This window comes from Vibrio breoganii, assembly GCF_024346795.1.
In the GTDB taxonomy this organism is placed as follows: domain Bacteria; phylum Pseudomonadota; class Gammaproteobacteria; order Enterobacterales; family Vibrionaceae; genus Vibrio; species Vibrio breoganii.
Genome location: NZ_AP024864.1, coordinates 1,384,113 through 1,441,783, shown reverse-complemented (window position 1 = coordinate 1,441,783; position 57,671 = coordinate 1,384,113). Strand labels below are relative to the sequence as shown.

Genomic DNA, 57,671 nt, shown 5'->3' with positions numbered 1-57,671 from the left:
CACTTTGTCGATATTCGGTTCATCTGCTAAATCGTATTGCCAATTGGCATGAGCGCCAAAAGAAAATAAAGCGAGGAGCAGAGGAAGGAAGAATAGTTTTGAACGCATGATTCTCTCTTGTCCGTTTGATTCCTTGAAAAGTTTAGTGCAGAGAATCTGTTTCACGAAATTTTTTGTGAAAAAACATTGAATTAGAGGAAAAACATTTCACTAAAAGATGCGATCTCAGTCTCTTTATTTTTCCCTTGTATGAATGTTAATCTTTATTAACAATTCATTAGCAATTGCTTTGGGGCCTCAATATGAACTTTCCATACAAAAACATAGTCGTGTTAACCGGTGCTGGTATTTCAGCGGAATCGGGAATCCAAACGTTTCGAGCGCAAGACGGGCTTTGGGAGAATCATCGTATTGAAGACGTAGCAACACCAGAAGGGTTTGCTAAAGATCCCGTGTTGGTGCACTCTTTTTACAATATGCGCCGCCAGAAACTCTTGTCTGAGTCTATTCAGCCAAATTCGGCACATAAAGCGTTAGGTCGTCTCGAAGAGATGTTGGATGGAAGTGTCACGGTAGTGACGCAGAACATCGATAACCTTCACGAAAGGGGCGGTACCAATAACATAGTTCATATGCATGGTGAATTACTGAAGGCTCGTTGCAGTGAATCAGGTCAAGTGGTTGAACAACTAACGGATCTCAATGATGGTGATCTGTGCCATTGTTGTCAGATACCTCATCAAATGAGACCGCATATTGTTTGGTTTGGAGAGATGCCGCTGCAAATGGATAGAATTTATGCCGCCATAGAAGAGGCGGATCTTTTTGTTTCTATCGGCACATCAGGGGTAGTTTATCCAGCGGCAGGGTTTGTGCATGATGCAAAAATGCACGGCGCACACACCATAGAAATCAACCTAGAGCCGAGTGCGGTACAGAGCGAGTTTGAAGAAAAACGCTATGGTCCTGCAGGTGTTGAAGTACCTAAGTTGGTTGAAGAGCTGCTCTCGTAAACCAAAATGCATTAGCGCATTTTAACTTCTAGGAATAATTGTTCGTATTTCAAACGGCTTTCAGGTGAGTTAAGCTTAAAGTGGCCATTTTCGATAGTCTCTGCCGAAAGCAGTTTCAGCAGTTTACTCTGCATAGAAAGGCCATCAATCACTGGAGTTAAGCCTGAATAAAGTGAAATTTGCGATTGAACAGTCTTATCCATAAGGAAGTTCATCAGCAAAAGCGCGTCTTCGTCTGCACCGCTGTCAATGTTCATTGATAGGGCATAGGCGTCTAAAATAGCGCCTTCTGTAGGCCATTCAATTGCGATATCCGCATCTTCTAGGCTGCCAATATACGCGTGGTCATTACTCAATATACCAACCGAGACTTGTCCCGATAGGAAATGCATCTCTGGGTCTTCTTTTGATAAGAAGGCCGCATTATTTCGCATATCGAGGAGCCATTGTTTTGACTTTTGTAGCTGCTTGTCGGTTGCATTGTTGATGGGATAACCCATCCCCAGCAGTGCAATAGAGACTAGTGTTTGAGCATCATCTAAAATGAGAAGCTGCCCAGTCCACTGTTCATCATGAAGGTCAACCCATTGTGAAAGCATCGAGGGTGGCAACATTTTAGAGTTGGTCGCTATACCTATGCCTTGAAGCATTAAAGGCACTGAATATCGGTAATGTTGAGCGAGTTCGACTCGATTCAACTCAGGTTTGATGTTGCTTGCGTTGGACAGCGAGTCTTTTGCTATCGGCTTAAAGTGGTTTGCGAGTTCCGTTTGTGCTGGATAATAGCTATAAGGAATTAACGTAAGGTCTACGGCGGAATAGTCTCGTCTACTGATATGTTGTGGGGTGTCTATATTATAAACACGCTGCTCTACGATGATACCCGTTTGAGCGGTAAACTGAGATAGAACAGACGATGGGATCAGATTATTGGGTAGATAGATACTGACGGCACGCGGGGTGATTACATCCACAATTTCTTCTTCAAGCGGTTGTTCTGATTCAGAAAAAACAGAAAAGCTAAAGAATAAGGATAGAAGGCCAAAGGTCTGAGTAATTCGCATTAGTAGAGCCATAGTTGTAACGTTAGCTTTCCCTTAAGTATCTTTTAGGGCGCGAGTATAACAGAAGTGCAAGGGTTTGCACTTAAAGAGGTTACTTAAGCTTCACCCCATAATTTTGACATGTTTAAAAATTATACGAGAAACGGTGCAGATGGTTTGTTTGTATGCTCAAAACAGAGTTAAGTGATAGGACCTTATGCTTAAGACTATGCCGTAACGCCAGTTTACAGGTATACTTGCGCCAGAATATTTTCTTTTAAAGGCAAGGACCTAAAGATTCAATGAGCGATCCGATAGAGAAAAACTTCAACCTTGGTGGTAGCGTAGAAAAGGCATTGGCTGGGGATTTTGAATTAAAACCCATCAGTGTGATTAGTGAAGCATGGCAACTGACGATGCGTAACTTTTTGACTTTCTCTCCCGCTGTTATCCTTCTTATCGCCATCCAAGCTGCCATTTTTATCGTTGCACTGAAACTGCAAATTGGTGATCTCTCAGCAATCTTAGTCATGTTCCAGGACCCTGAGTCTTTGCAGCCAGGCATCTTTCAATCCATCTTCGTGGCGAACTTTAGCTATGAAGTGGTAGCAGCGCCTATCTATGCCGGTGTTGCCTTGATGGCAATGAGCCATGCGGCAGGCCTGAGAACTGAGACCAGACACATCACCAAAGGTTTACCTTTTATGATGCCAGTGATTCTGGTCACTATGCTCAATCTATTGTCTCAAGCAATCGCTGGAGCACTGCTGCCGTTCTTATCTCTTTATTTGTCTCTTGCCTTCAGTAACGCTGTTTTATTGGTCTGTGAGAAACGTTTGGCCCCAGTTAAAGCCCTATGGACATCGATGCGCGCAGTGAACAAGCGTATCTTCTCTATTGCGGTTATCTATCTTGTGACCATGTTTGCATTTGTGGCTGGCATGATGCTGTATGGTCTAGGTCTCGTTATCGCAGTACCGTTTTTCTTCCATGCAAAAGGTATTATCTACCGCAATATGTTTGGTATTCGCCTGCAGGTTGTTGCCACGCAAGATGCACCAAAGCAAGAGAATGAGAAAGATGAGCATATTGATGAGTCTGACGATGACAATACCCCTCCAACATCGGGTACCCCTCGAGGTGGCTCAAACACATTTGATGCATAGGATAATCGCTTAAAATGAAATGTCGTATATTGACCGCGGCGCTATTGGTCATGGGCCTGAACACAGCACAGGCCGAAGAATACATGTTTACCTACAGTAAGTTGTATTCGCCATTAAAACACAATCTGAAAGAGCCACAACAAGACGTCAAAGTAGGGCTCTTTTTTACCAACTTTGAAACCAAACAACCTTGTTCAATCGAAAAGGCTTGGATGGAAAAAGAAGAGCACTTTGAAGAGTTGACTATCAGTGACAACGGAGAGGTGAATGTGCCTCTAGATAGTAACCTTAAGAGTGCCAATCCTTTAGTCTATATTCACACGCAAAAAGACGCGCGTTGTGATTACTCTTTGGTTGTCTTAACGAAAGAGCCATTAAAGGGTGAAGTAGGGTATTCAGAGTTAGAGAGTAAAACCTCTCAAATGAAAACGGTGCTTGGCGGTCTAGGTGGTATGTTCTCGAACTGGTTTACCCCAGATATTGAAGGCGTAACACTTGAATTCACCCCAGATACTGTAAAGCAAATCATGCTTTCCAATGGCAAGGCTGTCCCGGTTAACGAACAAGGAAAAGCCATCCTTAAGTTAGTGGATTTAAGTGACGGTGTCACAGCTAATATATCTGAGCAAACTCAACGGGTTATGCCATATATTGAGCAGTAAAGCAGATACAAAAAGGCCGGAGCAATTAAGTGAAGTGACCCCGTAAAGTTGGACATTTCTGTTAAGCGGCTTTTAAGGCCTGATTTCGATATTCCGTCGGAGTCAGGCCTTTTAGTTTCACTTTGATGCGCTTTGTATTGTAATACTCGATGTATTCGTCAATATGTGCGATTAAGTCATCGGCATCTTCAAAGTGTTGATTATGGTACATTTCTGTTTTCAGTAAGGCAAAGAAGTTCTCTGCTACTGCGTTATCTAAGCAGTTTCCTTTTCGTGACATACTTTGAGTTAATCCCTGCTCAGCGAGAGTTTTCTGATACTTCCTATGCCTATATTGCCACCCTTGATCGCTATGCACTATTGGCTTAGCGTCTTTGGCTAAGGTTGCAACCGCCTCTGTCAGCATGTCAGTGACCAGAGGTAAGCACGCATTTTTCGCAACTTTGTAAGCCACAACTTCCTGCGTAAACAGATCAACGATTGGTGATAGGTACACCTTCTGCTGTTGAACTTTAAACTCAGTGACATCAGTTACCCACTTTTCATCAGGCTTCGTTGCACTGAAGTCCCGTTTAAGTACATTTGGAGCGGTTTTTCCAGTTTCTCCTTTGTAAGAGCGGTACCGCTTAGGTCTGACCGTTGATTTCAAGCCTAGTAATCCCATCAGGCGTTGAACTGTCTTATGGTTAAGCCTGACGTCGTATTTCCTTAACTCTAAATGAATACGACGATATCCATATCTCCCTTTATGGTCATGATATATTTTCTCAATCAACTGTTTTTCATCTTGATAGCTTTCGGCAGCGTTGTTCGACTGTGCATGATAATAGAAGCTACTTCTTGCTAATTTAAGGGCATGCAAGAGATGTTGTTGTGGATATTGATTTTTAAGAGCTAGAACTACTTTCGTTTTTTCTTTGTTCGACGATGCTTCTCCTGTTCCAGCTCCTCTAACTTTTTTAGGACAGCATTCTCAGCTCGCAAGTACGCTAACTCCTCTTTGATCTCTTCCAGTGTTTTCTCATCATCGCTCTTGTTTTGAATAAAAGGATGCTTACTCATTGCGGGTCGTCCTCTGCTACGTTCAAGCCCCTGGAAACCATATCTTTCATACTGTTTGAGCCAAACAGCGAGTGTGCCAGAGGAAGAAAAATTTAAAACCGCACTAGTGTGACTGATAGACCAACCATTCGTCCACATATGAGTCAAAGCTTGGAGCTTAGTTTGCCCATTCTTTGCAAAACCATGAGGGATAAATGCCTGAGAGCCATGGATATCGAATACTTGTGCCCAGTAACGTATTTGGCGTGATGGTATAGAATGAAGACGAGAAAGCTCCTGAGAACTTTCGCCTTGTAGATATTGTTTAGCTATTGAGCATTTCAATGCTCGGTTGTATTTGGACATAAAAAGACCCCCAATAATTGGTATCCAACTATTGGGGGTCAGTTCATAAGTCTCCGGCCTTTTTTATTTATCAGAATTAAACGTTAGTTACGTCTAACTGAAGTTTAGGGTCAAACTCTACTGGTTCAACTGCTGCAGTTTCTACAGGTATTTCTTCTTTATCAAAACCAATATCACCGCCATTGATCACGCCAGAATCTTGATCGACCGATTTAAAATCGAATAAATCAAAATCGGCTAGGTGGCTAGGTACTACGTTTTGCATAGCACGGAACATGGTTTCTATACGCCCTGGGAATTGCTTGTCCCAACCGTTTAGCATCTGCTTGATGTTTTGACGCTGCAAGTTTGGCTGAGACCCACAAAGGTTACATGGAATGATAGGGTATTCGCGCATATCGGCAAACTTGATGATGTCTTTTTCACGGCAGTAAGCCAGTGGACGGATCACAACGTGTTCGCCGTTGTCTGAAACCAACTTTGGTGGCATAGCTTTCATTCTACCGCCATGAAACATGTTCAAGAACAGTGTTTCTATGATGTCATCGCGGTGATGGCCAAGGGCAATCTTGGTTGCGCCAAGCTCTTTGGCTGTACGATATAAGATACCGCGACGCAGACGTGAGCAAAGAGAGCAGGTCGTTTTGCCCTCAGGGATCTTGTCCTGAACGATAGAGTAGGTGTCTTCTTCTACAATCTTGTATTCAACACCAAGGGTCTCTAGATATTCTGGAAGAATATGGTCAGGGAATCCTGGTTGCTTTTGGTCGAGGTTAACTGCAATCAAGGAGAAATCGATTGGAGCACTCTTCTTAAGACTCATCAAGATCTCAAGCATAGTAAAGCTATCCTTCCCGCCAGATAGACAAACCATAATGCGATCGCCTTCTTCAATCATGTTGAAGTCTCTGATTGCGTTGCCTGTGTCACGACGAAGACGCTTTTGCAACTTGTTAAAGTTGTATTGTTGGGCCTTGGTGCGCTCTTGAACTTGTTCGCTCATTTAACTATCCGGATCTTGATTAAAAAGAGAGTGCGTATGATACGGATATTCTAGGCAGTTTCCAGTGAAAAAACAGCGAACATAAAAAAGCGGTGTTGCCACCGCTTTAACTATGAACTTGATTGATCACTTATTGAAACTAACTGCCATGTGGATCCAATGGGCTTACATAACCGCTAGGTTTGAGAGCCAATACGTCACAATTTATTTCATCAATGATGTTTTCCGCTGTGTTACCTAGGAATACTGCGGACAAGCCTGTCCGGCCAGAGGTGCCAAGGACGACTAATCCAGCGCCAAGGTCTTTCACCGCTTTAGGTATAACGTCTTGAGGTAAGCCTTGCTCAACAATGGTTTGCTCCTCAGCAATGCCATACTCTTGTCGAAGGGCTTTCATGCTTTTTAGGTGGTGACCGCGAACAGAGTCTGTGTAGATGGTTGGATCAAACTCAGGTAATTCGACGGTGATGTTTGGAGGAGTGATAGGGTAAGAGTTGACTAAGTGCAGCTCTGCATCAAGACGATCTGAGAGATCGAGTGCCTGTTCAACCATCCTATGGTTGAGCTCAAGGTGAGCCTCATTCTCTGAACCAACGTGAACGGATACCACTACATGACCTTTTTCTGGCCAATCATGGTTTTTAACCAGCAATACAGCACAAGGGCATTTACGTAGTAGGTGCCAGTCTGTAGGGGTAAACAGTACAGATTCGAGGAGATCGTGTTGGCGTGTCGTTTTAACTACAAGCTCGTAGTCTTTGGCAAAGACTTCACTGATGATGGCTTCATAAGGTCTGTTGTGCCAAACCACCTTAATATCGAGCTCAATGTGGCCATCATCTCTATAGGGTTCTGCGACTTCTTTCATCCACTGTTCACGTTGATGGATAACACCAGCGCGCATCGCATTTCGTTCATCAGGGGAGAGCATAGATGTCATTTCATACGAAAAGTCATATATTGCGAGGAAAAAAGTAATCCGACTTGGTGACTTACTTTTCTTTCCGATTTGCATGGCTCGAGCCAAGGCTGGCTGCTGCTCTGCGTCGATATTGGCAACAACCAGAATGTTGTTGTATATACTCATAGACCACCCGTTTCATTCTATTAACGATAAGTACAATATAACTCTACTGTGAAGAAAAGTGTTAGATTGCAATCTAAGATTAGACGAAAAAAGAGTGACTTATTAGTGATTTAGAAGAAATAAATGAGGAATTTGAAGTGACTCAGCTAAGAGTCACTTCTGGGAGTAGGTTAGCTACGGCTAGCGCCTGCCAATTTTGCGAGAGCATCGTGGTCGTTGATCGTGATGTACTTACCTTTAACAGCAAGAATATCTGATTTTTGGAAGCGACCTAATAGACGACTGATAGTCTCGACCGTTAAACCAAGGTAGTTACCGATATCACCACGGGTCATGGTCAATCTGAATTCTCTTGGGCTGAAGCCACGCTGAGAAAAACGCTCAGATAGGTTATACAGGAAGGCCGCTAAGCGCTCTTCTGCATTCTTCTTAGAGAGAAGCAAAATCATATCCTGATCGCCTTTGATTTCACTACTCATCAAACGCATGATTTGTTGGCGCAGTTTTGGCATTTTGCCTGACAAATCATCAAGGATTTCATAAGGGATCTCACACACCATCGACGTTTCCAAAGCTTGTGCAAAGCTTGGGTGTGATTGGGTGTTGATCGCATCGAAACCAACCAAATCGCCGGCTAGGTGAAACGCGGTAATCTGCTCGTCGCCTTGTTCTGTGATGGTATAGCTTTTAATTGTGCCTGAACGAATGGCATACAAGGATTTCAACTCGTCACCAGCCTTGAAAAGCTCTTGGCTTTTCTGAATCGGCTTCTTGCGTTCAATGATCTGATCGAGCTGATCAAGCTCTGCATCATTCAGCGTAAATGGAATGCAAAGCTGTGAAATACTGCAATCTTGGCAATGAATAGCACAACCACCGGACTGTATACGCTTTGTTGCTGGTTTCTCAATATTAATCATATTTATTAGATTTACATATAATTGATTTACGTCAATATATTAGCACTTTCAACCCTAAATGGGTAGTCATATAAACGTTCGTTATATCAGAAAGTTAACTAATTCATTTGCCTAATTAACTAACAATAATATTGAGTACATTGCGTATGCTATCATCAAACTTCCAATTATGCGGCGAATGATAGGAGATCGAAAAAACTGAGAATATTTAGCTGAACCTGCGCCAATGAGAATCATAGCGGGTAGGGTACCTAATCCAAAGCATCCCATAATTAGTAGGCCATTAGTTGCACTGCCAGAGACCGCAGCCCAACTCAACATCGAGTAGACCATTCCACAAGGAATCCAGCCCCACACCATACCGACAGGATAGGCATACCAAGGAGAGCGCAAAGGAATCATTTTAGCCGCGATAGGCGATAGAAACTTCCATAAGTACTGTCCCATTTTTTCTATCTTTAATAGCCCATTCCACCATTGTGCCAAATACAAGCCCAATAATAGAATCATCACAGCGGCAATGGCGCGCAACACGGTTAAAAAGTGGGTGGAATCGAAGACACTGACACTGCTAGCGACGGTACCACCAACCAGTGCGCCAATAACAAGATACGAGGATATGCGCCCAAAGTTATACAGTAGAGTGATTTGGAACGAACTTTGGCGTCCATTTAACGCTACAGCGCTGGCTATTCCTCCGCACATTCCCATGCAGTGACCGGCGCCAGCTAGTCCAATAAGAAAGGCACCTAACCAATCAATATTGCTCATTTCTCTTTCTTACTCTCGTCAGACGGAATGTCATCTTCTTCGAACAGGATATTATGTCCTTGGCGATCAAGATCTTCAAACTGCTCCGACTTAACTGCCCATAGAAATACGGCCACCGCTACGGCGACCAGTACGATTGCTATGGGAATCAGAATGTATAGACTTTCCATGTTTATTTAGTAATCTCAGTGAGTTAGTAACTACGATGATGGAGCTTGCTGACATGCCCACCACGGCAATATAAGGCGCGACCAATCCGCAAACCGCGAGTGGCAGAATAAGTAGATTGTATCCAAGCGACCAGGCAAGGTTTTCTCTAATTATCTTGCGAGTTTTAAGAGCAAGGGTGCGAGCCTCGATCAATTTATCTAACTTATCTCCCAAAAGTACCATATCCGCTGAGGATTTGGCGACATCAGTTCCGCCGCCCATTGCCACAGAAAGATGGGCACCAGCAAGGGTCGGGGCATCATTGATACCATCACCGATCATGAGTGATACATCTTTCTTAGGCAGGCCATTGAAGTAATTGAGCTTGCCCTCAGGGCTTACGCCAGCTTTCAGCTCGTCAATACCTAACTGTTTGGCGACAGGTGCTGCATTCAGTTCGTTGTCACCGGTAAGTAAGGTTGTGCGAATGCCCAAGTCTTTAAGAGATTGAATGAAGCCTTGGCTGCTTTCTCTGATTGGGTCGCTGTAAGTAAAGGTTGCTGCCAGTTCATCATTGATAGACAGATAAACCGTATGCGGTGTGTTTGCTATTGTGCTGTCACAAGCAAACGTGTAACTGCCTATCTTACAATCAAGGTTATTTACTGTTCCCGTTAGACCTGAGCCAATGTGGTTTTCTACCGCGTCAGCCGTTATTGAATCGTCAATGTGTGGCCTAAACGCTACTGCAATTGGGTGATTGGCGTGGGCTTCAAGGGCTGATGCAATCGCTAGCACTTGTGATTCTTGCCACTGTCCAAAGGTCGTCACACTAGAGAGCGACACTTTTCCTTCGGTGAGTGTGCCGGTTTTGTCAACGATAACGTGATTGATCTTACAGAGCGTCTCGATGGCATGCGACTTTCGTAATAATATGCCAAGGTCGCCCATTCTGGAGGTTGAACACGTGATGGCGGTGGGCGTTGCTAGTGAAAGGGCGCAAGGGCATGTTGCCACCAATACGGCCAGCATGATCCAAAATGCGTCTTCAGGTTGGTTTTGTTGCCAGTAGAAGTAGGTGCAGGCAGAAATAATTAAGATAGCGGCGACGAAATAACGGGCCACGATATCGGCAATTTCTGCGATCTTTGGCTTGGTTGCCTGTGCTTCATCCTGAAGCCTAACAATATTGGCAATCATGCTCTCTTGTTTGCGACAGGCGACTTCTAAGGTAAAGGTTTGTTCACCGTTGATAGTACCGGCGTACACTGTTTCACCAGTACTTTTCTTCACGTGTAAAGGCTCACCAGTCAGCATCGATTCATCAACGAAGACGGCTTTATCCAGTACATAACCATCGGCGGGAACGTGCTCGCCGGCCAGCACTCGCACACGGTCTCCTATGCTTAGGGTTTTTACTGGCACCTGGTTGCCGTCTTCTAGTGTCGCCATCGCAGGGACAAGCTTTAGTAAGTTGGCACTGGCCGCAGCTGCCTTGCGACGCGCCCGCATCTCAAGAAATCTTCCAAGTAATAAGAAGAAGGTAAACATTGAGATGGATTCAAAAAACACTTCGCCACTTTGTGTAAAGGTAGCGATTAAACTTGCGAAGTACGCAAAAATTAAGGCGATAGAAACGGGGACGTCCATGCCGAGCGTTCTGGCTTTTAGGCTTCGCCACGCATTCATGTAAAAGGGCAGAGCAGAATACAGCAGAACGGGAGTTGCGAAAATTAGACTGACAATTCGGAAATAGTGTTTAAATTCAGGCTCTAAGTTACCAAACACCTCAAGATACAAAGCCACGGCCAGCATCATGACCTGCATGGTTGCCAGTCCCGCAATACCGAGTTTGTACAGGTATTGCTTCATCGCTCGATAATAGGTTTCTTCTTGTTTGTCGGCTTCGAAAGGAGCTGCTTTGTATCCTAGTTTATGGATGGCACTCAGTAATTCACTCAGTTTGGTTTGTGTTTTATCCCAAGACAATAGGGCTCTGTGAGTAGCGGTATTGACGTGAATACGAACCACACCCTTGTGTGCATTCATTTTCTTTTCAATCAGCCAAGCACAGGCTGCGCAAGACACTCCATCTAGTGACAATGTCACTTCAGAGGTGTTCTCATCATTGCGTACAAACTCAGATTGCACTTGCTCGTTGTCGTAATGGATCAACGATTGCAACTGTTCAGGAACGAGATCGACTCGCTCTGCTTTCTCTGTACGGTACTGATAGTAAGAGCTTAAACCACTATCTACGATAGTCTGTGCCACTGATTCACAACCAGGGCAACACATCTCTCTCGATTCTTTTAGAATCGTGACGCGATAGTTCGTGTTCTCTGGTACATCTTCACCGCAGTGATAACACGATTTTTCCATAATAATCAGTTCATTAATGGTGCTGGAGTGGAACTAGGGAAGGTCATCCGACCTTGAATTAGCCATTGCTTGTCATGAGGTCGCAGTTCAATAAACCATGGACCTTGTAGAGGCTCTTCTAGGTGAATCTTATACGTGCCAGAAGGGTTGGCGGTAGCAAGATAGTCAAAGTCTCTGTCAGGCAGTGTACGGTGTGAAAACTCTATATTGAGAGCTGGGAAGTTACTGAGCTCACCTTTGTTTAGCTCAATGACGATATCACGATCATTAGAGTATACCATTGCCGAAAGGTTGAGATCTTGAGCCACACTGACCTTAGACAGGTCTATGTTGATGCCTTTGCCTTTTTTATAGTAATCCTCTGAAACCAGCGAAACGGTATGTTGAGATAAGATGTAAACGCGAAATAGTGTGCCGAATACGGTGGTTAAGATCAAAAGAAGTATGAACCAAGCCCAAAAATGCTTATACCAAGGCTTTACCATAAAAAAGTTCTCTAATTGAAAAATGAAAGGATGATTGTAAAGAAAAGTCAGCCCCTATGGGTAGGGGCTGTTATTGAGTTGTTACTATTTATCTTGGTTGCTTAGGCTCCACACGTAAGCTGAGACAAGTTGTACCTTCTCTTCGCCTAGGATGTCTTTCCAAGCAGGCATAACGCCCATACGACCGTTAGTCACCGTTTCGGTTACTGCCGCTCTTGAGTCGCCATACAGCCAATTGTTATCAGTTAGATCAGGCGCGCCAACAGCAGGGTTACCTTTACCATCTGTACCATGACATGCAGCACACACTACAAAGCGAGATTTACCTGCAGCGGCTTCGCGAGCATTAACCTTACGGCCTGATAGTGAAAGGGTGTAGCTAACGACTTCTTTAACGCCGTCTTCTCCTAACACATCGATCCATGCTGGCATCTCGCCAATTCGACCGTCCATTACCGTGGTAACGATCGCTTCAGGCTCACCGCCATACAGCCATGCGTTATCCGTTAGGTTAGGGAAGCCAAGCTGACCACGCGCATCAGAACCGTGGCACTGAGAACAGTTCTGTAGGAACAAACGTTGACCTACTTTTACTGCTTCTTCGTTAGTAGCAATTTCAGGGATAGGGCGTAAGCCACTACCGTCGTCTGTCATCGCAAGCTTACTGAATGCTTCACCAAAGTAGGCATCAGCATCTTCCAACTCTTTTGCGTATTGAACCAATTGCTTGTTCTCTTGAGAACGAGCAATAGAGGCTCGAGACTCTTCGATGCTAGTTACCGTTTGGTCAGAACTCTGCCAGCCTAAAAGGCCTTTGTAGTTACCAAGACCTGGGTAAAGCGCAAGGTAGACAATCGCGAAGATGAAAGTGGAAATAAATAAGTAAGTCCACCACTTGGGCAAATCATTGTTGAGCTCACGAATACCATCGTATTCATGGCCCATGTCATCACCTGGATCAACACCCATTTTGTCCTTTACACACCAGCGAAGGATGATAGCAACACCTACCAAGGTCCCTACGGTGATGAAGGTAATCCAAAGACTCCAAAATGTAGTCATTATTTAGTCTCTCCTTGCTGGTCTTTCTTCGGGCTTTGTTCGTCCGCAAATATAAGATTTGCGTCCTCTTCGAAGCGAGCCTTGCGGTTTTTACCGAAAGCCCACCACACAACGCCGCCGAAGCAGACAAATAGTAGAATTGTCCAGATGCTGTGAATAACACTGATATCCATATTCACTCCTTACTTCATCGCATGGCCGAGAGACTGAAGATAAGCAATCAGAGCGTCCATCTCTGTTTTGCCCGCTACGTCTTGAGACGCAGAAGCCACTTGCTCGTCAGTATATGGTACGCCAAAGTTGTTCTTGAAGATCTCTAATTTCTTCTGCGTCAATTTGCCGTCCAATACATTTTCTTCTAACCAAGGGAAGCCAGGCATGTTTGATTCAGGCACAAGCTCACGTGGATTGATCAAGTGAACACGATGCCATTCATCAGAGTAGCGACCGCCTACACGAGCTAAATCAGGACCAGTACGCTTAGAACCCCAAAGGAAAGGGTGCTCCCAAACGCTTTCACCAGCAACAGAGTAGTGACCGTAACGCTCTGTTTCAGAACGGAACGGACGAATCATTTGGCTATGACATACGTTACATCCTTCGCGGATGTACACATCACGACCTTCCATTTCTAGTGCAGAGTACACGCGCAGGTTCTGTACAGGCTCAGTGGTTTGCTTTTGGAAAATCAACGGAGTGATCTCTACCAATGCCCCCAAGCTGATTGCGAATACAATCAGAATTGCCAGTAGTCCAACGTTTTTCTCAACTAGCTCGTGGCGATTTTTTGGATTATTAGCCATATCAAAATCTCCTATTGTGCCGGTTGAGGAACAGCTTTAAGACTGTCCTTTGGTGCAGCGATGGTCTTGTAGGTGTTGTACGCCATTAGGAACATACCTGCTAAGAAGATAGCGCCGCCGATGAAGCGAACCGTGTAGTACGGGTAAGACGCTTGCACAGATTCAACGAAGCTATAGGTTAGAGTGCCGTCTGGGTTAACACTGCGCCACATCAGGCCTTGCATTACGCCAGAGATCCACATCGCAACGATGTAAAGTACGGTACCCACAGTCGCAAGCCAGAAGTGAACATTGATCAGGCCTACTGAGTACATACGCTCTTGACCGAACAACTTAGGTACTAGGTGATATACCGAACCAATAGAAACCATTGCTACCCAACCTAACGCACCAGAGTGTACGTGACCGATAGTCCAGTCGGTGTAGTGAGACAATGCGTTAACCGTTTTAATAGACATCATTGGTCCTTCAAAGGTAGACATACCGTAGAAAGACAATGAAACGATTAGGAATCGCAAGATTGGGTCATAGCGCAGTTTATGCCAAGCACCAGATAGCGTCATAATACCGTTGATCATGCCACCCCAAGATGGAGCAAACAGAACAAGGGACATCACCATGCCTAGAGACTGAGTCCAGTCTGGCAGTGCTGTGTAGTGAAGGTGGTGCGGACCAGCCCAAATGTATAGAGACACTAGAGCCCAAAAGTGAACGATAGAAAGACGGTAAGAATAAACAGGTCGTTCAGCTTGCTTAGGTACGAAGTAGTACATCATACCCAGGAAACCAGCAGTCAAAAGGAAACCAACAGCGTTGTGCCCGTACCACCACTGAATCATGGCATCGACAGCACCGGAGTACATCGAGTATGACTTCATTGGGGAGACAGGAATTGCCATGCTGTTTACGATGTGCAATACCGCAACAGTAAGGATAAAGGCTCCGAAGAACCAGTTGGCGACGTAAATATGCGATGTCTTACGCTTAACCATGGTTCCGAAGAACACGATTGCATAAGCTACCCAAACGATAGCGATGGCGATATCGATTGGCCACTCTAGCTCTGCATATTCCTTGCCGGATGTGAATCCTAAAGGCAATGAAATAGCAGCGGATAAAATAATCGCTTGCCAACCCCAGAAGGTGAATGCCACTAAAGGACCACCAAATAGGCGCGCTTGACAGGTGCGCTGAACCACATAATAAGATGTGGCAAAAAGGGCGCTTGTACCAAACGCAAAAATAACCGCGTTCGTATGAAGCGGTCGTAGACGAGAGTAGGTTAACCACGGCGTATCAAAGTTAAGCTGTGGCCAAACCAACTGAGCGGCAATCAAAACACCCACACCCATGCCGACAATACCCCAAAGAATGGTTACCAGGGTAAATTGACGAACAACGGTGTAGTTGTAGTTTTGTTCAAGCTGCTTTTCTTGGCTCATTTGCATGCTTCCAATTTATTATTAACTACACTTTTCCAACACAACGCCAACAAGTTGACGCAACGACAAATACCATCAAAATCCGAGGAAAATGAGTCAAAAACGCTCGACTTCCTAAAATCCATTTTAAAGATGGTATTAACAGCATGAATTATACGGAATTAACATTTGAATGACAGAGACTTAACTATAGGAATGAATAGAGTTTTCCTATTTAATGTAAAAAGTTTGAAGTTTGTTACAAAGGAGTCATTTAATGGCCGCAGAAAAATTGACCAAAGGGCGTTTAATTCAAATTATTGTGACATTTGCTGTGCTTATCGCTGCGTTCACTTGGCGAACAATTGAACATAGTGATAACAAATCAATAAATGAAACGAGTTGTATAGTGGTGGATTCGTGCCGTTTTGAGTTTAACAGCAACGACTATCAGCTAGAAGTGGACCCTGAAAACTCCGCGTTTCGAGTGACTAGAGTGTCAAAAGCAGAAAACGATGACTTCGTAGAATATCAGGGAGGAAGTCATCATATTTCAGAGTTTATAAGTCTTGAGAACAGCAGTGAGTTTACTTTTAGTGTGAGAAACAACGAGCAAATATTGCAGGTAAATGTTAACGACAAGTGATATCTAGCACGTAGGTTATGTCGTTAGATGGATCTTCACATCTCTAGCACTTAATGCACCAAACAAAGCACAAAATCCACCTACAATTGCGATTACGAACAATGACGCAGTCCAGTTCCCTGTGGCTTGATGTAAGTACCCAAGAAGAGGTGGTCCTATCGTTGCAAAGCCATAACCGAAGCTCTGAGACATCGCGGATAAAGCCGCTGCTTGAGAGGCGTTGTTACTTCTAAGTCCAACAAACGATAGGCCGATGACAAAGGTCGAGCAGTTGCAAAACCCAAACATCAAGGTCCAAAAGATGGCGAAGTCTGGTAACCAAATTAGCCCTAGAGTCGCAGCTACAGTGCCTGTTGCTGTCAATAAGAATAAGGCTTGCGTGCTCTTAAGCCTTGATAGAAAGGGGATTAATACAAGGCCTGGCCATATGGTCGCGAACTGTAACAAACCGTAGATGTAACCTGCTTCTGTTTCGGTCATGCCTTGGTCCAGCAAGATTTTTGGTAGCCAACTAGCGAACGAGTAGAAAGTAAATGAATTTAAACCTAGCGCGAGTGTAACTTGCCATGCAATACCGCTGGAAAGCAGTTGTTTAATGCTGACTCCCTTGTGTTGAGCGTTATGATTTTTTGTTTCTTTGGAACGAAACCAGAAGACCAACGCCAGCGTCACGAAAAACAGATTAAACAAGAGTGCAAACTGCCACCCTGATAGGGGCGTTACCGTTAGATGAGATAACGGAACCATAGAGGCAGAAGAGAGAGTAGAACCAATCCCCATAGTGAAGGTATATAAGGATGTCATCACCGCTATACGAGTAGGGAAATTCATCTTAACGGCTACAGGCAACAGGACATTGCCAATAGCGATACCCGCTCCAATAAACACTGTGCCCACATATAAGGTTGCAACACTACCAACAGAACGTAGACACACCCCTAAAAATACGGAGAACAGGGCTAGGCAGACACTCTTCTTTAAGCCAAACCGAGTAAGAACGGTTAAGGCGAGTGGAGATATTAAGGCAAAAGAGAGTAGTGGTAACGAAGAAAGCATGCCCAAAATAGTGGAGCTTAGATGAAGCTCAACCATAATCTGGTCAAGTAAAGGCGCCAGACTGGTAAAGGGACCGCGTAAATTGGCCGCTAGCAATAATATGCCACCTAGCGCTAGGTAGTGGTTGCGTGTAAGAGACACAGGTATTTCCGTTGTGAAGAGCAAGTGAGAGATTATAAAGGAGTAATGATTTCTTGTAGAGCGTTGATTTGTAGTAATTTATAACCTTCGAAAACCATGTCTATTTTCGTTATTTTTATAACTTGACGCACTATAACTAAAGTGTTGCTGTTGGTTTAATTATCATTCGATATCTCGTTTAAAATATGAGAACTAAAGGTTCTAGCAAGATGCTAAATAGAATGGTGCTGGGAACTTTCTAACTGATGGATAGCATAAACGATTGACACATTTAGACATAGATCGACTTTCAAATAAGACGAAGCCTGCAAAATGTAACGCATGTAACAATCTGTGAATATGATAAGACTAGTTTATTGCTAGCGATGATATTTTTAGCGCCTATTTAAAATTATAGAAAGTGCTTTTATGTTAAGAACTATTGTTGCTAGTACCATTGTATTGGTCTTAGCGGGTTGCGGAGGAAGCAGTGTCAATTCTCCAGCATCAAGTAATCCTGTACAGCCAATTGATGAAACAGGTCAATATAGGGTAATTAGCTCTACAGAGCTTAACTCAGACGGTCCTGAAGGTATGGAAACCTATGACTTGATCGAGAGTGTCTTGGGTCGAGGTGCTATTGAAGCCCCAGATCTCTATTCAAACAACGACCCCGATGGCGGTAGACATATCGTTGAAGAATACGACGAGGTCATTGGCAATCATTTTAAGTTCATCATGCACTTCGAAGATGGAGATCGTGACAAAGGGCGTGTGGACCGTCAAAGAAACGAGATCAAGGCATATGATAAATCTCAAGATAAATTAAAGGGTTATCTGGGTAAGACCTTTGAATACAGCTGGAAATTTAAAATTGGTGATGACCTTAAGGTAACCAAGCAATTTACGCATCTATTTCAGCTAAAGGCCGTAGCCGAAAAGAATAGTGAGGACTTTGTTATTACGAGCAGTCCGATTCTCACACTGACTGCTAACGTTCGCAGCAATCAAAGTGGCCTTGAAGTAAGACATGTCCATTACAACAACGACCGTACAGGGACAGTCAACAACACGCTTGTTCATACCACAAAGATGGATGACGTAGATTGGAATCGTGATATCGCAGGACAGTGGATTGAAGCCTTTGTACGAGTGAATTACAGCGAATCTGGTAGCCTGTACATGACGCTAACGCCATTGGGTGAATCTAAACCGATGATAGAAATCACTGAGAACAACATAGAAATGTGGCGCTCAGGACTAGATGGACGTGACGGAAACTTTGTTAGACCTAAATGGGGCATTTATCGTTCGCTTAAATCTGAGGAGCTATTAAACCAAGATCAGGATGAGGTTTACTTTGCGGACTTTAAGATAAGAGAAGTGAAACCTGTCGAGTAAGTTACGTAGCTAAACTACAAAGTAACTCATTCAAAGCCAAGTTTGATGGACTTGGCTTTTTTAGTTTTTATTCGTTAGTAAGATATTGGACTTACACAAAAGAGTGAGAGCGGTTACTGATTTTCGAGACATTAACGTACGAATCATTAGTTAGATTGGCCGTCACTTGGATTAATTGAAACTGAGTACAAAGATTCGTAATCATCAGCACCTAAGAACACTAGGTACTAAGTTGCTATAGAGAGAAGAGATAAGCTGAGAGAGGGACGAGTTACAGAGATTCACTAGCCATTCACAAAACCGTATTTAACATAATATACATAATGCGCACTTTATCTAAGGGTTAGAAATAATGGTTATACAGCTTTAAACCCAAACCCTAGCGCTTATGAGCGTGACTTTTTGCACCTGGCAACGCGCTACGTAAAATGTGGCGTGTTTTGTTAGGCACACCCTTTGAAAATTTAACTCTGTACTGTTCTCTAGACTTGTACACCTTCATCGTACCATTGAATGGATTTTTACGAGCGATGTCTTTGCACTTGTGAAGAAATGATTTATCAACTTGACCTATGTGTGAACTGACTTCACCTTCTTTAAACGTCAGTTTCATTTTCGGCTTATCGTAAAGCACGATCGCAAATATAAGCGCTGCAGCGATCAAAATGACATATAACATGAATGCCTCCTACATCGAGTGCGAATTAGTCTGATAAAAGTTTGCTGAGGTCTTCTTTGAGTAAGTTGACCTTTTCGTTGGCTTTTTCACTGCGCTGAGCTTCACTAAGTAGATACTCAATGGCGTCAGACAAGGTGCAACCCAACTCATTGGCTCTATGAGAGAGTTTTTCCCAAACGCGATAATCCAAATCTATGGATTTCTTTCGTGTGTGCACTTGTTCTGCGTTGAAATGACGCTTTCTCTTGGCCCGAATGGCTTGTTTGAGCTTGTTATCTAACTCAAGAGACATGTGATTCTCAATCCATTCCAACACTTGAACCGGTTCGTGTTCGATAGCGCGAAGGAGTTCTACTGCTGCAGCGTCTGCGCTGCTGTCTAGATGGCGAGTAACTTTCTCACCTTCTTTCCATTTTTTTACTAGATAGTTCCACTTCCAACCACATTCAAGGTTTTCAAGTTGTTGATATTTCATGATTGTTAATCTAAGTCCATTTAAAATTTAAGACGTACAGTGACAGCGTAACCCTAGTCACTCAATTTGACAATGCAAAGACCTTGCATATTTGTTGTAAAGCACAATTTGATGTAACCAAGTCTAAAATAAGCGCTCCGAAATGCATCAAGTGCACTATTTTTCGGGTTATCTGTTAATAGCTTAGGTATACTAAGTGGATAGTATATTTTAGTAAGTTTTTATGAAATCGATAGATTGGCAACTCGCAACTCCACAACACGATCAAGTAATAGACTCTAGTCTATCTCTGTTTAAATACCAGGAAGCCCCTTTTGTCTCATTACAGCCTCGATTAGACGCAAGCCTAAAGCGTTTTGTTGCGTTAGCAGATGATGCGCCTTTGTTGGCTATCAACGGCTCTGATACCGTGTCAGTAAAGAAAGATGTTGCCTCTATCCTTTCTCAGTTAACACAAAAGAGTGTCCATCACACAGAGTCTATAGTCGCTGAAGAATTATTAGGAAGTTACATTGTCACTGACTCTGGTGATGTTCAATCATCAGTGGGTCTGTTTGAAAAACACAGTAACGGCTACCTAATTATCTCTGCCAACGCGGTGTTATCGCAACCGACTACCTTATTGGCTATTCGTGCATTATTGGCTGGTGAAGACGTCGCCAGAGTCGCGGCAAGCAAGAATGGGTTTTCACCTAAGCAGAGATTTAAAAGCGCAGTGAAGCTCATCATTGTAGGTGATCGCAATCAGTTGGCTGATTTAGATTATCTAGACCCTGCTTTCTCTTCTTCGCACACCATGTTTACTGAAGTAGAAATGGACGTTCGCGTCGATACGACTACCGCACCACTCTATTTAGGCTACATTGCGAGCCTAGTTCGAGAGGCTGGCTTGCCCGACATGTCTAGTGATGCCATACACAGCTTCTTAACGGCTGGCGCTCGCGTATGTGAAGAGCAACACTTTGCTCCACTATCCGCCTCTTGGATTCGAGCTTTGCTGCGCGAAGCTGCACTCGAGTCGAACTCCGAGACGATTAAAGCCAAGCACATAGATGCTGCACTTGAAGCGCGCTACTACCGAGAGTCTTATCTTCCAAATAGAGCACTTGACGACATTCTTGATGGCCAGGTTTTAATCCAAACCCAAGGTAATGAAGTTGGTCAGGTTAATGGCTTAACGGTGATTGATATCCCAGGGCATCCTGTTTCCTATGGAGAGCCAGCACGTATTTCTTGCGTTATTCACTTTGGTGATGGTGACGTCTCCGACGTTGAGCGCAAGGCAGAGCTGGGTGGCAACCTACATGCTAAAGGCATGATGATTATGCAGGCCTTCCTGAGTAGTGCTCTTAATCTTGATGAACCTTTACCTTACTCTGCTTCTATTGTATTTGAGCAATCATACAGTGAGGTAGATGGCGATAGTGCTTCTTTAGCGGAACTTTGTGCCTTTGTGAGTGCCTTATCTGGTTATGAAATCAAACAAAACATTGCGGTAACCGGCGCTGTTGATCAGTTTGGTCGAGTTCAAGCGGTTGGCGGACTCAATGAAAAAATTGAAGGCTTCTTCTATGTTTGTGCCCATCAAGGGTTAACAGGCGACCAAGGTGTTATTCTGCCGAAGTCGAACCTAAGACACCTTTCATTGCACAAAGATGTTGTCGACGCGATTAAGCAAGGCAAGTTCCATATTTGGAGCGTAGAGGATGTAAACCAAGCTTTACCTATCATCACAGGACAAGCATTTAGTGGCGAGAGTGATGATACTATCTTAAATAAAATCGCCGAGCGCATCGACCGACTCAATCAGCACGATATCAGCGAAAGTTTACTTAATCGCTTAAAAAGAGTGCTGTTTAGGGACTGATCGGAGTTGTAAGTACTATACTGCATCACATAAGATGCAGGTTCAAAAAATCTGGAGACTCAATACAATGCAACAAAAACCTTGCGATATCGCAAACTCATATGATCGTGACGACCTACTAGCATCAAGCCGTGGTGAGCTATTTGGCCCTCAAGGTCCTCAATTACCAGCTCCTAACATGCTGATGATGGACCGAGTGACTAAAATGTCACAAACCGAAGGTGAGTTTGGCAAAGGTCTTATTACTGCAGAACTAGATATTACTCCAGACCTTTGGTTTTTCGATTGTCACTTCCCTGGTGACCCTGTAATGCCTGGCTGTCTTGGTCTAGACGCTATGTGGCAACTAGTTGGTTTCTTCCTTGGCTGGATCGGTGGCGAAGGTAAAGGTCGTGCACTTGGTGTAGGTGAAGTTAAATTCACAGGTCAGATTCTTCCTACTGCGAAGAAGGTAACCTACGAAATCAACATGAAGCGCGTAGTTAACCGTAAACTGGTTATGGGCATGGCTGATGGCCGCGTACTAGTAGACGGCAAAGAAATCTACGTTGCTAAAGATCTTAAAGTGGGTCTTTTCCAAGATACGTCTAAGTTCTAAGACTGATTCAAATCTTTCCTTCTAAAGCCATGACCCAGTGTCATGGCTTTTTTATTGCGCCCTTCTCTTTTGTTCTATCAGATATTGTTACGTAGTGAGTTGGCATAACTTCTATATTTTTTGTTTAAAGCAAGTTAGTTATAGTGCGCTAGAATTATAAAAACAAGACCCCGTATGGGGTCTGTTTGGATGAGGTTATTTATATAGACCGGATTCCATGTCACCTTTCGCGTCTCTCCAACCGCCCAACCATTGTGATTTGGCATCGGTTTGCTGGTATGGGCAAGTATCGCTTGAGCGACCATTAAGCCCCGCTTTGTAACCTTGGGACTGTGCTCTCTCAAGACGGTCGCGTTTTTGTCTCTTCATAGTTAAATCCTCTAACCTTTCGATAAACAAACTAAAGGCGCGATAAGCTTCTTTGTTCGTGGGTAATGGATATGTCAGTCTGTGCTGAAGCATCTACGTTCAAAGAATCTCAAAGCACCCATATAAGATTCGTCTATAAATTGAGTTTTCTCAAGGTGAAAAAAAGGACAACGCACAATTTGTGATGTTGTCCTTCGTTAACTATGCAGTTAAGTGTCTGTTAGGCAGTCAAATAATTACTTCTTTAATCTTCTGCGAAGACCTATCAGACCAAGTAAACCCAGCATCCAAGGAGCCATACTCCCCCCTTGCCGTTCAACGGATTCTTGTTCAACACTACGTGGAGTAATCGTTGCTGTTGCATCAGATGCATTAAGATCAACCGTAGGCACTAACTTAACAGCGACAACCGCTTCAGTACCTGTACCACCGCCACAGTAAGCGTTATGGCCAGTATTATCATAACCGCCAGCACAGTACAGAGCCGTAGCTGCAATTTCGCCTTTATCATTAATGTCTGACGCAGCAATAATGCGGAACTGGTTATTGTTTCCAGAGGCATCATCGTCATTGGTTAGGTCATCAAGCCACCAAGCACGATTTTGGAACAGAGCACGGCGAGTAGCATGTGTACCAACATCGAAGTCGTATGGGTCGATGAAACCACGGTGTCTACGCTGCTTACCGTTGTATTCACGTGCTGTTTCAGCATCGATGGTGCCTACAATCTCATTGTGGTTATTCACTGCTTTAGCTTCGCCGCCAGAGCCAGAGAAGAAGATAGACTCCCCTGTTTCAGACAAATACGTTGCCGAAGGTGTCTCCGCGGATGCATCAGCGACAAAGATTCGATTTGCAGCAGCACCGTTTTCTGGGTAGAAGCCACTACGCTTTGATTCACCAATAACCATTAAATTGTTGTTAATGTCGGTTGCGCGGGTATTGGCGTAAATATAGTCACCGTCGTCTTCGACTACTGCTCTTGAGATGAACTTAGAAGTCCACTGATCATCTTGCGTAAGATCCAAGCCGTCATTTGGATAAAAAACAGCTGCCTGCATAAGCAAGTTATTATCATCACGCAAGGTGTTGTAACCAACAAGGATTGGCTTACCCTCGTAAGCCGTTGGGTCTGCAACGCTACCATCTTCGTTTGGAATCAGTGTGCTATCAGGCACTACTGCACCACGTACACTCGACATATAGGATTTTTGGTCACGTGTGGCTCCAGTTAAACTTGTGCTCCATGGGGCTACGGATACACCTGTAGAGCCATTACTACTCCAGACAAATCCTTTGGTAGAAAAAGCAAAGTTCTGACAGTAATCTTCCGCTGCCGGATCAGCAATAGATTGTCCGTTGCTAAAGCATTTGCCTACATCACGACCATTGTAGTCTTTATCGCTATCACCATAGTCAAATGGTGCTACAGATGCACTGCCAACAATATAAGTCGCGCCCTCATAACTAAACGAGTCAAACGCCATAGTGCGACCCATTTGAGTGACAATGTCACTCACTGGCGCATCTTCAAAGGTAGTCGCTGGAGGCAAGATGGTCGTGCCTACAAACCCACGTTCTCGGTAAGCAAGGCCGTAATTGCCAAAGTCATAGTAACCACTACTTGTGGTGCCCATCACTTCGCCATCAACACTGAACTTATTAACAATAACGTTGTTAGAACCAACTACATATGTTCCATTTCCAGGCCTATATGGTTCTGCATCATTAGCACTTGGTTCTGTTTCAAATAATCGTTGCCCCGTACCATCAAAACCATTGGCATTGGCCACATAGTTCTTATCGTAATACGCTTCGCGTTCACGTTTCAAACCACCCGCATCGTTAATACCAAGCCATTCGCGAGTAGCCCAGTTTTCACAACTGTTGTAACCAAGTTGGCGGTAACAGTAGCTTTCTATATCGTCAAAATCTTGGTAGATAAAGTTGTTATCAAGGCCAAAAGGGGCTTCATCGCGAAACGGTAAACCGTCTGTACCATTTCTGGTATCACCGGCCACATTACCCGTTTCGTCGATGGCACTACCATAAGATTCAAGGCCAAGGTTTGCGGGTACGGTAACCAACTCTACGTTGTAAAGATTGGCACTTGCACTGTAAGACGCCATAACCAAAGTGGCTACGGCTGAAAGTTTAAAGATACGACTGCAATTCAAAATATCTTATTCCTGCTGCATTGCTTCGAGCTCTTCCCAGCGCTCAAATGCTATTTCTAGTTCCTGTTCCTTGGAGGCTAGCTCCTCTAGCACAGGCTGTGTTTCCTCTACTGGAAGTGCAAAAAATGCTGGGTCGTTAACCCTTTCCTGTAGGCCTTCTAATTGTTCTTCAAGTTGTTCAAGAAGCTGTGGTAGCGATTCTAACTCACGTTGCAACTTATACGACAACTTTTTACTGGTATTGCGACTTGGTTTGCTTGCTGCTTTGTCTTTAACCACTACATCAGACGTACTCGCAACAAATTCCTGCCTAGAGGCCTTAACTTGTGCTCGCTGCTGCTGTGCGTCATGGTAACCACCAACAAACTCTTCGATACGGCCATTGCCTTCAAAGATCCAACTCGCCATTACGGTGTTATCCACAAACTCACGGTCGTGGCTCACTAAAAGTAATGTTCCCTGATAGTTGGCAAGTAAATCCTCTAAAAGTTCCAAAGTTTCGATATCTAAATCATTGGTTGGCTCATCGAGCACCAATAAATTGTTCGATCTTAAGAAAATTCTAGCCAAAAGCAGGCGGTTTTTCTCACCACCAGAGAGAGCTTTAACCGGAGAACGCGCACGACGCGGAGAGAACAAGAAATCTTGAAGGTAGCTCAGTGCATGACGCTCCCTGCCCCCAACCATGACTTCTTGTTTACCATCGGCAAGGTTGTCGATAACTGTCTTTTCTGGGTCTAACGCTTCACGGTACTGATCAAAATACGCGACTTCAAGCTTAGTGCCGCAATGTAAGCGGCCTGAGTCAGCTTCTAGTTGTCCTAACATCAGTTTAAGTAAGGTACTCTTACCACAGCCGTTAGGGCCAATCAGGGCAATCTTATCGCCTCTCATTACCGTGAAACTAAAGTCATCAACAATCTGCTGACCATCAATCTGGTAACTCAGATTCTGCGCTTCAAACACAATCTTGCCACTGCGCGTGCCATCATCGATTTGAATATTGGCTTTGCCCTGCACTTCAATACGCTCTGTGCGTTCACGGCGTAACTGTTTAAGGGCTCTTACACGACCTTCGTTACGGGTACGACGAGCTTTGATGCCCTGGCGAATCCACGTTTCTTCTTGTGCGAGCTTTTTATCAAACTCGGCGTTCTGCGCTTCTTCTACACGTATCGCTTCTTCTTTATCGATAAGATATTGCTGGTAGTTGCCTGGAAATGACGACAGCTTACCTCTATCTAGATCAACAATTCGGGTCGCCATAGATTGGATAAAGCTTCTATCGTGCGAGATAAAGATGATTGAACCGCGAAAATCTTTCAGAAACGTCTCTAACCATTCAATGGTAGTGACATCCAGGTGGTTTGTGGGCTCATCTAGAAGCAGTACGTCTGGGTCACACACTAATGCACGAGCCAGCGCGGCTTTACGTTGCCAACCGCCCGAAAGGTCGGTTAGCAAGGTATGACCGTCTAAACCTAGCGCTTCCAATACGTTGGTAATGCGGCTTTCAAAGCGCCAAGCACCACTGTGCTCTAGCTGATCTTGTATCTTAGATAAGCGGTTAATGTTCTTTTCGCTAGGGTCTTCAGTAACAAGATCCAACTGATCTTGATAGATCTTAAGCTGCTTCCCTATTTCGGCTAGCCCCTCAGATACGTAATCAAGGACAGTTCCAGCTTGGTTTCTTGGTGGATCTTGCTCAAGGCGTGATACGACCACATCTTGAGTGATCTGCATGTGCCCATCGTCCATCTGCACATCACCCGCGATGACCTTCATCAGAGTAGATTTACCGGCACCATTTCGACCGACGAGACAGACGCGTTCTTTTTCTTGTAGTTGGAAGTCGGCGTTATCCAATAACGGGATATCACCGAATGCCAATTGACCATTATGAATGGTAAGTAATGCCATTATTCTCTAACCACTGTTGTAATTGTTGTAAGTTGAAGGGCCAGTTAAGCTCTGAGTTTTCAATGTGGACCACTGGTATTGTGACCCCGTAACGTGAAAACAGCTCATCATCGAAGGCAATATCAACGATTTGGGGTTCAACCCCTACCGTGAGCAGCAACTTATGTGCTTGCTCACACAGATGACACCCTTCAGTACTGTATAGAATTACGCTCACTACGCATTCTTCTCCAAAGAGACCAACCAGCAATTGTGAATGTGCTTGTTACGAGCAAAGTCCAGTGGCAAGGTCTTATCAGAGATATTCTGCGCTCTAAGACCTAGCTCTTTAATCGCCTCTAGGTCCATTTTGAATTGGCGCTTATTGTTTGAGAACACGATTGTCCCTTCAGGACGTAGCAATCTCTTTAGGTGCGTCATTAGTTGGATATGATCGCGCTGAATATCAAAGGTCTGCTTCATTCTCTTAGAGTTTGAGAACGTCGGCGGATCGATAAAGATAAGATCGTACTGCCCTGTTGCCGTTTCTAGCCATTGTAAGCAATCCGCTTGTACAAATTGGTGCTGCTTGCCCTTGATGCCGTTAATGGCTAGGTTCTCTTTTGCCCAATCTAAGTAGGTATTCGACATATCAACCGTTGTGGTTGATTTAGCGCCGCCTACAGCGGCGTGAACCGTTGCACTGCCGGTGTAAGCAAACAGGTTTAGGAAATCACACCCTGCTGCCATCTGACCAATCTTACGGCGCGTCAGTTTATGATCGAGGAATAAACCCGTATCTAAGTAATCAAACAGGTTTACCTTTAACTGAACCCCGTACTCGTTCACTTGCATCTGATGGGATTTTTGTGCCAATTTTTGATATTGGTTTGTGCCTTTTTGTCTCTGACGTACTTTAAGAACGACATTGTTGGCTTCTACCCCTGTTACTTGAATAGATGCACGAATAATGTCAGTCAGTCGACGTTTAGCCGTTTCTGGGTCGATAGTCTTCGGTGCGGCATACTCCTGAATAACCAGGTGATCTGGGTAGACATCAATAGCAACGTTGTAATCAGGAAGGTCGGCATCGTAGATTCTGTAGCAATCTAGGTGCTCTTTCTTCGCCCACTTGCCAATTTTGCCAATGTTCTTCTTCAAGCGGTTGGCAAAGTCTGGTGCCACAATTGCTTCAGTCTTTGGCGCGTCTGCAGTAGAAGCAGCTTTAGCAGAGATTGCGTAGTTCTTCTGTAAACAGTTCAAAGCACCATTGTTCACTTTGTATTGCTTGTCAGCGCGCATACGAAGACAGCTAAGCAGTTCATCAGAGCTTGAGAAGATAGACGCATTCCAGCCACCAAACTGTGCCTTCATCTGAGCACCAAACTCAGAATAAAGCGCAATTAGGCCTGGCTCAGTACTTAGACGCTCACCGTAAGGCGGGTTACAGATAATAGTACCTGCAGCAGCATCCTTAGGCGCTTCAATTTGCGTTGCATCGCCTAGACGAAAATCAATCAAACCTTCAATGCCCGCTCTTACCGCATTCTTTTTCGCGGTTTCTAGTACGCGCGGGTCATTGTCGTAGCCGATCACAGGTACTTCAAACTTGTTAATACCGCGACGTCCGACAACTTTAGCTTCAGATTTTACTTCAGCCCACAGTGCGTAATCGAAATCTTTAAGGTTCTCAAGGCTCCAGCTAGTGCGAGCGTGACCTGGTACCACATTGGCAGCCAGCATTACAGCTTCTATCAGTAAGGTGCCTGAGCCACACATTGGGTCGATTAGCGGAGATTGCTTATCCCAGCCGCTTCTCATCACTATGGATGCCGCTAGCGTCTCACGCAAAGGTGCACGACCTGCTTCGGTACGATAACCGCGCTGGTTAAGTCCTTGCCCCACCATATCGATACCCAATATCGCATCTTCTCTATGAAGACGAACATGAACGCGAAGATCTGGACGATCTTTGCTGATCTCAGGTCTAGGCAGGTTAGCTTTGGTGAAGGTATCAACGATGGCATCTTTAACCTTCATTGCACCATATTGGCTATTGCGTATTTCACGGTTAGTACCATTAAAATCCACAATAATAGATTTGTTTGCGTCAAATAGGTTCGGCCAACGTACGGACATGCATGACAGATATAAATCCATATCGTCTACGCATTTGAACTCTGCAAGAACACGTACAAAACGCGAAGCGGTGCGGCTAGACAAACAGGCTTTATAGATCTGTTCTAAATCTGCCTTAAATCGCACCCCTGCTTGTACAGGTTTTGGGTCTTCAATTCCCAAGTTCTTAAGTTCTTCTACCAATAGATTTTCTAAACCATTGGCCGTTACCGCAAGGTATTGATGCATGTTAATCACTAAGCTGCTAATAAAATGGCGTTAATTATAAACCCTTCTAATTGTAAATTCCGAAATTTCTCCCTTAATTGGCTCTAATTGTTCATTTCTAGAGCACCACTTTGTGTTGGTTCACTTTCAACACGCTTATCTCAGCAGCCAATCACTCTTGTCTATTTTTCACAGCAAACCGGTACTCAAACCGATAGTGAATACTTATTCACCCCAACACTGGTATACACCAGAAGTAATTTAAGACTGAAAGTTACTTACAAAAGGCACTAAAAAGGGAAATAAAACCGGCAATCACACCTCCAATTGGCACATTGCAACGGTAATGAGGACAAAAAAGAATTTAAAAAATGTGCACTTGCAACACCTAGCCTCACACTAATAAGGATTAATTAGTGCGACTTAGTGAAACTGTGAGATGGGATTACTCAACTTGATGGGTATTCAAGCAAAGAAAAAGGCCGCTTTAGAGAGACTCTAAAACGACCTTGGGGAATAGCAGTGAGTGTTTGTGATAGTAATTAAGGGAGCTGGGGCTACGAACTAAGACACCATTTGAATGTGGCTTTGACAGAACATCGCATTGGCTGAGCGCATTCTGTCGTGCATGACTTTAATAGGTTCACAGAACGACATGGCTTTACTTCCGGTAAGATAGAAATCTTCTGTACTGACTGAAATGACGATGCTCGCTGTTTTTGACGATTCCACCACCATAAAATGCCCAGTATTGTATTCGTTTTGCAGTTCAACAATCTCCCCTTCCTGTGGCTGATATCCTGCAGACTGGGTTTCAAAGAACCAGCTTTTTGGCTGCACAGGCTTATGGAAGCGCTTAACTGTCACTGCTTTAAGTACAAGCTCAGCTTGTCGTGGAATAGATAAAGGTAGGCCTTTAACAGAGTCTTGGAATACATGATAGATGTCTGCGTCTTCGACTGAAAACGGCTGTGGTGTAAATGCAGATTCGATAAGAACTTTACGAGGGAGATCAGAGCGAAATACCATATCTTCGCTAATCTCAAGCATCAGAGAGGATTTATCCTCGTCGTAGTACCAATTCCATGTATCGCTTAGCTTAAGCATAACTCTGTCCTGTTTTAAACTCGGTTTAAGTAAGGCGCTACACCATCCCTTTGCAGGGTCCACGTTACTTTCCGATAATTCTACTAACAGGAGACGAAAAAAAAAGGGGAAAACAATTCCCCTTCTCTTTAGCTAAACAATTGGTTTTACTGCAAATCGATTACAGATTCTTAACGATATCTTTAACCAAGTTTGGTCCTTTATAGATAAAGCCTGAGTAAACCTGCACCAACTTCGCACCAGCCTGCATCTTTTCTTTTGCCGAAACGTAAGAATCGATACCGCCAACACCAATAATAGGGATCTCATCGCCCAACTCGTGATGCAGCTTAGCGACAACTTCAGTACTACGCAGTTGTACTGGGCGACCGCTTAAACCACCCGCTTCATCTGCATGCTTCATACCAGCAACGATAGTACGGTCTAACGTAGTGTTCGTCGCGATTACCCCATCGATGCTGTGCTTGCGCAGTGAGTCACAGATCTGAACAATCTCATCATCACTCAAGTCTGGAGCAATCTTAAGTGCAACAGGTACATAGTTACCGTGTAACTCATTAAGTTCTTTTTGTTTGGCTTTCAAGTCACCAAGCAGTGAGTCTAGTGCCTCACCATACTGAAGTGAACGAAGGTCCGGTGTATTCGGCGAAGAAATATTCACCGCGATGTAGTCAGCATACTGATACACTTTTTCCATACAAATCAGGTAGTCACTGTTACCCTCTTCGATTGGTGTATCTTTATTCTTGCCAATGTTAATACCCAGAATGCCATCAAATTTGGCCTTCTTAACATTTTCGACTAGCGCATCAACACCGAGATTGTTGAAACCCATTCGGTTGATGATGCCTTCCGCTTCTAACAAACGGAACATACGAGGTTTGTCATTACCTGGCTGTGGACGAGGGGTCACTGTACCCACTTCTACAAAACCAAAGCCCATCGCATCAAATGCTTCAATGCACTCTGCATTTTTGTCTAGGCCTGCAGCCAAACCCACTGGGTTTCTGAAGGTTAGACCCATGCATTCAACAGGACGATGTGGCAGTTTTTGACGATAGAAAAGATCGAGAGGAGTGCCGGTAATTTTTGGAAGATAATTAATTGCGAGATCGTGCGCCGTTTCGGCGTCGAATTGAAATAAGCCAGTTCTGGCAAGACGGTAGAGCATTGTGCCTCCGATAAAAAAAAGCCCCGTGTAAACGGGGCTGTATTATTTACTTTGTAGCTTCACAATTCAAGTTCAAAAGCATCAACTCTCTCAAAGCAACGGAAAATTTAGCAAATTCATGCACATTACCTACCTTAAACTCGTTCAAGGTATTCTCCCAACGTTGCAATGCGATGCGATTGCTGACAATCCAGTTTTCGATTGTCTCTTCTTCTGAAAGTGGTGAGTCGCCACAATTGCATTGCAACACTTGCACAGTCAGTTGACGTTGCTGCCAATCAAGATCTTCTCTAAAGGCTGCTCGAGCTAATGCCTGCCAGTTGTTATCCACGACCTGATTATTGATTTGATCAAGGAACCAATGCAAAGACAATCTATCACCTAAGTAGAAGTAGAGTTTTGCAGTGCGCTCGATAGTGGTGCCACACTCTTTTGCCGCTAGAGAAATATCGTAGCAGCAGTAAAGGCTTGAAAGTCTCGCTAAGTAATTAGCCAATGATTTATCAACGCCCTTCTCAATCCATTGCAGCGCAATGCTTTGATGTTGCTCCACTTCACTTGGCACCAAGAATTGGTCAAGCTTATTCACGATAACTTCAACGTCAGCTTTGAAACGCTCTACTAATTGTTCGACACTACTATTGTGCGAACGGTTTCTTAGCATCCAACGGGTTAATCGTCTCAACGTACGGCGTATCACGACCATCAGTTGATATTGGACACTGGTTTCAATGCGATTGTCATGTTCACGAATCTTGCTAAACACCTCGGAGAACTTAAACAGTTCTTTAGACGCAGCAAAGGCATTCGCTATATCAACAACACTGGCACCCGTTTCTTCTTGGAGGCGCGTCACGAAGTTGCAGCCCATTTCATTGACTATCTCATTGGCAAGTGCAGTTGCAATGATTTCACTACGTAGCGGATGAGAGTCCATACTTGCAGAATAGTTACGGCGTAACCTATCAGGGAAGTACTCCACCAGCATACGAGAGTGATATTTGTCATTTGCAATCGCATCAGTGGCAAGTTGCTCTTTTAAAAGCATTTTTCCATAAGCCACCAGCACAGACAATTCAGGTCTACTCAGGCCAACGCCCTGCTTTTCTCGCTCTTGAAGCTGCTCATCATCAGGAATGTATTCAAGTTGTCTGTCGAGATGACCCGCCTTCTCCATAGTGTGAATAAAGCGCATTTGCTCTTTCATACCATTGACGCCTTGTTCTTCTGTCACAGAGATTGACTCTGCTTGACAATAGGCATCGTGCAATACTATTTCCGAAACGTCTTGCTCCATCGAATCAAGAATTTCATTTCTTTGCTTTAATGTGAGGTCGCTATTTTGCACTAGGCCATTAAGCAGGATCTTAATGTTTACCTCATTATCAGAGCTATCCACTCCACCCACGTTATCAATAAAGTCGGTATTAACACGACCGCCGTTCAGCGCAAACTCAATACGCCCAAGTTGCGTCAGTCCAAGGTTACCCCCTTCACCAACGACCTTTGCACGGAGTTGATTGCCGTTAATACGCAATGAATCATTGGCTCTATCGCCGACTTCAGAATGGCTTTCTTTGCTCGATTTAACATAGGTACCGATGCCACCATTCCATAATAGGTCGACCTGCATCATCAAAATGTGCTTGATAAGCTCATTTGGCGCCAGCGCATCTTCCTCTATACCTAACATTGCCTTTATCTCAGGTGACAGTGTCACTGATTTCGCTTTTCTAGAGAAAACACCACCACCCTTTGAAATCAATGACTTATCATAGTCATCCCAACCTGTTCGAGGCGTATTGAATAAACGATCGCGCTCTTTGTAGGCCGTTTTAGCATCCGGGTTAGGGTCAATGAAAATATGAAGGTGGTTAAACGCCGCTTGCAGCAAGATATGTTTGGACAACAACATGCCATTACCAAACACGTCACCCGCCATGTCACCCACACCAATAACCGTAAAGTTTGTTGTTTGACAATTCACGCCTAACTCACGGAAATGTCGTTTAACCGACTCCCAACCCCCCTTCGCTGTAATGCCCATGACTTTATGGTCATAACCATTTGAACCGCCAGAAGCAAATGCATCCCCTAGCCAGAAGTTGTAGTCTTCAGACACGCTATTGGCGATATCAGAAAACGTAGCGGTACCTTTGTCCGCTGCAACAACCAGATATGAATCGTCTTCGTCGTGACGAACAACGTTAGTTGGCGGTACTAGGTTGCCTTCTACAATATTGTCGGCCACGTCTAGCAAAGAGCTGATGAACATGCGGTAGCAACGCTGTCCTTCGGCAAAGATTTCGTCTCTGCCCGAAAGAGTATGTTGCTTCTTACAAACAAAGCCGCCTTTTGCACCCACAGGCAAAATCACCGTGTTTTTAACTTGCTGCGCTTTCACTAGGCCCAGCACTTCCGTTCGAAAATCCTCTTGTCTATCTGACCAACGTAAACCGCCACGCGCGACTTTGCCACCACGTAGGTGCACACCTTCAACGTCGGGCGAGTAAACGAACATCTCAAACTCTGGCACAGGTTTAGGGATCTCTGGGATCTTCTTAGGACTGAGTTTTAATGCCAAACACGGCTTGCGTTCGCCATCCTTGGTTTGCTGATAGTAGTTGGTACGTAACGTTGCTCGAATCATTTCTACATACCGACGCACGATACGATCATCATCTAGGCTTTCTACTTTCTCTAGTTGATCTTTGATCTGCTTGATCACCTTCAACTGAGAGGCATCGTCACCGTTATTTTTTGGAAGGAAACGTTTTTCAAACAGCGTCACAAGATTATTCGCAAGCTTAGGGTGCGCGGCTAGCGTATCTCCAATGTAGTGTTGACTGAAAGGAAAACCCACCTGGCGCATATACTTGGCGTAAGCACGCAAGATTGTGGTCTCCACACCGGTAAGGCCCGCACCTAGAATGAGTCGATTAAAACCATCATTCTCTAGTTCCCCTTTCCATACACCGGCAAAGGCTTGTTGGAAACGGTCTCTGACTTTATTAAAATCAACCGCATTACTGCCTTTATGCAGCATAGAGAAGTCTAAGATCCAATAGGTCTCACCATTCTTGGTTTCGACTTGATAAGGAGACTCGCCGATGACTCTTAGGTCGAAGTTCTCCAGCATAGGCATCACATCTGACAAATGAATTGGCGAGTGCTTATGATAGAGTTTAAGGTGAACGACCTTTGAATCGATTAGCTCTTCTTGTGGTCTGTAGAACAGCATTCCAAGCTGATTAAACTCATTTAACAGCTCTAAACGCTCTATATCCGCTACGGCCGCATTAGGTAGCACTGCTTCTTGATAAGATCTTGGGAAGGCTTCCATATAGCGCTTAGCAATAGGCAAGCCTCGGCTTTCACCCAAACTAGACACTACCGCTTGCTCTAATCTATCTCCCCACGTAGACGATGCTTCCATCAAGTCTTGTTCAATGCTCTTAGTATCAAACGTTAAGTTACTGTCTTCAACGCGCACAATGTAATGAGTGCGAGCCAGCGGGCTTTCAGAAAAGTAGGTGGTAAACTCTACTTCTTGGTTTGTGTTGAATGCGCGCTTAAAGATACGTTGCGTTTGACGTCGAAGCTCTGTGTTATAACGCTCTTTTGTCACATACACCATACAGCTCAAGAAGCGACCAAACGGGTCTTTACGCACAAACAATCGGATCATATCTCGATCTTGCATCTGCACAACACCCATCCCAATGTGCAAAAGCTCTTCTTCACTGGCTTGCAGCAGTTCATCTCTAGGATAGGTTTCTAAGATATTGTGTAGGGCTTTGAATGCATATGACCCCTTCAAGAAGCCACTGCCTTCTAGAATACGCGCTACCTTGTTGCGTACTAAAGGAATGCTCTCAACGCTTTGGTTATATACCGCTGAAGTATAAAGGCCCGTAAATCTATGCTCTCCAACCACTCTACCTTGCTTATCAAAGGTTTTAATGCCTATGTAGTCATTGTAAGCCGGTCGATGGATACGAGATGGACGGTTGCCTTTAGTCAGAATGAGAATATAAGGCTTCGTGGCTTCTTCTCTCGCAGACTCAGAAAAATTAGACAGCTTAGTCGCGCGTACGCGAGATTGATCGGTAAATAAGCCGAGTCCCGCTTCTTCTGTTGGCTCTAGGATCTGCTCGTCATTGACTTCAACAAGTCGGTACTCTTTGTACCCCATCAAGGTGAAGTTGTGATCCCCTAGCCAATTCAAAAACTCGAGGGACTCTTCAACATGTTTGTTATCTATGCCTTTAACTTTTTCAAGTCCCTTCACCTGCTTAACGACTTTCTTTAAGGCGTCTGTCATAGGTTGCCAATCATTCACAACAGAATGAGTATCGCGAACGACACTCTCTAGTTCCTGTTGCAGGTCATCCATCTGACTCTTACTAGAGAGTCTATCTACCTCAATATGGAACACTGACTGCAATTGGCCATCGAGTGTTTTGTTATTGATATCAAACACTTTGCCATTCTTTAAATGCAGCTTAGCTGGGCCGTGCAACATTATGTGACTGGATAGCCCCATACGTGACAGTGTCATTTTAATGGAGTCAACCAAGAAGGACATATCAGGTAAGATGATCTCTACTATGGTGTGTGTTGACTGCCAGCCATGTCGGCTTAAGGTTGGGTTAAATACCTTTACCGATAAATCATCGAGATCCTTCTCTTTCATATGTTGCCATAGGCTTACCACGGCGCCATACAGATCAGACTCGTTTCGAGAAACTAGGTCATCATGAGAGATATTACTGAATAGATGTTGCGCAAGCTTAGTCACTACGGTTTGATGAGCGGGATCAAGCTTGTCTTCGATCAGTTGATAGACTTTTTCAAGTAGTACAGGGACTAGGGGTTCACGTGCATTCATGGGGCACACTCCGTCAGAGATTTTTATTGTTATGTTAATGCAAGGCTAGTAAATCACGTTACACAAGCAGATAAATCTGCCTATTGGCGCTATTGTAGGTTTTTTATTTCATCATCGTTACATAATTAAAGGCGCATTCTCTAAAAATCTTCAATATGTGACGAAACTGTTAATAAGCAAATCTTTCCCTTGAATATAGAACAAAAAAAGGCTTAGCGTGATGCTAAGCCTTTTCATTCATAAGCGATTGTTTGTTATGCAATTATTTAAGTGCAGCTTCTACTTTTTCAAACAGATCTTTCGCCAAGTTAGGAGTATCGCGCAATACCTCTAACTCCTTACGCATCATTTGTTTACGTTGCTCATCGTATCGAGCAAATTTGAGCATTGGATCAATGAGACGTGAGGCGACTTGCGGATTGCTTGTGTTCAATTTTGCTAGCATCTCTCCAGCAAACTGATAGCCACTGCCGTCTATCGCATGAAAACCGTATGGGTTATTAAAGAATGAACCCAATACGCTGCGAACTCGGTTTGGGTTCTGCATGCTAAATGCGCTGTGATCCATGGCCGATTTCACTGCAGATAGCGCGTTCGAACTCGGCTTTGAACCTTGCAACATAAACCACTTATCCATCACCAGTCCATCGTGACTCCAGCGTTCACTAAACGCATTCATTAGAGCCTCACGGCTTTCTAGATCAGATTGGTTTGCCGACGACAGTGCGCCTATGGTGTCAGTCATATTATCGCTGGCTTCAAACTGTAACTTGGCAAGGTGCTGATGCGCTTTCAAACACGATAAAAACCCTAAACAGGTATTACGAAGAGCGCGCTTAGCAATGCTTTGATGAGAAATGTCATACTCACCACCGTTCAGTGATTGATAGGTTTCTAGCAGTTCAGCCTCTAGGCCTTTAGCAAGCGCAAGCTTAAGCTGTTTAAGGGCCTTTGAAATGCCATCGACATCTATGGCTTCAAACCAACCACATACTTCACTGTGAGGTGGCAGTGTTAGAGCTTCAGCCACAAAGGCTTTGTCTAAGCTCTCATCAAGGAGCAAGGCTTTAAACGAATGAATCACATCAGGAGAGAGCTCTATATCACCCCCCTGGGTAACCGCATGCTTAATGTATTGAGACAGTAGTGTCTGCCCCGCATCCCAACGAGAGACTTCATTGGTAGAACACTTCATCAGATGAACCAACTGAGGTTCCGAGTAGTCGTATTCAAGCTTCACAGGAGCGGTAAACTCTCGAAGCAATGAAGGTGTTGGCTTTTCGTCAACCTGCTCAAACACAAAACGGTGAGACTCTTGGGTAATGTGCAGTAGTGACTCTACTTCCTTATCGTCGATAATTAGCGGAATCACAGAGCCGTCCTGGCGATACAGTTCAATATCAAACGGTATATGCAGAGGCAACTTCTCTTCTTGCGTGGCGGTTGGCGCCGTATATTGACGAACATTTAAGGTGTAGGTTTTGCTCGTCGCGTCATACTCATCGGTTACCGTTACGGTTGGCGTACCTGATTGACTGTACCAACGCTTAAACTGGCTCAAATCAACACCAGAAGCATCTTGCATTGCCGCGACAAAGTCATCACATGTCGCAGCAGTGCCATCGTGACGCTCAAAGTACAGCTTCATCCCCGATTGGAAACCTTCTTCACCCAACAAGGTATGAATCATTCGAATCACTTCACTGCCCTTTTCATAAACGGTTAAGGTATAGAAGTTATTCATCTCTATTACTTTGTCCGGACGAATTGGGTGCGACATTGGGCTTGCGTCTTCGGCAAATTGTGGACCGCGAATAATACGCACGTTATTGATTCGGTTTACAGCACGAGAGCCCAGATCACTGGAAAACTCTTGGTCTCTAAATACCGTTAATCCTTCTTTTAGGCTTAACTGAAACCAATCACGACAGGTGACTCGGTTGCCGGTCCAGTTATGGAAATACTCATGACCGATAACGGCTTCGATGCCTAGGTAATCTTTGTCTGTTGCAGAAGCTTGATCCGCAAGCACGTATTTTGAATTGAAGACATTAAGTCCCTTGTTCTCCATCGCGCCCATGTTGAAGAAATCAACCGCTACGATCATGTATATATCAAGGTCATACTCTAAGTCGAATCGCTCTTCGTCCCACTTCATGGAATTTTTGAGGCTGAGCATCGCATGATGAGCTCTATTAAGGTTCCCCTTATCAACGAAAATCTCTAATGCAACTTTACGGCCAGAGCGTGTGGTAAAGCTATCGACTAATTGGTCAAAGTCACCCGCTACTAGAGCAAATAAGTAGCTTGGTTTTGGATGTGGGTCTTGCCACTTCACCCAATGACGGCCGTTCTCAAGCTCGCCCTCTGCGATCTTGTTACCATTACTGAGTAAGAATGGAAAATCAGCTTTATCCGCTTCTACTGTGGTGGTGTATTTAGCGAGTACATCCGGTCTATCAAGGAAGTAAGTGATACGCCTAAAGCCTTCTGCCTCACACTGAGTGCAAAATGCGCCATCTGAAAGATACAAACCCTCAAGCGCAGTGTTTGCCGATGGGTCTAGCTCTGTGGTGATGGCCATATCAAATTGAGCCGGTAAGTTTGAGATAACCAAACCTTCATCATTCAATTCATAGTCACTCCAATCAACGCCATTGATGTGCAGTGCTTTGAGATTCAGCTGTTCCCCAACCAAGCTTAAGCGTGTCGCATCATCGTTTGCTAAGACCGTCGATGTTGCAACCACCACTGTTTGCGTTTGATGCAGTTTAAAAACCAGATCGATGCTATCGATATTGTGAGAAGGGGTTGTGTAGTCTTTACGATATTTAGCGACAGGCTGAACAGGAGCTGCGTCTTTCATTCCTACTTCCTATGTAATGATGTTGTAGAGGGTTTAGGGTCTATTTTTATTACAAAAATTACAAGTGTTACACACGTTTGAACTTGATAATTTGTAGCCTATATAGAACTTATGTTTTCTGTTGATTATTTAGCGCTCAATCTCGACTCCCTCAATGACTACCGCAAACCAATGTCTTTCGTTTCTACAATCGTTCAGACATAAAAAAGGCACCGTACTGGTGCCTTTTCCTTAATTGAGATTCACCGCATTCGAGCCAGTTCGGCGTACATATCGGTGCCTGTGCCCGATAGAGTCAGAGTGTCGTCGTTTAAACTGTAGCTCGATTGGGTTTCGCCGTTTTCATAGAGCAATACTAAGTGATCGTTTTCTATGTAATAGATGCCGCGCTTGATAGATTCCTGGCCTTGCTCTCCACTGGCGCGAAACATAAACACGAAATCTGGCTGAAGTATCAGGTCCAGCTTTTGCACGTTACTAGCAAGGATGTCTTCACCAGCCAATACCTGGCTTGACCAAATACCAGCGAGAGGTTTCGATAGCGCTTTATGGAAGGTAATGCCATTAAGATTCAGGCGATTGTGAGTAGTCTTGTACGCGTAGATTTGAGGTGTGGATGTATTTAGGCCAAGTACAACGGTATCGTCACTGGCGTTATACAAACCCTCCCAACGCTCTACAGAATAGTCTTTCTTCTGAATGTCGATGGTAAAGTAGTAGTTTGAGTCAAAGCTCAGTCGAATAGTTAAAAAGTCATCCTGCGTAGACTCCGGAGCAGGATTAGTGATGAACCATTCCCCAAGCAAAAAGGGATAGTCAAAACTCGGTTCTTTATTTTCATTAGCACTGACATTAAACGACTGTAGCGCGACCAAGAAGAAGATAAACAAAATTCTGCGCATCATTAATCCTTAGTTTTCCCCAAACAATTAAAGCTTAGGTACTCTTCTACGATAATGCGAAGAATTTTGATCTAAATCACATTTGTGATTTATCTCGTTGACAGTAAAGACATAAAAAAAGGTGGCTAATCAGCCACCTTTTTTATCGTATATTTCAGCAATGCTAACTGCTTGAGGTATCAGACAACATATCAACCATTATTGAAATTGATTCATCGAGATAAGCATCAGGCGCTTTGTAATCACTTGGTACATCATCTAGTGACTTAAAGACCTCTTCATCGTTCGCTTTTTGGCGCTCGTTGATTCGCTCAAGACGTTGTGCTTCGCGTTTCTCAGACTCTTGCTCACGAGTCTTAAGGTTCAGAGAAAGCGCATTGGAGTCCTTCTCTTCTTTATAACGAACAATATCGTCTTCGATGAAACCAAATTCCATGTCATTTTGAATGCGCTTGACATGTTGATCGGTTAATTTCTTGATCAGTGCAGACTCATCACTCAGTTTGGTGTACTTAGCCGGCTCAATGCTATCCCAAGGTAATGCGTTATCTTCCACACTCTCACCTGTTTCAGCAGGGTCGATAGGTGTTGGATAATGAATGTCTGGGATCACACCTTTGTTTTGTGTACTGCCACCGTCAATTCGATAGAATTTTTGAATGGTGTATTGTACATAGCCTAATTCGTTATCAAACAGATCATAGATATGGTTGAGCGAGCGATGCTGCTGTACCGTACCTTTACCGAACGAATTTTCACCAAGAATAACCGCACGTCCATAGTCTTGCATCGCAGCTGCAAAGATTTCAGAAGCCGATGCGCTGTAACGATTGACCAATACAGTTAATGGACCGTCGTAGCTGATGGCATTGCCGTTATCTGCGTTGACATTGATGCGACCATAACTGTCTCTCACCTGCACCACAGGGCCGCTGGTGATAAACAGCCCAGAGAGCGCCGTTGCTTCACTTAATGCACCACCGCCGTTATTGCGAAGGTCCACTAAAATACCGTCAACATTCTTCTCTTTCAGCTCGGTAATCAACTTGTCAGTATCTTTTGAAAGCCCCACGTAAAAACTAGGCACTTCAAGAACGCCAAACTTCTTACCGTCTTTTTCAATGATCTCAGACTTAACCGCTCTGTCTTCTAAGCGAACTTTATCGCGAACGATAGTGACGACGCGTGTTTTAGCATCTTTGCCATCAGGCAAGATTTGCAAGTTAACCTTGGTACCTTTTGGTCCCTTAATAAGGTCAACAACATCATCAAGACGCCAACCAATGACATCGACAATCTCTTTGCCATCTTGTCCAACGCCAACAATTTTATCACCTTCGCCTAGCTCTTTACTGCCCGCTGCTGGACCACCAGCAACCAATGAGCGGATGACTGTGTAGTCATCAGTCATCTGCAGCACAGCGCCAATCCCCTCTAAAGATAGGTTCATCTCAGATTGGAAAGTATCGGCATTACGTGGAGAAAGATAACTCGTGTGAGGATCTACCTGACGAGAAAATGCATTCATGTACAGCTGAAAGACGTCTTCGCTTTGAGACTGTGAAATTCGCTTCATCGCATTGTTGTAGCGTTTCGTCAGAATCTCTTTGATCTCTGGCCATTCTTTATCTGTCAGAGCCAGATTAAGCGCGTCGTACTTTACTCGCTTACGCCACAGCTCATCAATTTCCTTCGAATCTGTCGGCCATGCTTCTTCGCTACGATCTAGCTCAATAGATTCATCAACATCAAATTTGATTTCATCATCAAGAAGATCAAGGGCAAAAGCATAACGTTCAAAGCGCTTTCTCATTGAAATGTTATACATCTCAAACGCAATGGTGTTATCGCCCTCTTTTAACGAGTCATCAAGCTGTGTTCGATAGGTATCAAAACCATCGACTTCAGATTGAGTAAATAGATTGCGACTAAAATCCAACATATTGAGATATCGGTCGAAAATCTCTGCTGAAAATTGATCGTCTAATTTGAATTGCTTGTAATGAGAGCGAGTAAAACGTGAAGTCACTCGTTTAGCAGCAGTTTGATGCTGAACTTCAGGGGTGAGAACAGGTAAGTCTTTTACCGTGAGGTTTGCTTCGACAGCATTTGCAGAGGCAGCTAGCATAACGCTAGCTGCAATCAGCGTAATCTTTGAACGCATTTTCATTCGCAGGATAAACTCCTTTTAAGCGCGAAGATGCTCCGCCTTAACGACCATTTGCAGGCCATTATTGAGTTGCACTCGCACATCATCCTTGTTTACTTCAACAATGGTCGCAGCCATGTTGCCTTTACCCATGTTCACATTCACATTGTTACCAACAGAGATTTCATCGCTGTTCAATGCACGTGTTTCAACCGGGGCTTGCTTAGGTTTTTCTGCTCTTGGCTTAGGCTTGCGAGCCGGAGCTGCTTTTTTAGCTTGAGCGCGTTTTGCTTTTTGCTCTTCACGGGCTTTATCAGCCTGTTCTTTTCTGCGAGCCGCTACGCGAGCCTTGCTTTCTGCAAGTGCTTGTTGCGCATGGTCCACATGTTCTTGCTCTAGTACGCCACAGTCGTTGCCATCTAGATCAACACGTATCGCACCAGCTTTAACGCCATGTAGGTAGCGCCAAGATGAAGTGTATTGTCTTAGCGCAGCTCTAAGTTGAGTCTTGCTCACTTTAGAGTCTTCACTTAGACGCTCTGCTAAATCCTGAAAAATACCAATTTTCAGTGGCTTAGCTTCGCCTTCTAAAGTAAAGCACTTAGGGAAGCATTCGGCAATATAAGCAATCACTTCTTTACTGGTTTTTAATTTTTCGGTGTTTTCCATGCGGGTTCCTGATTAAACGCGACTCTTGCGCGAGATTCTCAATAATATTCAGCGCTATTATAAAGACATGACAAGTAAAAACCACACCCGAGTGGTATTTTACTTAGAGTTAATTGGCTCATTGAGCAATTTTTCGACCATATCCATCAATAATACTAACCCTTGTTCGTCTATTTCGCTAAATCGGTCATGCAATGGGCTGTCGATATCTAACACACCTACCACTTCGCCATTTATCGAAAATGGGATAACAATTTCTGAATTACTGGCTGCATCACAGGCAATATGCCCTTCAAACTGGTGTACGTCTTTAATGCGCTGCACGGTATTGGTTGCTGCGGCTGTGCCACAAACGCCTTTACCCCAATTAATGCGAACGCACGCTGGGTTGCCCTGGAAAGGCCCCAACACTAATTGGTCGCCCTCTTTTAGATAAAAACCTACCCAGTTAATATTCGCCAATTCCATGTTCAGTACTGCACTGATATTCGCTAAGTTTGCGATCAGGTTACTTTCACCGCTAATTAATGCTTCAACCTGTAGCGATACCCTTTGGTAGTCTTTGATGTCCACTTTTCGTTACCTATATTGAAATTGTAACCAAACTCTTTGAAATCCTTCACAAAAGGACTCAACATCCAAGTTTGCGTATATACTGCAAACTGTAACCGATAAATCATTGAATCTAAACCATCTACGGCAACAAATGTGCTAGCGTAGCAACCGACATAATCTAGGTACGATAAACTGCATGGCAACAACTCACAATGCAATGACCAGTAATTCTGAACTGCGCCTGTGTCAGGGGTGTGGATTAGCTGTGTCTTCAACACCTATCAATGAAAGCCAAGACGCTTATTGCCCTCGATGTGAAACACAGCTCTACCGTGGTCATAGACACTCTTGCTCCGGTGATGTTGCCCTTGCCACTGTGGGACTATTGCTGTTTATTCCCGTTGTCCTATACCCTTTTTTATCCATACGTCTTTTTGGAGAGTACATCAGCGCAACACTGCTCGATGGCGTGTTTTTACTGATCGATGAAGGGTTTGCGTTTGTTGGTTTTTTGGTTCTTTTCTGCGGTTTCCTAGTACCACTCGCTCACTGTATTTGTGTCATAGCGGCTAATGTCGCCTTAAAGAAAAACAATACCCCGTTGATGCGCTGGAGTATGTACGGCATTTATCATCTTAAGCATTGGATGATGATAGACGTGTACATTGTCAGTATCGCAATTTGCTGCTTCAAGCTCACCGATTACAGTGATCTTATTTTTGGCTTAGCGCTGCCTGTATTAGTTGTGCTCCAGCTAGTGTGCTTAGCATTAGTATTGCGCGTGAGTCCACGGAAGTACTGGCAAAGACTGGATGAGGTTCAATGCCTAGAGCGCCCAATCAATTCCACAATATCCCCTGAACAGTTACACGATTGCCCCCAGTGTCATTTAGTACAGACTCAGACAGAGCATTGCATTCGTTGCCACAATAAAATGAAGCGCACGGCTAAACAGTCACTGCAAGCCACTTGGGCTTACTTGATTGTTGCCACTATTGCCTTAATACCGGCCAATGTAATCCCAATTTCTATTTTGTTTACCAATGGTGCTCGCCTCGAAGATACGATATTTTCAGGCGTAATATCCCTAGTAAACAATGACATGCAAGTAATCGCAATCATCATCTTTATTGCCAGTATTGTGGTACCCGTCGCCAAGATACTCGGTATCCTCTATCTACTACTTTGTATTCACTTCAAGCGCACTGTTTTTCATAGACAGCGTATGATGCTGTTTTATATAGTAAAATGGATTGGTAAATGGTCGATGGTGGATCTCTTTGTTATGTCGATCATGCTAACCTTGGTAGACAGAGGACAAGTACTTAATTTCACACCTGGCTTTGGCGCGGTCGCATTTGGCGTCGTAGTCGTCTTTACCATGTTTTCTGCGGATGCGTTAGACCCGCGTTTAATCTGGAAAAACCATACTCATAAGCATTCAACCTCAACTGGTGACACTTTTTCATGACAGAGCAAAATCAATCATCCTTACCGACTCCTAAGGTAAAACGCTCAACTGGCCTCTCTCCACTTTGGGCGCTGCCTATTGTCGCGCTGCTGCTTGGTGGTTGGCTGATGTACAAAAGTGTCAGCGAAGCAGGACAACAAGTCCGTATTCATTTTGCCAATGCTCAAGGGCTGATCGCAGGAAGAACGACGATTCGCTTTCAAGGCCTAGAAGTTGGCATGGTACGTAAGCTTGAATTAGCAGAAGATCTCAACGGGATCTACGTTGACGCTGAGCTCTATCGTGATGCGCTACAGCTGTTGGGCGAAGACACGCAGTTTTGGCTAGTCAAACCTACCGCCAGTTTATCTGGGGTATCTGGTCTAGATGCTCTTGTTTCTGGTAACTACATCGCCATACAAAGTGCGACAAAAGGCTTTAACACTCCTCCAAAGACATTCGCCGCATTGTCCAAAGCCCCACAGGACTTACACAGCGGCAGTTCAGAAGGTTTACGCCTTACTCTTAGAAGTAAGGACCTTGGCTCTGTGAATGTCGGCTCAAAGATCCTGTTTAGGAAAATACCGATAGGTGAGGTTTACAGCTTTAGTCTCGATGAAGATGGTAAGTCCGTTGTGTTACGCGCCTATATAGACGAAGAGTACGACCACATCATTACCAGTGAGAGTCGTTTTTGGAATGTATCGGGCATTAATGCAAAAGTCGGCTTCGATGGGGTTGACGTCAGAGTTGAAAGCCTTGCTGCATTAATTGGAGGTGGCATAGCCGTCGACTCTCCTGCTCAAGGCACTCGCGTAGAGTCCGATACTGAGTTTAGGCTTTACCCTGATCTGGCAACCGCCGGTCGCGGTATCCCCATCAAGATAACCCTTCCAGACGACAACAATATCAACCCAACTGGCGCACCACTTGTTTACCGAGGTATTGAAATCGGTCAAATCACCAATGTGCAACTTAGCAAAGACCGACAGGACATCATCGCCCAAGCCACCGTTGAACCGGCTTATCACGACCTATTGAATTCAGGGTCTCAATTTCTTCTTGAAGAAGCCTCCCTGTCTCTAGCTGGCGTTGAGAACCTTGGTAACTTTGTCACCGGTAATTTCTTGACCTTATTACCTGGAGATGGCGAAGCCACCCGCTCATTTAAAGCCGTTAAGCAGGACGAACTCAATACGCAAGACAGTGGCAATCTAGCATTGTCTTTGATGGCTGAGCATAGCTTTGGATTAGCCAATGGATCGGCTGTGCTTTATAAGGGCATTCAGATTGGCCACGTTACGTCGTCACAATTACATGACAATGGCGTCAAGGTCAACGTACTGATTGACTCACAGTATCGTGCATTGATTCGCTCTAAAAATCGCTTCTTTGTTTCTAGTTCGGTGTCAGCAAGTTTTGATGCCAGCAAGCTGAACGTCAACGTACCTCCCCTTCAGCACCTGTTAGCGGGCAGCATAAGCTTCATCAGAGAAGGCAGCGAATCCGTAAATTCAAGCTATACGCTCTATTCCAGTGAAGCGTTAGCTGAGCTTGCCATTTACACTAAATCCGGTAGCCAGGTAATCTCTCTTCTTGCTTCTAAGATGCCTCCCGTAAACGTTGGTACGCCTGTTTTATACAGAAATCTAGTTGTAGGACAGGTATTGGATTACAAGCTAGGACACTCGGGCATGGAAGTAATAATAAAGCTCGATAATCAATACCACCACCTCATCAATTCCAATACAGTGTTTTGGAACCATTCGGGTGTAGAAATTGACGCTGGTCTATCGGGCGTGTCCGTGAAAGCGGCCCCTTTATCTCGAGTACTGCAGGGGGGCATCGCCTTTGATACCTTGCCAGGTGTTGAGAACAAACTGGGAAAACACTATAAGCTTTACCCTAATCAAGATGATGCCCGCCAGTTTGGAAAAATAATTCGCATCAACGCTTCTGATAACGCCTCTGTGACTAAAGGTACAAAGATCAAATATCAAGGTGTTGATGTCGGTGAAGTTACTCTCGTCTCTCCACTATTCGAAAAAGCTGGCGTTGAAATGCTTGCCCGTATCTATCCTCAGTTTGTCTCAAAGATCGCGGTTAAAGGAACCAAACTGTGGCTGGTAAGCCCAGAAATAAGCCTAAGTGGAGTTAAAAATTTGGCCAGTGCTATCATCCCTAGCATTGAGGTCAAACCGGGCACGGATAGTGCCAAGAAAAATCATTTCACTTTGTTAAAGAAAGCACCACTAGAAGATGGCGTGACCTTTTTCTTACAGACTGAAGTCAAAGGCTCAGTTTCTAAGAACACCCCCATCCTCTATCGTGAGATGGAAGTCGGTTACGTTAATGATGTCCAGTTAGGTGAATTGGCGGATAGAGTGATCATTACCATTAAGGTTGATAAAGACTACGCCTACTTGGTAAGACAAAACTCTCTATTCTGGAATGTATCTGGCCTAGATGTTTCTATTGGCTTAAGCGGCGCAAACGTAAAGGCTGGCACCGTAGATAGTCTTCTTAGGGGTGGCATTGCATTTACAACACCGGAAGAGCAGAATTTGCTACCAATGGCAAAAGCTGAGCGCTCTTTCTACCTGTACAAGAAGGCTGAACCCGCTTGGCTTGAATGGCGCACCGCTATTCCAAAACCTTAGAAAAGTTCTCCTAGAAGAGAGACGCTATCAACGCAACGCGTCTCTCCTCTTTCAACGCTATACACTTTCAAGATAAAGCGAGCATTGCTACACTTCGCATGCTCGCCTTTCTCATAGGAATCCTACCTTGCATCAAAACGTATATATCCCAGAGCAATTTGTTCAACTAATGAAAGAACAAATGCCTTCGCACCTAAACCTAGATGAACTACTCGAGGCGTGTAAGCGCCCTTTAAAACGCAGCATTCGGGTGAATACTCTTAAGATCTCCGTTGAAGACTTTAAAGAGCAGGCATTAGCAATGGGCTGGACATTAACACCCGTACCTTGGTGCAAAGAAGGCTTTTGGCTGGATAACGTCGATGAGTCTGCCACCTCACTTGGCAATACTAGCCAACACCTTGCAGGCCTATTTTACATTCAAGAAGCCAGCTCTATGATGCCAGTAACGGCGCTATTTGATGACCTCAATGTTGACGCTGATTTTCGAGTATTGGATATGGCGGCAGCACCGGGCTCAAAAACCACACAGATCGCCGCTAATATGGGAAAACAAGGCTTAGTGGTTGCCAATGAATTTTCAGCAAGCCGAGTAAAGATACTGTTTGGTAACTTAATGCGCTGCGGCATTGGCAACATGGCAATGACCAATTTTGATGCACGTGTGTTTGGGCCTTGGCTCCCAGAAACCTTTGATGCCATTTTGCTTGATGCACCTTGCTCTGGTGAAGGCTCTTTACGTAAAGACGCAGATGCAATGAAGAACTGGAGTTTGTCCTCTGTTGAAGAGATTGCCGATACTCAGCAAGACTTAATAGAGAGTGCCTTCCACGCCTTGAAGCCAGGTGGAACACTTGTCTATTCAACCTGCACGCTAAACCGCCAAGAAAACCAGCAAGTGGTCGATCACCTGTTACAAGCCTTTGACGGTAGTATTGAAGTTGAGCCTTTAACTGACCTTTTCCCCGAAGCTTCTCTATCTCTTACAGACGAGGGATATATTCACGTATACCCACAAATCTATGACTGTGAGGGCTTTTTTATTGCCAAGTTCAAAAAGACGGGCTCAGTCTCTGCGCCAAAAGTGAAAAAGCGCTTAGGTAAGTTTCCTTTTCAGCGAATGTCCAACAAAGACAGTGACACCGTCACTAACTCATTAACTGAAGCCTTAGGCATTCAGATATCGGACAATTATTCGCTGTGGCAGCGAGATAATGAAGTCTGGTTGTTCCCAGTACTGATAGAACCCCTACTCGACCAAATGCGCTTCCAACGCATTGGTATCAAACTCGCCGAAGCTCATATAAAAGGATATCGCTGGCAGCACCAGGGCGTTGTCGCGATGAGTCAACACAACGAAGACAACGCCATTGACCTAAACATAGATGATGCTCGTGAATGGTACATGGGCCGCGATGTTCGTCCAGAAGTTCCTTCGAGTAAAGGTGAGGTTCTGGTTCGCTACGATGGTGTGACCATAGGTATTGGAAAATGGGTGGGTAATCGCATAAAGAATGGATTACCAAGAGAAATGGTTCGAGATAATAACTTGTTCTAATTCATAGAGATGAAGTAGAAGCCTGCAACTTAGTATTTGAAGATAGGCGCTCTTGTGTGGCAAGAGCGCTTTAGTGTACTAAACTTAACCCAATTAATCGGTTAGCGCAGGCTCTTACATAGAGCCATTCCCCAAAGCCTAGGTCAGGATAGCCTAGGCTATTTTTTGGCAGAAATTTGCTATTTTACTAAGTGGATTCCATCAACTTCGATGGTAATCAAGCCTGCTTTGTACAACCCACCAATGGTCTTTTTAAATGTACCTTTACTGGTGCGGAATACCTTAAAGATGGCATCTGGCGAAGACTTGTCATTAAGAGGCAGGAAGCCCTCTTTTTTATTCAGAAGATCCATCACCTTCTCACTAAGATCATCCATCTTAGCAACACCGACTTTCTGCAATGACAAATCAATCTTGCCGTCATCACGTACTTGTTTAATGTAGCCCTTAAGGCGCTTGCCAATAAACAGCTTACCAATGACATCCGAGCTAAAAATCATGCCCCAATGTTCACCATTGATAATGGCCTTGTAGCCTAGGTCACTGCGTTCAGCGATCAACAGGTCTACTTGGTCATTGGCTTTGTAATGATGCGGCGTTTTATCCAGCCATTTATTGAACTTGGTTGTGCCTACGATACGACCGCTGGCATTGTCCGTGTAGACATACACCAATATTGTCTGACCTTCATTAAAACGAGCACGCTGTTCACTATAAGGAACCAGCAAATCTTTCTTTTCAATACCCCAGTTAACAAATGCACCCGTGGCGTTGATACTGGTAATTTCCATCAAGCCCCACTCGCCTACTTGCGCGATAGGGTTTTCACGCGTAGCGCAAAGTTCGTTGTCGGAATCAAAGTATAGAAAGGCTTTCACTAACTGACCAACTTCAGGCTCTTCACTGAGCTGTTTTCTAGGTAAAAGCACGCTTCCATAATCGTAAGCGTCTAGAAAAACACCAAAGTCAGTGATTTGGGTGATTTTAAGTGAGTTAAGTTGGCCAATTTTAATCATAGTAGTACTCGAGTTTGACGATATCGCGACGATTGTATTGCCTTACCCCAACAATACAAAGCCTTTTCTAGCACTTTGCACAATACAAAGGATTAGCACTCGTGACTTAATCTAGATTAATCACGTCACATTGCGGGTGCTCTAGCAAAAACTCTTGCAGTTTCGCTTTGCTTGCCAAGTCTTCTGTAATCAACATCGCAGGCTTACGAGCCGCATTGGCTTGGGTTAGAACCAGTGATAGCAACTCAGTGACTGATTCGTGCTCCACGTTGTAACCCGATGATACCGCTTCGTTATTCCTGTCCACGCCAAGAGTAAGCTGTGTAAGTGAAGCTAGGTCGATGCACACGCCGTCGAAGTACTTTAATAGACGCTCTGAAAGCAACACAGAGGACGGCGTGTCAGCGCCAAATAAAACCTTAAGGCCATTTAATCCACGAGGTAGACCTTGCTCTGCCAAATTGTCGATGACCTTAGCCGCATCACTTAAGCTACGCACAAAGGGAACGACAATTTCTACAGCTACGCCCTGCTCTCTGAGGTCTTTAATGAACTGACACTCAACCGCAAAGCTGGATTTATAAAAGTCAGAGGCATAACGCGAAACACCGCGCATTCCCAGCATAGGGTTCAGCTCTTGCTCTTCTAAGCTGCCGGCAATCAAGGTAGATAAAGAACTGCTGTCGCAATTGCTCAGTTGCACGCGTACACGCTTGTGCTCAACTAGCTTAAGATCTTTTGCTGTTTCGTTTAGAACTTCTAGATAGAACTCTCTTAGATCTTGACCGTTCACAACAGCGTCAAGGGCCATTTTGTCCGCATCACTTAGCGTAGAGTCTTGGCCAATAAGTGCAGGGTGAAAGAACACGCGCTCTTGGATTACATCCCCTATGGACAGCAATACATGCTCTGCAGTGTCGTTCACTTGTTGCAATGAAGAGCCTAAAATAATTTCCGAATTTAGCGTGTTTGGCATTTGCGTCCCTTTCTAGATCTAAGTAGCTATTATCTGATTCAAAATACCACCTCACACCGACGATTCAAATACTTAACCGAAAATTTAGGCGAAGAAAAATACGGAGTAACCCCCTTACGCCGACCAAGGATGCCACTCACTGTTCATAACCCTCTTTAGCGTGCATTTCTTAGACAAATAACTAAGAATTTCTCTATTTTTGGGTAATGAAGTTTATTCCCTCTCGTAATTCCGCTATCTTTAGCCCAATTTCGCTATAAGAAGAAAACAAAATTATGTCTCTAAAAACTGATGAGTTGCGCACTCAACCACTCGGTCCAATGCCAACGCCAGCTGAGTTGTCTCAAAATCACCCTCTTACTGCTGATGTTGCAGCCCGTATTGAGGAGTCTCGTCGCCAAATTGAAGCTATCTTAAAAGGCGAAGATAAACGACTTCTCGTGATTGTAGGTCCTTGCTCTATTCATGATACTGAAGCGGCGATGGATTATGCCGGTCGTCTAGCGGCAATTCAGGACCAATACAAAGACCAGTTATTCATCGTAATGCGTACCTACTTTGAGAAGCCTCGCACCATCATCGGCTGGAAAGGCCTGATTACGGATCCGAATCTAGATGGCTCATACGCACTAGAAACCGGTCTCAACAAGGCGCGTAAGCTGCTTCTAGACATCAACAAACTAGGCCTAGCTACCGCAACTGAGTTCTTAGACATGATCACGGGCCAATACATTACTGACCTGATTTCATGGGGCGCAATTGGCGCTCGTACGACTGAATCTCAAATTCACCGTGAAATGGCTTCTGCCTTATCGTGTCCTGTAGGTTTTAAAAATGGCACAAACGGCAGCGTAAAAATCGCTATCGACGCTGTGCGCGCTTCTAAGGCTTCTCACTACTTCTATTCGCCGGATAAGAATGGTCGTATGACGGTATACCGCACTTCAGGTAATCCTCACGGCCATGTGATCTTACGCGGTGGCGATACCGGTCCAAACTTTGATACACAATCAATAGAGAACGCTTGTAATGCGCTTGGCGAAGTAGGCCTGCCGAAACGACTTGTTGTCGACTTTAGTCACGCTAACTGCCAAAAGCAGCACCGTAAACAACTAGACGTAGCAAAAGAGATCGCAGATCAGATAAAATCAGGCAGCACCTATGTTGCTGGCATCATGGCAGAGAGCTTCATCGAAGAAGGCAATCAGCCAATGGACGACCTTTCTGCACTGCAGTACGGCAAATCTATCACTGACCCATGCCTAAGCTGGGCACACACAGTAGAGATGCTGGATATTTTATCAGACGCTGTTAAAACACAACTTTAAGGAGAAGAAGTAAATGCCTTCATTTGATATTGTTTCAGAAATCGAAGTTGTCGACGTGCGACACGCGGTAGAAAACGCGAATCGTGAACTTGCTACCCGTTTTGATTTCAGAGGCGTACAAGCCAGCTTTGAATTCAAAGATGAGCAAGTAAAACTGACTGCTGAAGCCGAATTCCAACTGCAACAAATGCGCGACATTCTGCGCGGAAATTTGACCAAGCGTGGTGTTGACGTCAATACAATGGATTCTCAAAAAGAAGAAGCATCAGGCAAGAACTGGTACCAAACTGTACTGTTTAAGCAAGGTATCGACAAGGAAATGGCCAAGAAGCTGGTTAAAGCCGTGAAAGACGCCAAGCTTAAGGTTCAAGCGAGCATCCAAGGTGAGAAAGTTCGTATTACGGGCAAAAAGCGCGACGACCTACAATCGGCTATCGCACTAATCAAGAGCTCAGACCTTGGTCAGCCGTTCCAATATGAGAACTTCAGAGACTAACTTTCAAGTAAAGTCTAAAAATACTAACGAGGGCCATGGCCCTCGTTTTTTGTGATTTCTATCCTGCCACCATTTGCTGTTTTGTTTTACTTGCCGCCACTAGCATGTAAATACACGTTGCCAACAAAGCTGCGAATAAATAGCCAAGCAGTCCATGTAGTTGCGAAAGAAACCCATCTGCTACGACAGGTCCTGCAACAGAGCCAACGCTATAGCTAAACAGCATCACTTGTGTTGCTGAGACAATAAAGCGCTCATCAAGCTTTTCGCATCCAAGGTTTATGGCCACCGGGTAAATGCCAAAGGTTGCCATTCCTAGCAGAAACAGTGCCCCAGCGAGCAGTGCCACCGAAGACGAAACAAACGTTAAGCCAATCGCAAACATACCTAGCATACACAATAACGCCATTAGCATGACTCGGCTCATGAATTTGTTAAGCTTACTCACCAAAGGCTGAACCAACATCCCGCCTAAGATCACCAGCGCCATCAAACTGCCTATATCAGTGTGCTCAATTTTACGGTTCGCCAGTTCTACCGGCATAAGCCCATATATGGCACCCAGTGTAAGGCCCGATACAATACAACCTATAATGGCTGCGTGGTTAAGCCTTGATATTTGCTTAAAGGAAAGTGTCGCGGACTCTTGGCTATTAGGCTGTGTGCAGGCAACAAACTTTAACACTAAAACAGCCGCAACGATTAGAGATACAATCACAATAAAGGGCGTTACGCCATTGATGCCAAAAACGCCAATACCCAATTGACCAAACGCAGAACCACCGTAAAGCGAAAGCATGTATAGGCTTAATCTTTTCATTCGAGACTCTTCATCACCGGACATTAGCCAAGACTCAACGATGACGAATATCCCTGCAACTGCAATGCCTGCAGTAAAACGTGCCGCTAACCATACAAAGCCATTGGCAAACACTGGCAATACCACAACCGTTAGGGCAAATGTCACTAAACACCCAATGAAAGCGCGTCGATGCCCTACCTCATGAATAAGACGTTCAACAATGACGGCACCGACTAGTAAGCCTGCATAAAAAGCGCTCGCAAGCCAACTCGCATAGTACGTTGGAATATTAAACTGACCCAACATAAGAGGGATCAAGCTCATTAAATAGCCCGACGCCACGGCGTAAAAAGTCAATGCGATAACAGGTACGGTGATACGAGATACACCTTCAGGAAGAAGTGCTTTTTCCAATGTCTTGCGCCTAGATTAATGAATGATTAGGAAGGATTTAAGGCGCGAATATGGGATTAATTGAAGGCTAAGTAAAACAAAGAATTTCTAAGGTTTCGATAAAAGAAATTTATGGCAATATCACAAGAAAAACGTCCGTAGCTTAATGCTAATGCTACGGACGCTGTAAATTACTTGGTAAGTGCTTGATTTAACCACTGATCAAACTGAGATTTTGGTAAGGCGCCACTGAGCATATCTACGCGTTGGCCATTCTTAAATACCATGACGGTTGGAATGCTTCTAATTTGAAATTGCGCACCTAACTGTTGCTGCGCCTCGGTATCAACCTTTACACAGCGAACCTGACCTTCGCGCTCTTTTGCCACATCAGCAAACACCGGCGCAAACCCTACACACGGATTACACCAAGGTGCCCAGAAATCAACGACGACAGGGGTATCACCTTGTAGCAAGGCTGCAAAGTTGTCACTTGTTCCTTCGATAGGAGCACCATCGAGTAGCGCCTGTTTGCATTTGCCACATTTAGCGCCTTCTGAGACGCGTTCGTTAGGGACTCGATTTAGACCGCCACACGAAGGACAGCGGGTTTTAAATGATGACATAACTTCCTCATTTTTATTAATAAATTACTTGTTCGAAGACTTTGGCGGTTATCTCGCGTATCCCAATACTTGTATGCGGCCGTAACATAAAGAAAGCTCTGACAGCAGCCCCTTGTTAACTTCAGGGAGCAATACCACCACAGAGCGTCGCAGTTCCAGTTGCTCTTCTAGCCGTTTTTTAAGCTCAGCGACCTCACTCCATGAAATACGCTCCGCATCTCGTCGACAACTATCTGCAAATACCGCATCTAATTCATGATGATAGAGCACCATCTCTGCTGATTGCATCAGACGTAAAGCCTTGAGAGTGAGCATTTCAAAATCACTGCCCGTCTCTATCCAACTGACAGAGTAACTTGGCTCAAACTGTTTGCTATCTAGCGTCGCTTCATAACAGGCTTGCAACTGCGATTTCGTCTGTGAAGATTTAACCTCAGTTGCCTCGAAAAAGTACTCCCAAAATAATCGTCTGCGAGTCACATCAGGCAGTTTCGCTTTGATATCGGCACGTTTCGACGCTGCAAAGTCAGCCAGTAGACCTAAATTTTGTGGCAAAACCGCCTCAAAGGTACGCCTTAGGTTGCGAATAAGGACAGGTGAACTGCCGCCACTTGAAAACGCGACCTGAATGCGTCCACGGTTTATCATGGAAGGGGTAATGAAATCACAATATTCAGTATCATCAACCACATTGACCATAATGCCTGCTCTTTTCGCATCGGCATGCACTCTGTGGTTGAGATCTGGATTATCGGTTGTTGCCCAAATTTGTACGAACTCTTCTATGAGTTCTTGTTGGTAAAAGCCTTTTATCCAACTGAGCTTCTCTTCTTCGTACAAAGAAAGCAAAAATGGCTCCAATGTAGGTGAAACTACTGAGACAAAAGCGCCAGCCTTGAGCAGGCTCTCTACTTTTCTGCTTGCTACTTCCCCCCCACCTACAACCAAAACTGGTTTGTGATAGAGATCATAAAACAGAGGAAAATATCGCATTTTGTTCCTTAAATGTTAATTGTCCAAACGAAACCCGGGGCACCATTTTAGTGCACACAAAAAATTACATCACTAAGTGTGACATTGAAATGCTCTGTAATATTCAGTCTAATGACATATATCACTGTGAATTAATAAAATATCCACACGTAACACTGTCCAGACCGTTCGTATTGGGAATTTTCTCCGATTCCCCAAAGTTACACAATGTTGCACTATTTACAAACTGACAACATTTAGTCATTCTAAAGTGGTTAGTTAAGAGTAAATCACAATTTGTAATTAATTGAGATACTTAGCAACCTCAACTACTTTGTATACGGGTATAAAAAATATGCCCCAATTTAGTGAATCGTACAATCGAATTCACGTTTAATGCAGAAATGCAAAGTCGTACTAGGTGATGCCTCATCACCCATGGATTTTAAAAGAAAGGATACGAATAGATGGCGAATAAACTCACAATTCTAGCTTCAGTAGTAGCTGCATCGGCAGCTGTCGTAGCGACGTCTGCATCAGCAGCAGATAGCACGCTAGACAAAGTATTGGCTGCAGGCTCTCTCACCTGTGGTGTGAGCACTGGCCTTCCAGGCTTTTCGAACCCTAACTCAAAAGGAGAGTGGGAAGGTATTGATGTTGAGTACTGTCAAGCGCTTGCTGCAGCGGTTCTAGGCGACAAAACTAAGGTTAAATACGTACCTCTTACAGCGAAAGAGCGTTTTACAGCGCTTCAGTCTGGTGAGATCGACGTACTGTCTCGTAACACTACTTGGACTCAGCACCGTGATACGGCACTAGGTCTAAACTTCGTTGGTGTTAACTACTACGATGGTCAAGGTTTCATGGTTAAGAAAGACCTAGGTGTTTCTAGCGCGAAAGAACTTGATGGTGCAGCGGTATGTGTACAGTCAGGTACAACTACCGAGCTAAACCTTGCCGATTACTTCCGTGCAAGCGGCATGGAATACAAGCCAGTCGTATTTGATACAGCGGCTCAGACTTCTGCAGGTTTCGATGCAGGACGTTGTGACGTACTGACTACTGACCAATCTGGCCTATACGCACTTCGCCTAAACCTTAAAGATCCTTCTACAGCAGTCGTATTACCAGAAATCATCTCTAAAGAGCCTCTAGGCCCAGTTGTTCGCCAAGGCGACGACAAGTGGTTCAACGTAGCTAAGTGGACGCTTTCAGCAATGATTAACGCTGAAGAGTACGGTATCTCATCTAAGAATGCGGATGAAATGCTGAAGTCTTCAGATCCAAACGTTAAGCGTATCCTTGGTGTTGACGGTCCTAAAGGTACTGCACTAGGCATTAAAGATGACTGGGGTTACCAAGTGATTAAGCAAGTAGGTAACTACGGCGAAAGCTTCGAACGTACTGTTGGTACTGGCTCTCCGCTACAGATTAGCCGTGGTGTTAACGCACTATGGAATGCGGGTGGCTTTATGTACGCGCCACCAATGCGTTAATCCTGAAGTTGTAACCTAAGGGCGGCCTCGCCGCCCTTTTGTTTAAATGGATTTAATTAAAGGTTAGTTGTATGACGCCACCGAAAGTAAACCCCGCCGGAGCGAGTTCGGCACCAAAAAGCACCAACCTCCTCTACAATCCCACCTTCCGAGCCATCGCCTTCCAGGTTATTGCTGTACTTGGCCTAGTTTGGTTCTTCTATACCATAGTCAATAATGCATTAAGCAATCTGGATGCACGTGGTATCGCAACGGGATTTGATTTCTTATCAAAAGAAGCCGGTTTTGGTATTGGACTGCATCTTATTGAATATGATGAGACTTACAGTTACGGCCGAACCTTCTTTGTTGGTCTACTAAACACCGCTTTGGTTGCAGCGTTGGGGATCTTTTTCGCGACAATTCTCGGATTTATCATGGGTGTTGCTCGCCTATCGAGCAACTGGTTGGTAAGCCGCTTAGCCGCTGTATATATCGAGATTTTCCGTAACATTCCTTTGTTGCTGCAAATCTTCTTCTGGTATTTCGCTGTATTGCAGGCGCTCCCATCACCAAGACAAAGCTTGAGCCTTGGAGAAGC

49 protein-coding genes and 1 pseudogene (2 of these 50 cut by a window edge) are annotated in these 57,671 nt (G+C 44.4%); 14 read left to right on the top strand and 36 right to left on the bottom strand.

The window, feature by feature from the left end; genetic code table 11:
- A protein-coding gene (locus OCU35_RS06680) for an ATP-binding protein (protein WP_261825027.1) crosses the window boundary here: on the bottom strand, positions 1–108 show its start. The gene continues 2,238 nt to the left of window position 1, outside the view; the window shows 108 of its 2,346 coding nt (coding positions 1–108); its start codon is at positions 106–108; its stop codon lies off the left edge, out of view.
- A gap of 194 nt (positions 109–302) precedes the next feature.
- On the opposite strand from OCU35_RS06680, the gene cobB reads away from it, so the two are divergent.
- A complete protein-coding gene (gene cobB / locus OCU35_RS06675; RefSeq protein ID WP_102329337.1) occupies positions 303–1,013 on the top strand; it encodes a Sir2 family NAD+-dependent deacetylase in 711 nt (236 codons plus the stop codon).
- Between the two features lie 11 nt (positions 1,014–1,024).
- Here the strand turns inward: cobB and OCU35_RS06670 are convergent, their stop codons facing one another.
- Positions 1,025–2,077, bottom strand: a complete 1,053-nt coding sequence (locus OCU35_RS06670; RefSeq protein ID WP_241910156.1) for an ABC transporter substrate-binding protein — start codon at positions 2,075–2,077, stop codon at positions 1,025–1,027.
- Between the two features lie 281 nt (positions 2,078–2,358).
- On the opposite strand from OCU35_RS06670, the gene OCU35_RS06665 reads away from it, so the two are divergent.
- On the top strand, positions 2,359–3,222 hold the full coding sequence (locus tag OCU35_RS06665; RefSeq protein ID WP_261825026.1) for a DUF2189 domain-containing protein: 864 nt from the start codon (positions 2,359–2,361) through the stop codon (positions 3,220–3,222).
- Positions 3,223–3,236: 14 nt separating this feature from the next.
- Complete coding sequence (locus OCU35_RS06660; protein WP_065599180.1) at positions 3,237–3,884, top strand: DUF2987 domain-containing protein; 648 nt, start codon at positions 3,237–3,239, stop codon at positions 3,882–3,884.
- Positions 3,885–3,945: 61 nt separating this feature from the next.
- Here the strand turns inward: OCU35_RS06660 and OCU35_RS06655 are convergent.
- From OCU35_RS06655 to ccoN, 13 genes and pseudogenes are all read right to left on the bottom strand, one after another.
- A pseudogene (locus tag OCU35_RS06655) lies at positions 3,946–4,782 on the bottom strand (IS3 family transposase); the annotation flags it as partial.
- Between the two features lie 2 nt (positions 4,783–4,784).
- The gene (locus tag OCU35_RS06650; protein WP_261825025.1) at positions 4,785–5,291 is read right to left on the bottom strand and encodes a helix-turn-helix domain-containing protein; all 507 of its coding nucleotides are present in this window, start codon (positions 5,289–5,291) and stop codon (positions 4,785–4,787) included.
- Between the two features lie 76 nt (positions 5,292–5,367).
- Positions 5,368–6,294, bottom strand: coding sequence for a tRNA 2-thiocytidine(32) synthetase TtcA (ttcA, locus tag OCU35_RS06645; RefSeq protein ID WP_017030645.1), 927 nt, complete (start codon positions 6,292–6,294; stop codon positions 5,368–5,370).
- A 139-nt stretch (positions 6,295–6,433) separates the two neighbouring features.
- Positions 6,434–7,381, bottom strand: coding sequence for a universal stress protein UspE (gene uspE / locus OCU35_RS06640; RefSeq protein WP_017030644.1), 948 nt, complete (start codon positions 7,379–7,381; stop codon positions 6,434–6,436).
- 170 nt (positions 7,382–7,551) lie between these two features.
- A complete protein-coding gene (locus OCU35_RS06635; protein WP_017028966.1) occupies positions 7,552–8,301 on the bottom strand; it encodes an FNR family transcription factor in 750 nt (249 codons plus the stop codon).
- Between the two features lie 111 nt (positions 8,302–8,412).
- The gene (locus OCU35_RS06630) at positions 8,413–9,072 is read right to left on the bottom strand and encodes a sulfite exporter TauE/SafE family protein (protein WP_017028967.1); all 660 of its coding nucleotides are present in this window, start codon (positions 9,070–9,072) and stop codon (positions 8,413–8,415) included.
- Positions 9,069–9,242: a cbb3-type cytochrome oxidase assembly protein CcoS gene (gene ccoS / locus OCU35_RS06625; protein WP_082961347.1), complete on the bottom strand. Its 174-nt coding sequence runs from the start codon at positions 9,240–9,242 to the stop codon at positions 9,069–9,071. The genes OCU35_RS06630 and ccoS overlap by 4 nt, the downstream gene beginning before the upstream one ends.
- Positions 9,163–11,604 carry a heavy metal translocating P-type ATPase gene (locus OCU35_RS06620; RefSeq protein WP_261825024.1) on the bottom strand — a complete coding sequence of 814 codons (2,442 nt, stop codon included), beginning with the start codon at positions 11,602–11,604 and terminating at the stop codon, positions 9,163–9,165. Before OCU35_RS06620 ends, ccoS begins: the two co-directional genes overlap by 80 nt.
- 5 nt (positions 11,605–11,609) lie before the next feature.
- The gene (locus tag OCU35_RS06615; protein WP_017030641.1) at positions 11,610–12,089 is read right to left on the bottom strand and encodes a FixH family protein; all 480 of its coding nucleotides are present in this window, start codon (positions 12,087–12,089) and stop codon (positions 11,610–11,612) included.
- Positions 12,090–12,173: 84 nt separating this feature from the next.
- The gene (gene ccoP, locus OCU35_RS06610; protein WP_017030640.1) at positions 12,174–13,151 is read right to left on the bottom strand and encodes a cytochrome-c oxidase, cbb3-type subunit III; all 978 of its coding nucleotides are present in this window, start codon (positions 13,149–13,151) and stop codon (positions 12,174–12,176) included.
- Positions 13,151–13,324, bottom strand: coding sequence for a cbb3-type cytochrome oxidase subunit 3 (locus OCU35_RS06605; protein ID WP_017028971.1), 174 nt, complete (start codon positions 13,322–13,324; stop codon positions 13,151–13,153). Before OCU35_RS06605 ends, ccoP begins: the two co-directional genes overlap by 1 nt.
- A 9-nt stretch (positions 13,325–13,333) precedes the next feature.
- Entirely contained in the window at positions 13,334–13,954 is a 621-nt protein-coding gene (gene ccoO / locus OCU35_RS06600; RefSeq protein WP_017028972.1) for a cytochrome-c oxidase, cbb3-type subunit II, read from the bottom strand.
- Positions 13,955–13,965: 11 nt separating this feature from the next.
- On the bottom strand, positions 13,966–15,396 hold the full coding sequence (ccoN, locus tag OCU35_RS06595; RefSeq protein WP_017028973.1) for a cytochrome-c oxidase, cbb3-type subunit I: 1,431 nt from the start codon (positions 15,394–15,396) through the stop codon (positions 13,966–13,968).
- 256 nt (positions 15,397–15,652) lie between these two features.
- Here ccoN and OCU35_RS06590 point away from each other — a divergent pair, with 256 nt between their 5' ends.
- The gene (locus tag OCU35_RS06590; RefSeq protein ID WP_065209874.1) at positions 15,653–16,021 is read left to right on the top strand and encodes a hypothetical protein; all 369 of its coding nucleotides are present in this window, start codon (positions 15,653–15,655) and stop codon (positions 16,019–16,021) included.
- Between the two features lie 15 nt (positions 16,022–16,036).
- Here OCU35_RS06590 and OCU35_RS06585 read toward each other — a convergent pair whose 3' ends face one another.
- Positions 16,037–17,218, bottom strand: a complete 1,182-nt coding sequence (locus OCU35_RS06585) for an MFS transporter (RefSeq protein ID WP_261825888.1) — start codon at positions 17,216–17,218, stop codon at positions 16,037–16,039.
- A 408-nt stretch (positions 17,219–17,626) separates the two neighbouring features.
- Here OCU35_RS06585 and OCU35_RS06580 point away from each other — a divergent pair, with 408 nt between their 5' ends.
- Entirely contained in the window at positions 17,627–18,598 is a 972-nt protein-coding gene (locus tag OCU35_RS06580; protein WP_261825887.1) for a polysaccharide lyase, read from the top strand.
- Between the two features lie 379 nt (positions 18,599–18,977).
- Here the strand turns inward: OCU35_RS06580 and OCU35_RS06575 are convergent, their stop codons facing one another.
- Positions 18,978–19,277, bottom strand: coding sequence for a DUF3634 family protein (locus OCU35_RS06575; RefSeq protein WP_017030636.1), 300 nt, complete (start codon positions 19,275–19,277; stop codon positions 18,978–18,980).
- 25 nt (positions 19,278–19,302) lie between these two features.
- Positions 19,303–19,752 (bottom strand): macrodomain Ter protein MatP, encoded by a 450-nt coding sequence (gene matP / locus OCU35_RS06570; protein ID WP_017028978.1) that lies wholly within the window; start codon positions 19,750–19,752, stop codon positions 19,303–19,305.
- A gap of 223 nt (positions 19,753–19,975) precedes the next feature.
- Here matP and OCU35_RS06565 point away from each other — a divergent pair, with 223 nt between their 5' ends.
- Both OCU35_RS06565 and fabA read left to right on the top strand, forming a co-directional pair.
- The gene (locus OCU35_RS06565) at positions 19,976–21,619 is read left to right on the top strand and encodes a Lon protease family protein (protein ID WP_261825886.1); all 1,644 of its coding nucleotides are present in this window, start codon (positions 19,976–19,978) and stop codon (positions 21,617–21,619) included.
- A 67-nt stretch (positions 21,620–21,686) separates the two neighbouring features.
- Positions 21,687–22,217 (top strand): bifunctional 3-hydroxydecanoyl-ACP dehydratase/trans-2-decenoyl-ACP isomerase, encoded by a 531-nt coding sequence (fabA, locus tag OCU35_RS06560; RefSeq protein ID WP_017028980.1) that lies wholly within the window; start codon positions 21,687–21,689, stop codon positions 22,215–22,217.
- A gap of 195 nt (positions 22,218–22,412) precedes the next feature.
- Here the strand turns inward: fabA and rmf are convergent, their stop codons facing one another.
- The 13 genes from rmf to OCU35_RS06495 form a co-directional block, all read right to left on the bottom strand.
- Positions 22,413–22,586 (bottom strand): ribosome modulation factor, encoded by a 174-nt coding sequence (gene rmf / locus OCU35_RS06555; protein ID WP_026012689.1) that lies wholly within the window; start codon positions 22,584–22,586, stop codon positions 22,413–22,415.
- A gap of 236 nt (positions 22,587–22,822) precedes the next feature.
- Entirely contained in the window at positions 22,823–24,763 is a 1,941-nt protein-coding gene (locus tag OCU35_RS06550) for a DUF3466 family protein (protein WP_261825885.1), read from the bottom strand.
- Between the two features lie 6 nt (positions 24,764–24,769).
- Positions 24,770–26,683 (bottom strand): ABC transporter ATP-binding protein, encoded by a 1,914-nt coding sequence (locus OCU35_RS06545; RefSeq protein ID WP_102367638.1) that lies wholly within the window; start codon positions 26,681–26,683, stop codon positions 24,770–24,772.
- Positions 26,661–26,900, bottom strand: a complete 240-nt coding sequence (locus OCU35_RS06540; protein WP_017028984.1) for a glutaredoxin family protein — start codon at positions 26,898–26,900, stop codon at positions 26,661–26,663. The genes OCU35_RS06545 and OCU35_RS06540 overlap by 23 nt, the downstream gene beginning before the upstream one ends.
- Positions 26,900–29,029 carry a bifunctional 23S rRNA (guanine(2069)-N(7))-methyltransferase RlmK/23S rRNA (guanine(2445)-N(2))-methyltransferase RlmL gene (gene rlmKL / locus OCU35_RS06535; RefSeq protein ID WP_065209877.1) on the bottom strand — a complete coding sequence of 710 codons (2,130 nt, stop codon included), beginning with the start codon at positions 29,027–29,029 and terminating at the stop codon, positions 26,900–26,902. The genes OCU35_RS06540 and rlmKL overlap by 1 nt, the downstream gene beginning before the upstream one ends.
- A 543-nt stretch (positions 29,030–29,572) precedes the next feature.
- Entirely contained in the window at positions 29,573–30,115 is a 543-nt protein-coding gene (locus tag OCU35_RS06530; RefSeq protein WP_261825884.1) for a cell division protein ZapC, read from the bottom strand.
- 160 nt (positions 30,116–30,275) lie between these two features.
- Entirely contained in the window at positions 30,276–31,286 is a 1,011-nt protein-coding gene (gene pyrD / locus OCU35_RS06525) for a quinone-dependent dihydroorotate dehydrogenase (RefSeq protein ID WP_261825883.1), read from the bottom strand.
- A 46-nt stretch (positions 31,287–31,332) separates the two neighbouring features.
- Positions 31,333–36,177, bottom strand: coding sequence for an NAD-glutamate dehydrogenase (locus OCU35_RS06520; RefSeq protein ID WP_261825882.1), 4,845 nt, complete (start codon positions 36,175–36,177; stop codon positions 31,333–31,335).
- 262 nt (positions 36,178–36,439) lie between these two features.
- Complete coding sequence (gene pepN / locus OCU35_RS06515) at positions 36,440–39,043, bottom strand: aminopeptidase N (RefSeq protein WP_261825881.1); 2,604 nt, start codon at positions 39,041–39,043, stop codon at positions 36,440–36,442.
- A 242-nt stretch (positions 39,044–39,285) separates the two neighbouring features.
- Entirely contained in the window at positions 39,286–39,945 is a 660-nt protein-coding gene (locus OCU35_RS06510; RefSeq protein WP_017030627.1) for a hypothetical protein, read from the bottom strand.
- Positions 39,946–40,108: 163 nt separating this feature from the next.
- A complete protein-coding gene (gene prc, locus OCU35_RS06505; RefSeq protein ID WP_017028991.1) occupies positions 40,109–42,115 on the bottom strand; it encodes a carboxy terminal-processing peptidase in 2,007 nt (668 codons plus the stop codon).
- Positions 42,116–42,133: 18 nt separating this feature from the next.
- The gene (proQ, locus tag OCU35_RS06500; RefSeq protein WP_065209880.1) at positions 42,134–42,763 is read right to left on the bottom strand and encodes an RNA chaperone ProQ; all 630 of its coding nucleotides are present in this window, start codon (positions 42,761–42,763) and stop codon (positions 42,134–42,136) included.
- Positions 42,764–42,862: 99 nt separating this feature from the next.
- Positions 42,863–43,336, bottom strand: a complete 474-nt coding sequence (locus tag OCU35_RS06495) for a GAF domain-containing protein (protein WP_017028993.1) — start codon at positions 43,334–43,336, stop codon at positions 42,863–42,865.
- A gap of 178 nt (positions 43,337–43,514) precedes the next feature.
- On the opposite strand from OCU35_RS06495, the gene OCU35_RS06490 reads away from it, so the two are divergent.
- From OCU35_RS06490 to rsmF, 3 genes are all read left to right on the top strand, one after another.
- Positions 43,515–44,789, top strand: coding sequence for a paraquat-inducible protein A (locus OCU35_RS06490; RefSeq protein WP_261825880.1), 1,275 nt, complete (start codon positions 43,515–43,517; stop codon positions 44,787–44,789).
- On the top strand, positions 44,786–47,428 hold the full coding sequence (locus OCU35_RS06485) for a PqiB family protein (protein WP_261825879.1): 2,643 nt from the start codon (positions 44,786–44,788) through the stop codon (positions 47,426–47,428). The genes OCU35_RS06490 and OCU35_RS06485 overlap by 4 nt, the downstream gene beginning before the upstream one ends.
- A 127-nt stretch (positions 47,429–47,555) precedes the next feature.
- Positions 47,556–48,986 (top strand): 16S rRNA (cytosine(1407)-C(5))-methyltransferase RsmF, encoded by a 1,431-nt coding sequence (gene rsmF, locus OCU35_RS06480; RefSeq protein ID WP_261825878.1) that lies wholly within the window; start codon positions 47,556–47,558, stop codon positions 48,984–48,986.
- 179 nt (positions 48,987–49,165) lie between these two features.
- Here the strand turns inward: rsmF and OCU35_RS06475 are convergent, their stop codons facing one another.
- Positions 49,166–50,002: a CvfB family protein gene (locus OCU35_RS06475; protein ID WP_261825877.1), complete on the bottom strand. Its 837-nt coding sequence runs from the start codon at positions 50,000–50,002 to the stop codon at positions 49,166–49,168.
- Positions 50,003–50,108: 106 nt separating this feature from the next.
- Entirely contained in the window at positions 50,109–50,978 is an 870-nt protein-coding gene (locus tag OCU35_RS06470) for a putative PEP-binding protein (protein ID WP_102321722.1), read from the bottom strand.
- Between the two features lie 275 nt (positions 50,979–51,253).
- On the opposite strand from OCU35_RS06470, the gene OCU35_RS06465 reads away from it, so the two are divergent.
- Together OCU35_RS06465 and OCU35_RS06460 are read left to right on the top strand one after the other, a co-directional pair.
- Positions 51,254–52,306: a 3-deoxy-7-phosphoheptulonate synthase gene (locus OCU35_RS06465; RefSeq protein WP_017242873.1), complete on the top strand. Its 1,053-nt coding sequence runs from the start codon at positions 51,254–51,256 to the stop codon at positions 52,304–52,306.
- Between the two features lie 13 nt (positions 52,307–52,319).
- The gene (locus OCU35_RS06460) at positions 52,320–52,802 is read left to right on the top strand and encodes a YajQ family cyclic di-GMP-binding protein (protein WP_017029000.1); all 483 of its coding nucleotides are present in this window, start codon (positions 52,320–52,322) and stop codon (positions 52,800–52,802) included.
- A 58-nt stretch (positions 52,803–52,860) separates the two neighbouring features.
- Here the strand turns inward: OCU35_RS06460 and OCU35_RS06455 are convergent, their stop codons facing one another.
- The 3 genes from OCU35_RS06455 to OCU35_RS06445 form a co-directional block, all read right to left on the bottom strand.
- A complete protein-coding gene (locus OCU35_RS06455; RefSeq protein ID WP_261825876.1) occupies positions 52,861–54,018 on the bottom strand; it encodes an MFS transporter in 1,158 nt (385 codons plus the stop codon).
- 170 nt (positions 54,019–54,188) lie between these two features.
- Positions 54,189–54,623, bottom strand: a complete 435-nt coding sequence (gene trxC / locus OCU35_RS06450; RefSeq protein WP_017242875.1) for a thioredoxin TrxC — start codon at positions 54,621–54,623, stop codon at positions 54,189–54,191.
- Between the two features lie 48 nt (positions 54,624–54,671).
- Positions 54,672–55,616, bottom strand: a complete 945-nt coding sequence (locus OCU35_RS06445) for a precorrin-2 dehydrogenase/sirohydrochlorin ferrochelatase family protein (protein ID WP_017029003.1) — start codon at positions 55,614–55,616, stop codon at positions 54,672–54,674.
- Positions 55,617–56,062: 446 nt separating this feature from the next.
- Between OCU35_RS06445 and OCU35_RS06440 the strand changes: the two genes are divergently transcribed.
- Positions 56,063–57,091 (top strand): amino acid ABC transporter substrate-binding protein, encoded by a 1,029-nt coding sequence (locus OCU35_RS06440; RefSeq protein ID WP_017030618.1) that lies wholly within the window; start codon positions 56,063–56,065, stop codon positions 57,089–57,091.
- Positions 57,092–57,162: 71 nt separating this feature from the next.
- On the top strand, positions 57,163–57,671 hold the 5' end (the start) of the coding sequence (locus OCU35_RS06435) for an amino acid ABC transporter permease (protein WP_017030617.1). The gene runs 694 nt beyond the window's last position; only the first 509 of its 1,203 coding nucleotides appear in the window; its start codon is at positions 57,163–57,165; its stop codon lies beyond the right edge, outside the window.

Bases quoted from the DNA above. Each gene is read 5' to 3' on its own strand.
- pepN (WP_261825881.1), bottom strand. From the start codon at position 39,043: ATGAAAGACGCAGCTCCTGTTCAGCCTGTCGCTAAATATCGTAAAGAC.
- OCU35_RS06460 (WP_017029000.1), top strand. From the start codon at position 52,320: ATGCCTTCATTTGATATTGTTTCAGAAATCGAAGTTGTCGACGTGCGA.
- OCU35_RS06615 (WP_017030641.1), bottom strand. From the start codon at position 12,089: ATGGTAAAGCCTTGGTATAAGCATTTTTGGGCTTGGTTCATACTTCTT.
- OCU35_RS06670 (WP_241910156.1), bottom strand. From the start codon at position 2,077: ATGCGAATTACTCAGACCTTTGGCCTTCTATCCTTATTCTTTAGCTTT.
- OCU35_RS06445 (WP_017029003.1), bottom strand. From the start codon at position 55,616: ATGCGATATTTTCCTCTGTTTTATGATCTCTATCACAAACCAGTTTTG.
- matP (WP_017028978.1), bottom strand. From the start codon at position 19,752: ATGAAATATCAACAACTTGAAAACCTTGAATGTGGTTGGAAGTGGAAC.
- OCU35_RS06580 (WP_261825887.1), top strand. From the start codon at position 17,627: ATGTTAAGAACTATTGTTGCTAGTACCATTGTATTGGTCTTAGCGGGT.
- OCU35_RS06470 (WP_102321722.1), bottom strand. From the start codon at position 50,978: ATGCCAAACACGCTAAATTCGGAAATTATTTTAGGCTCTTCATTGCAA.
- OCU35_RS06530 (WP_261825884.1), bottom strand. From the start codon at position 30,115: ATGCTTAAGCTAAGCGATACATGGAATTGGTACTACGACGAGGATAAA.
- OCU35_RS06590 (WP_065209874.1), top strand. From the start codon at position 15,653: ATGGCCGCAGAAAAATTGACCAAAGGGCGTTTAATTCAAATTATTGTG.
- trxC (WP_017242875.1), bottom strand. From the start codon at position 54,623: ATGTCATCATTTAAAACCCGCTGTCCTTCGTGTGGCGGTCTAAATCGA.
- pyrD (WP_261825883.1), bottom strand. From the start codon at position 31,286: ATGCTCTACCGTCTTGCCAGAACTGGCTTATTTCAATTCGACGCCGAA.
- OCU35_RS06520 (WP_261825882.1), bottom strand. From the start codon at position 36,177: ATGAATGCACGTGAACCCCTAGTCCCTGTACTACTTGAAAAAGTCTAT.
- uspE (WP_017030644.1), bottom strand. From the start codon at position 7,381: ATGAGTATATACAACAACATTCTGGTTGTTGCCAATATCGACGCAGAG.
- OCU35_RS06475 (WP_261825877.1), bottom strand. From the start codon at position 50,002: ATGATTAAAATTGGCCAACTTAACTCACTTAAAATCACCCAAATCACT.
- OCU35_RS06485 (WP_261825879.1), top strand. From the start codon at position 44,786: ATGACAGAGCAAAATCAATCATCCTTACCGACTCCTAAGGTAAAACGC.
- OCU35_RS06620 (WP_261825024.1), bottom strand. From the start codon at position 11,604: ATGGAAAAATCGTGTTATCACTGCGGTGAAGATGTACCAGAGAACACG.
- OCU35_RS06545 (WP_102367638.1), bottom strand. From the start codon at position 26,683: ATGGCATTACTTACCATTCATAATGGTCAATTGGCATTCGGTGATATC.
- OCU35_RS06465 (WP_017242873.1), top strand. From the start codon at position 51,254: ATGTCTCTAAAAACTGATGAGTTGCGCACTCAACCACTCGGTCCAATG.
- ccoS (WP_082961347.1), bottom strand. From the start codon at position 9,242: ATGGAAAGTCTATACATTCTGATTCCCATAGCAATCGTACTGGTCGCC.
- ccoO (WP_017028972.1), bottom strand. From the start codon at position 13,954: ATGGCTAATAATCCAAAAAATCGCCACGAGCTAGTTGAGAAAAACGTT.
- OCU35_RS06565 (WP_261825886.1), top strand. From the start codon at position 19,976: ATGAAATCGATAGATTGGCAACTCGCAACTCCACAACACGATCAAGTA.
- OCU35_RS06440 (WP_017030618.1), top strand. From the start codon at position 56,063: ATGGCGAATAAACTCACAATTCTAGCTTCAGTAGTAGCTGCATCGGCA.
- OCU35_RS06490 (WP_261825880.1), top strand. From the start codon at position 43,515: ATGGCAACAACTCACAATGCAATGACCAGTAATTCTGAACTGCGCCTG.
- OCU35_RS06650 (WP_261825025.1), bottom strand. From the start codon at position 5,291: ATGTCCAAATACAACCGAGCATTGAAATGCTCAATAGCTAAACAATAT.
- OCU35_RS06575 (WP_017030636.1), bottom strand. From the start codon at position 19,277: ATGTTATATGTCATTTTGATCGCTGCAGCGCTTATATTTGCGATCGTG.
- OCU35_RS06605 (WP_017028971.1), bottom strand. From the start codon at position 13,324: ATGGATATCAGTGTTATTCACAGCATCTGGACAATTCTACTATTTGTC.
- OCU35_RS06665 (WP_261825026.1), top strand. From the start codon at position 2,359: ATGAGCGATCCGATAGAGAAAAACTTCAACCTTGGTGGTAGCGTAGAA.
- OCU35_RS06660 (WP_065599180.1), top strand. From the start codon at position 3,237: ATGAAATGTCGTATATTGACCGCGGCGCTATTGGTCATGGGCCTGAAC.
- OCU35_RS06630 (WP_017028967.1), bottom strand. From the start codon at position 9,072: ATGAGCAATATTGATTGGTTAGGTGCCTTTCTTATTGGACTAGCTGGC.
- OCU35_RS06635 (WP_017028966.1), bottom strand. From the start codon at position 8,301: ATGATTAATATTGAGAAACCAGCAACAAAGCGTATACAGTCCGGTGGT.
- ccoN (WP_017028973.1), bottom strand. From the start codon at position 15,396: ATGAGCCAAGAAAAGCAGCTTGAACAAAACTACAACTACACCGTTGTT.
- OCU35_RS06510 (WP_017030627.1), bottom strand. From the start codon at position 39,945: ATGCGCAGAATTTTGTTTATCTTCTTCTTGGTCGCGCTACAGTCGTTT.
- ccoP (WP_017030640.1), bottom strand. From the start codon at position 13,151: ATGACTACATTTTGGAGTCTTTGGATTACCTTCATCACCGTAGGGACC.
- prc (WP_017028991.1), bottom strand. From the start codon at position 42,115: ATGAAAATGCGTTCAAAGATTACGCTGATTGCAGCTAGCGTTATGCTA.
- rlmKL (WP_065209877.1), bottom strand. From the start codon at position 29,029: ATGCATCAATACCTTGCGGTAACGGCCAATGGTTTAGAAAATCTATTG.
- rmf (WP_026012689.1), bottom strand. From the start codon at position 22,586: ATGAAGAGACAAAAACGCGACCGTCTTGAGAGAGCACAGTCCCAAGGT.
- proQ (WP_065209880.1), bottom strand. From the start codon at position 42,763: ATGGAAAACACCGAAAAATTAAAAACCAGTAAAGAAGTGATTGCTTAT.
- cobB (WP_102329337.1), top strand. From the start codon at position 303: ATGAACTTTCCATACAAAAACATAGTCGTGTTAACCGGTGCTGGTATT.
- fabA (WP_017028980.1), top strand. From the start codon at position 21,687: ATGCAACAAAAACCTTGCGATATCGCAAACTCATATGATCGTGACGAC.
- ttcA (WP_017030645.1), bottom strand. From the start codon at position 6,294: ATGAGCGAACAAGTTCAAGAGCGCACCAAGGCCCAACAATACAACTTT.